Source organism: Schumannella luteola (assembly GCF_013408685.1).
Lineage (GTDB): Bacteria > Actinomycetota > Actinomycetes > Actinomycetales > Microbacteriaceae > Schumannella > Schumannella luteola.
In genome coordinates this window covers 2,556,053-2,613,723 of the sequence record NZ_JACBZY010000001.1, presented here as the reverse complement: position 1 = coordinate 2,613,723, position 57,671 = coordinate 2,556,053, and the positions used below count along the sequence as shown (strand labels likewise).

47 protein-coding genes (1 of these 47 cut by a window edge) are annotated in these 57,671 nt (G+C 71.7%); 10 read left to right on the top strand and 37 right to left on the bottom strand.

From position 1 onward, the window contains the following. From BJ979_RS11805 to truB, 4 genes are all read right to left on the bottom strand, one after another. Positions 1 to 887, bottom strand: the 5' portion of a protein-coding gene (locus BJ979_RS11805; RefSeq protein WP_179568080.1) for a bifunctional riboflavin kinase/FAD synthetase. The gene continues 67 nt to the left of window position 1, outside the view; 887 of the gene's 954 nt are visible here — the first part of the coding sequence; the start codon lies at positions 885 to 887; its stop codon lies beyond the left edge, outside the window. After that, positions 884 to 1,354 (bottom strand): hypothetical protein, encoded by a 471-nt coding sequence (locus BJ979_RS11800; protein WP_179568078.1) that lies wholly within the window; start codon positions 1,352 to 1,354, stop codon positions 884 to 886. The genes BJ979_RS11805 and BJ979_RS11800 overlap by 4 nt, the downstream gene beginning before the upstream one ends. A gap of 106 nt (positions 1,355 to 1,460) precedes the next feature. Next, positions 1,461 to 1,829 carry a hypothetical protein gene (locus BJ979_RS11795; RefSeq protein ID WP_179568076.1) on the bottom strand — a complete coding sequence of 123 codons (369 nt, stop codon included), beginning with the start codon at positions 1,827 to 1,829 and terminating at the stop codon, positions 1,461 to 1,463. Continuing rightward, positions 1,826 to 2,752 carry a tRNA pseudouridine(55) synthase TruB gene (gene truB, locus BJ979_RS11790; protein ID WP_179570293.1) on the bottom strand — a complete coding sequence of 309 codons (927 nt, stop codon included), beginning with the start codon at positions 2,750 to 2,752 and terminating at the stop codon, positions 1,826 to 1,828. The genes BJ979_RS11795 and truB overlap by 4 nt, the downstream gene beginning before the upstream one ends. A 130-nt stretch (positions 2,753 to 2,882) precedes the next feature. On the opposite strand from truB, the gene BJ979_RS11785 reads away from it, so the two are divergent. After that, entirely contained in the window at positions 2,883 to 3,881 is a 999-nt protein-coding gene (locus tag BJ979_RS11785; RefSeq protein WP_179568074.1) for a ketopantoate reductase family protein, read from the top strand. A 26-nt stretch (positions 3,882 to 3,907) separates the two neighbouring features. Here BJ979_RS11785 and BJ979_RS11780 read toward each other — a convergent pair whose 3' ends face one another. Continuing rightward, entirely contained in the window at positions 3,908 to 4,582 is a 675-nt protein-coding gene (locus tag BJ979_RS11780) for a nucleoside/nucleotide kinase family protein (RefSeq protein ID WP_179568072.1), read from the bottom strand. Between the two features lie 52 nt (positions 4,583 to 4,634). Here BJ979_RS11780 and BJ979_RS11775 point away from each other — a divergent pair, with 52 nt between their 5' ends. Further along, entirely contained in the window at positions 4,635 to 5,510 is an 876-nt protein-coding gene (locus tag BJ979_RS11775; RefSeq protein ID WP_343046684.1) for an HhH-GPD family protein, read from the top strand. Positions 5,511 to 5,568: 58 nt separating this feature from the next. Continuing rightward, complete coding sequence (locus BJ979_RS11770) at positions 5,569 to 6,477, top strand: Fpg/Nei family DNA glycosylase (RefSeq protein WP_179568070.1); 909 nt, start codon at positions 5,569 to 5,571, stop codon at positions 6,475 to 6,477. 42 nt (positions 6,478 to 6,519) lie between these two features. On the opposite strand, the gene BJ979_RS11765 is transcribed toward BJ979_RS11770, so the two are convergent. From BJ979_RS11765 to BJ979_RS11750, 4 genes are all read right to left on the bottom strand, one after another. Beyond that, a complete protein-coding gene (locus BJ979_RS11765) occupies positions 6,520 to 7,089 on the bottom strand; it encodes a dihydrofolate reductase family protein (protein WP_179568068.1) in 570 nt (189 codons plus the stop codon). Between the two features lie 64 nt (positions 7,090 to 7,153). Then, a complete protein-coding gene (gene rbfA, locus BJ979_RS11760; RefSeq protein WP_179568066.1) occupies positions 7,154 to 7,600 on the bottom strand; it encodes a 30S ribosome-binding factor RbfA in 447 nt (148 codons plus the stop codon). 113 nt (positions 7,601 to 7,713) lie between these two features. Next, positions 7,714 to 10,464: a translation initiation factor IF-2 gene (infB, locus tag BJ979_RS11755; protein ID WP_179568064.1), complete on the bottom strand. Its 2,751-nt coding sequence runs from the start codon at positions 10,462 to 10,464 to the stop codon at positions 7,714 to 7,716. A 100-nt stretch (positions 10,465 to 10,564) separates the two neighbouring features. Beyond that, complete coding sequence (locus BJ979_RS11750; RefSeq protein ID WP_179568061.1) at positions 10,565 to 10,855, bottom strand: YlxR family protein; 291 nt, start codon at positions 10,853 to 10,855, stop codon at positions 10,565 to 10,567. A 116-nt stretch (positions 10,856 to 10,971) separates the two neighbouring features. On the opposite strand from BJ979_RS11750, the gene pnuC reads away from it, so the two are divergent. Both pnuC and BJ979_RS11740 read left to right on the top strand, forming a co-directional pair. After that, positions 10,972 to 11,649, top strand: a complete 678-nt coding sequence (pnuC, locus tag BJ979_RS11745) for a nicotinamide riboside transporter PnuC (RefSeq protein ID WP_179568059.1) — start codon at positions 10,972 to 10,974, stop codon at positions 11,647 to 11,649. Next, a complete protein-coding gene (locus tag BJ979_RS11740) occupies positions 11,646 to 12,785 on the top strand; it encodes an AAA family ATPase (RefSeq protein WP_179568057.1) in 1,140 nt (379 codons plus the stop codon). Before pnuC ends, BJ979_RS11740 begins: the two co-directional genes overlap by 4 nt. Positions 12,786 to 12,879: 94 nt before the next feature. On the opposite strand, the gene nusA is transcribed toward BJ979_RS11740, so the two are convergent. Beyond that, positions 12,880 to 13,860: a transcription termination factor NusA gene (gene nusA / locus BJ979_RS11735; RefSeq protein ID WP_179568055.1), complete on the bottom strand. Its 981-nt coding sequence runs from the start codon at positions 13,858 to 13,860 to the stop codon at positions 12,880 to 12,882. Between the two features lie 203 nt (positions 13,861 to 14,063). Here nusA and BJ979_RS11730 point away from each other — a divergent pair, with 203 nt between their 5' ends. Further along, complete coding sequence (locus BJ979_RS11730; protein WP_179568053.1) at positions 14,064 to 16,691, top strand: LamG-like jellyroll fold domain-containing protein; 2,628 nt, start codon at positions 14,064 to 14,066, stop codon at positions 16,689 to 16,691. 81 nt (positions 16,692 to 16,772) lie between these two features. On the opposite strand, the gene BJ979_RS11725 is transcribed toward BJ979_RS11730, so the two are convergent. From BJ979_RS11725 to BJ979_RS11675, 11 genes are all read right to left on the bottom strand, one after another. Next, complete coding sequence (locus BJ979_RS11725; RefSeq protein ID WP_179568051.1) at positions 16,773 to 18,536, bottom strand: proline--tRNA ligase; 1,764 nt, start codon at positions 18,534 to 18,536, stop codon at positions 16,773 to 16,775. Positions 18,537 to 18,582: 46 nt separating this feature from the next. Beyond that, positions 18,583 to 19,572 carry a hypothetical protein gene (locus BJ979_RS11720; RefSeq protein WP_179568049.1) on the bottom strand — a complete coding sequence of 330 codons (990 nt, stop codon included), beginning with the start codon at positions 19,570 to 19,572 and terminating at the stop codon, positions 18,583 to 18,585. A 1-nt stretch (position 19,573) separates the two neighbouring features. Then, positions 19,574 to 20,656 carry a VWA domain-containing protein gene (locus BJ979_RS11715; RefSeq protein ID WP_179568047.1) on the bottom strand — a complete coding sequence of 361 codons (1,083 nt, stop codon included), beginning with the start codon at positions 20,654 to 20,656 and terminating at the stop codon, positions 19,574 to 19,576. Continuing rightward, on the bottom strand, positions 20,653 to 21,669 hold the full coding sequence (locus BJ979_RS11710; RefSeq protein WP_179568045.1) for a vWA domain-containing protein: 1,017 nt from the start codon (positions 21,667 to 21,669) through the stop codon (positions 20,653 to 20,655). Before BJ979_RS11710 ends, BJ979_RS11715 begins: the two co-directional genes overlap by 4 nt. Next, a complete protein-coding gene (locus BJ979_RS11705; RefSeq protein ID WP_179568043.1) occupies positions 21,660 to 22,142 on the bottom strand; it encodes a hypothetical protein in 483 nt (160 codons plus the stop codon). Before BJ979_RS11705 ends, BJ979_RS11710 begins: the two co-directional genes overlap by 10 nt. 39 nt (positions 22,143 to 22,181) lie before the next feature. After that, complete coding sequence (locus BJ979_RS11700) at positions 22,182 to 23,069, bottom strand: DUF58 domain-containing protein (RefSeq protein ID WP_179568041.1); 888 nt, start codon at positions 23,067 to 23,069, stop codon at positions 22,182 to 22,184. A 5-nt stretch (positions 23,070 to 23,074) separates the two neighbouring features. Further along, entirely contained in the window at positions 23,075 to 24,010 is a 936-nt protein-coding gene (locus BJ979_RS17665; RefSeq protein ID WP_246287124.1) for an AAA family ATPase, read from the bottom strand. Between the two features lie 577 nt (positions 24,011 to 24,587). Next, on the bottom strand, positions 24,588 to 25,742 hold the full coding sequence (gene ispG, locus BJ979_RS11690; protein WP_179568037.1) for a flavodoxin-dependent (E)-4-hydroxy-3-methylbut-2-enyl-diphosphate synthase: 1,155 nt from the start codon (positions 25,740 to 25,742) through the stop codon (positions 24,588 to 24,590). Between the two features lie 58 nt (positions 25,743 to 25,800). After that, positions 25,801 to 27,267: a M50 family metallopeptidase gene (locus BJ979_RS11685; protein ID WP_343046683.1), complete on the bottom strand. Its 1,467-nt coding sequence runs from the start codon at positions 27,265 to 27,267 to the stop codon at positions 25,801 to 25,803. A 107-nt stretch (positions 27,268 to 27,374) separates the two neighbouring features. Continuing rightward, entirely contained in the window at positions 27,375 to 28,463 is a 1,089-nt protein-coding gene (gene dxr / locus BJ979_RS11680) for a 1-deoxy-D-xylulose-5-phosphate reductoisomerase (RefSeq protein ID WP_425502507.1), read from the bottom strand. Beyond that, entirely contained in the window at positions 28,463 to 29,458 is a 996-nt protein-coding gene (locus tag BJ979_RS11675; protein WP_179568035.1) for an FKBP-type peptidyl-prolyl cis-trans isomerase, read from the bottom strand. Before BJ979_RS11675 ends, dxr begins: the two co-directional genes overlap by 1 nt. A 157-nt stretch (positions 29,459 to 29,615) precedes the next feature. On the opposite strand from BJ979_RS11675, the gene BJ979_RS11670 reads away from it, so the two are divergent. Then, positions 29,616 to 30,941 carry an aminotransferase class III-fold pyridoxal phosphate-dependent enzyme gene (locus tag BJ979_RS11670; protein ID WP_179568033.1) on the top strand — a complete coding sequence of 442 codons (1,326 nt, stop codon included), beginning with the start codon at positions 29,616 to 29,618 and terminating at the stop codon, positions 30,939 to 30,941. A gap of 126 nt (positions 30,942 to 31,067) precedes the next feature. On the opposite strand, the gene BJ979_RS11665 is transcribed toward BJ979_RS11670, so the two are convergent. Both BJ979_RS11665 and BJ979_RS11660 read right to left on the bottom strand, forming a co-directional pair. Then, positions 31,068 to 31,427, bottom strand: coding sequence for a helix-turn-helix domain-containing protein (locus BJ979_RS11665; RefSeq protein WP_179568031.1), 360 nt, complete (start codon positions 31,425 to 31,427; stop codon positions 31,068 to 31,070). A gap of 118 nt (positions 31,428 to 31,545) precedes the next feature. Further along, positions 31,546 to 32,028, bottom strand: coding sequence for an OsmC family protein (locus BJ979_RS11660; RefSeq protein ID WP_179568029.1), 483 nt, complete (start codon positions 32,026 to 32,028; stop codon positions 31,546 to 31,548). Positions 32,029 to 32,077: 49 nt separating this feature from the next. Here BJ979_RS11660 and BJ979_RS11655 point away from each other — a divergent pair, with 49 nt between their 5' ends. Further along, positions 32,078 to 33,040 (top strand): asparaginase, encoded by a 963-nt coding sequence (locus BJ979_RS11655; protein ID WP_179568027.1) that lies wholly within the window; start codon positions 32,078 to 32,080, stop codon positions 33,038 to 33,040. Between the two features lie 14 nt (positions 33,041 to 33,054). Here BJ979_RS11655 and BJ979_RS11650 read toward each other — a convergent pair whose 3' ends face one another. The 14 genes from BJ979_RS11650 to BJ979_RS11585 form a co-directional block, all read right to left on the bottom strand. Continuing rightward, positions 33,055 to 33,528, bottom strand: a complete 474-nt coding sequence (locus BJ979_RS11650) for a DUF6194 family protein (protein WP_179568026.1) — start codon at positions 33,526 to 33,528, stop codon at positions 33,055 to 33,057. A gap of 28 nt (positions 33,529 to 33,556) precedes the next feature. Further along, on the bottom strand, positions 33,557 to 34,354 hold the full coding sequence (locus BJ979_RS11645) for an ABC transporter permease (RefSeq protein WP_179568025.1): 798 nt from the start codon (positions 34,352 to 34,354) through the stop codon (positions 33,557 to 33,559). After that, positions 34,351 to 35,271, bottom strand: coding sequence for an ABC transporter permease (locus BJ979_RS11640; RefSeq protein ID WP_179568024.1), 921 nt, complete (start codon positions 35,269 to 35,271; stop codon positions 34,351 to 34,353). Before BJ979_RS11640 ends, BJ979_RS11645 begins: the two co-directional genes overlap by 4 nt. Before the next feature lies 1 nt (position 35,272). Next, positions 35,273 to 36,472 (bottom strand): ABC transporter ATP-binding protein, encoded by a 1,200-nt coding sequence (locus tag BJ979_RS11635; RefSeq protein WP_179568023.1) that lies wholly within the window; start codon positions 36,470 to 36,472, stop codon positions 35,273 to 35,275. Continuing rightward, entirely contained in the window at positions 36,472 to 37,680 is a 1,209-nt protein-coding gene (locus BJ979_RS11630; RefSeq protein WP_179568022.1) for an ABC transporter substrate-binding protein, read from the bottom strand. The genes BJ979_RS11635 and BJ979_RS11630 overlap by 1 nt, the downstream gene beginning before the upstream one ends. A gap of 166 nt (positions 37,681 to 37,846) precedes the next feature. Then, positions 37,847 to 40,639: an FtsK/SpoIIIE domain-containing protein gene (locus BJ979_RS11625; RefSeq protein ID WP_179568021.1), complete on the bottom strand. Its 2,793-nt coding sequence runs from the start codon at positions 40,637 to 40,639 to the stop codon at positions 37,847 to 37,849. 87 nt (positions 40,640 to 40,726) lie between these two features. Further along, positions 40,727 to 41,173: an FHA domain-containing protein gene (locus BJ979_RS18180; RefSeq protein ID WP_343046682.1), complete on the bottom strand. Its 447-nt coding sequence runs from the start codon at positions 41,171 to 41,173 to the stop codon at positions 40,727 to 40,729. 764 nt (positions 41,174 to 41,937) lie between these two features. After that, entirely contained in the window at positions 41,938 to 44,274 is a 2,337-nt protein-coding gene (locus BJ979_RS11615) for a transglutaminase-like domain-containing protein (RefSeq protein ID WP_179568018.1), read from the bottom strand. Then, a complete protein-coding gene (locus BJ979_RS18175; protein ID WP_179568016.1) occupies positions 44,271 to 45,686 on the bottom strand; it encodes a DUF58 domain-containing protein in 1,416 nt (471 codons plus the stop codon). Before BJ979_RS18175 ends, BJ979_RS11615 begins: the two co-directional genes overlap by 4 nt. Beyond that, positions 45,683 to 46,654: an AAA family ATPase gene (locus tag BJ979_RS11605; RefSeq protein ID WP_179570285.1), complete on the bottom strand. Its 972-nt coding sequence runs from the start codon at positions 46,652 to 46,654 to the stop codon at positions 45,683 to 45,685. The genes BJ979_RS18175 and BJ979_RS11605 overlap by 4 nt, the downstream gene beginning before the upstream one ends. Positions 46,655 to 46,683: 29 nt before the next feature. After that, complete coding sequence (locus tag BJ979_RS11600; RefSeq protein ID WP_179568014.1) at positions 46,684 to 52,647, bottom strand: Ig-like domain-containing protein; 5,964 nt, start codon at positions 52,645 to 52,647, stop codon at positions 46,684 to 46,686. Positions 52,648 to 52,654: 7 nt separating this feature from the next. Then, complete coding sequence (locus tag BJ979_RS11595) at positions 52,655 to 54,103, bottom strand: serine/threonine-protein kinase (protein ID WP_218853485.1); 1,449 nt, start codon at positions 54,101 to 54,103, stop codon at positions 52,655 to 52,657. Between the two features lie 154 nt (positions 54,104 to 54,257). Beyond that, positions 54,258 to 55,028, bottom strand: a complete 771-nt coding sequence (locus tag BJ979_RS11590) for a PP2C family protein-serine/threonine phosphatase (RefSeq protein ID WP_179568010.1) — start codon at positions 55,026 to 55,028, stop codon at positions 54,258 to 54,260. Beyond that, entirely contained in the window at positions 55,025 to 55,585 is a 561-nt protein-coding gene (locus tag BJ979_RS11585) for an FHA domain-containing protein (RefSeq protein WP_246286764.1), read from the bottom strand. The genes BJ979_RS11590 and BJ979_RS11585 overlap by 4 nt, the downstream gene beginning before the upstream one ends. Before the next feature lie 176 nt (positions 55,586 to 55,761). On the opposite strand from BJ979_RS11585, the gene BJ979_RS11580 reads away from it, so the two are divergent. Both BJ979_RS11580 and BJ979_RS11575 read left to right on the top strand, forming a co-directional pair. Then, positions 55,762 to 56,229, top strand: coding sequence for an Lrp/AsnC family transcriptional regulator (locus tag BJ979_RS11580; RefSeq protein WP_141163353.1), 468 nt, complete (start codon positions 55,762 to 55,764; stop codon positions 56,227 to 56,229). 5 nt (positions 56,230 to 56,234) lie between these two features. Next, positions 56,235 to 57,638 (top strand): aspartate aminotransferase family protein, encoded by a 1,404-nt coding sequence (locus BJ979_RS11575; protein WP_179568005.1) that lies wholly within the window; start codon positions 56,235 to 56,237, stop codon positions 57,636 to 57,638. Positions 57,639 to 57,671 lie beyond the last annotated feature (33 nt).

The following is a 57,671-nucleotide window of genomic DNA, read 5'->3' as shown; positions in this document are numbered from 1 at the left end:
ATCTGCGCGACGAGCGTGTCGGCGTCGGGGAACTTGCGCATGGGGCGGATGTACTCGACGAAGGCGATCTCGAGCTCACGGTCGTAGAGGTCGAGCGCCTCGTCGAGCAGATGCGCCTCGAGCCGGCGCTCGATCCCCTCGCCGAAGGTCGGATTCACTCCGATCGACACGGCAGCGCCGACGCGCCGGCCGTCGACCGAGGCCCACGCCGCGTAGACGCCGTCGGCGGGCATCATCCCCTCGGAGTCGGGTGCGAGGTTCGCCGTGCGGTAGCCGAGGTCGCGTCCGCGCGCCTCGCCGTGCACGACGCCGCCGCGCACGGCGTGCAGTCGCCCGAGCAGCTTCGCGGCCTCCGCGACGCCTCCCTCCTCGAGCAGCGTGCGCAGCTCGGTCGACGAGATGCGCCGGCCGTCGGCGGCGACGTCGTCGACGACCACGACTTCGAATCCGAGCTCGGCGCCCCAGGTGCGCAGCGCATCCACGTCGCCGGCGCCGCGCGCACCGAAGCGGAAGTCGCGCCCGACCAGCACGAGGCGGGCGTGCGCCGCATCGACCAGGAGCTCGCGCACGAAGCGCTCGGGGTCGAGCGAGCGCAGCTGCTCGTCGAAGACCAGCTCGATGACCTGCTCGGCGCCCGCGTCGTGCAGCAGCTGCATCTCCTGACCGCGGCCGACGATCGACGGCGGGCAGGATGCGGGGTCGAGCAGAGCCAGCGGGTTGCGGTCGAAGGTGATCACCGTGGGCACGAGCCCGCGCTGCTGCGCCTCCTCGCGCAGTCGGGCGATGACCGCCTGGTGGCCGAGGTGCACGCCGTCGAACTTGCCGATGGTGACGGCCGACGCCGGCAGATCGGCGGGGATCTCGCCGATGCCGTGGAACGTGCTCACGCGTTCACCTCCGACGACGACGTGGCGGCCCCGTCACGGCCGGCGGCGCGCCGACTGCGCAGCCAGAGCAGGCCGAGCACGGGGAGCACGAGCGGGATGCAGAGGTATCCGGCGCCGAAGTCGCTCCACACGGTCGAGTAGCGACCGAACGGGTTCGTGTCGGGCAGGCCGAGCAACTGCGGCGCGAGCAGGCTGATCGCCCCGATCACGATGACGCCCGCGAGCTCGAAGCCGATGGCGATCCAGGCTACGCGATTCCAGACCGGTCCCTTCGCCACGAGTGCGATCGTCGCCACGATGTACACGGCCGCCGCGAGCGCCGAGAGCGTGAAGGCGATGGGGGCCTCGTCGAACCGCGTGATGATCTGCGAGACGCTGCGGCCGGCGGCCGCGAGGGCGAGGATCGCGTAGACGATCACGAGCACCCGGCCGAGCCCGGTGGCGAGAGAGGAACGAGCTTCTGGCACCGATACAGAGTAGTGGAGCGGCAGGGGGTCGCCGCTGGCCCGCACGCGCACGCCGCCGTCCCGTCCGCGAACAGCGCTGAGCCGCACGCGCGCCGCCGCAGCGGCGTCAAGCGAGTTGCACGGTCCAGATGATGTGCATCCGCCAGATCATGACCGCGACGGCCAGCGCCGCGATGCCGAGCACGACCGTGCTCCACCGATTGCGCTCCCCCAGCGCCCAGAAGGCGGCGAGCACGGGGATGACCGCGGCGGCGATCAGGTAGGCCCAGAACTCCACCGGGTTGCCGCTCGGCGGGTTGCCGACGAGCGGCGCCACGATCGCGACGACGACCTGCACGACCAGGACGAGCTCGACCAGCGCGAGCGCCCCGAGGCCGAGGTCGTTCGGTTTGCGGCCGAGGAGGCCGAGCACGACGTTCAGCAGACCCGCCGCGACCGCGATGACGAGCGCCGCGATGGTCAGCCACAGGATCACGACAGCACCTCGGCGGTCGGGAAGTTCACGAGCACCCGGGCGACCCCGCGGCGCAGCGCCACGAGACCGGCCAGGCGCTCGTCGGGGGTGAGAGCTGCGACGATCTCGCTGACGGCGAGCTCGTGCTCCGGAGCGACCAGCGACGGCCGACGCCCGTGCACGAGCTCGGTGAGCTGCTCGGCGTCGAGCTGCACCGTGGGGAACAGCGCCGCGGCCACCGACGCCGGAGTGCGCATCCCCTCGAGCAAGCTCTCGTCCGGCGGTGCGGCGGCGTCGAGGCCGAAGGGGCCGACGCGGGTGCGCCGCAGTGCGGTCAGGTGCCCGCCGACCCCCAGCGTCGTGCCGAGGTCGCGAGCGAGTGCTCGCACGTAGGTGCCCGACGACACCTCGACGCGCACGTCGAGATCCAGGTGCTCGCCGTCGACCCGGCGATCGAGCACCTCGAAGGTCGCCACCGTCACCTCGCGCTCGGCGAGCTCGACCTTCTCGCCCTGCCGCGCGAGGTCGTAGGCCCGCCGCCCCTGCACCTTGATGGCGCTGTAGTCGGAGGGACGCTGGCGGATGAGGCCCGTCAGCCCGCCGATCGCCGCGTCCACGTCGTCGGGGTCGAGACCCGAGGCGTCGGCGCCCCCGGTCGACTCGCCCTCGGCGTCATCGGTCGTCGTCGACCGGCCGAGGCGGATGGTCGCGGTGTACTCCTTGTCGAGCCCGACCAGGTAGGTGAGCAGCCGCGTCGAGCTCTCGATGCCGATGAGCATGAGGCCGGTCGCGAGCGGGTCGAGGGTGCCGGCATGCCCGACCTTGCGAGTTCCGGCGGTGCGGCGCACGATCCGCACGACGTCGTGACTCGTGACCCCGAGGGGCTTGTCGACGAGCAGGATGCCGCTGGCCGGCTTCGGGCGCTCGACCCTCCCCTCGTTCAGCGACGCCTCAGTCGGGGGCGCCTCGGCCGGGTTCTCGTGCTGCACGCCGCTCAAGCTAGCAGTGGACGGCCGAGCGACTGCCGGGGCGCGACGCGCGCCCCGGCAGACTCATCCGCCCTAGGCTCGGAGGATGCGCATCGGGGTCATCGGAGCCGGAGCGATCGGCGGCACGATCGCCGCCCTGCTCGACCGCGGCGGACACGAGGTCGCCGTGACGGCACGCGGAGAGCACCTCGCCGTAATCGCCGGCCACGGGCTCCGGCTGCGCGGCGGCTGGGGCGAGCACCTCGCCCGGCCCGAGGCGGGCGAGCGGCTGCGCGGCCGCTTCGATCTCGTGGTCGCGACGACGAAGGCCGCCGACGCCGAGACCGCGCTGCGGCAGAACGCCGACGCGCTCGTCGACGACCTGCCCCTGGTCGTCGTGCAGAACGGGCTGGACGGCATCCGGGTCGCGCGCTCCGCGGCGCCGCAGACCGCCGCGATCGGCGCGCTCTCGCTCATCGCGGCGTCGTTCCTCACCCCGGGCGAGGTCACCGTCACGGCCGCGCTGCCGACCGTGCTCGGGCGGGAACCGGGCGTGGACCCGACGCCCCTGATCTTCGCTGCCGAGCTGCTCGGCGCGGTCATGCCGATCGAGACCGTCGCCGATCTGCGCGGCGCCCAGTGGACGAAGCTCGTCATCAACCACGTCAACGCGCTGCCGGCGATCACCGGGCTCAGCGTGCAGCAGGTCGTCGCCGAGCCGCGGCTGCGCCGCATCCTCACCGCCAGCATGCGCGAGACCGTGCGCCTCGCCCACGCGATCGGAGTGCGCTTCGCTCCGCTGCGCGGGCTCACGGATGCGCGGCTCTCCCTGCTGGCGGCCGCTCCGCTGGCCGTCGGCGGGCTCATCCCCCGCGAGATGGCGCGCACGATGGGCGAGGTGCCGAACCCGGGATCGACGCTGCAGAGCATCCGCCGCGGCCAGCCGACGGAGATCGACGCGCTCAACGGCGCGGTCGTGCGCACCGCCCGCGAGAACGGGCGGGAGGCGCCGATCAGCGCGGCCCTGACCGCGCTGGTGCACGAGGTCGAGCGCGGCGGGTTCCTCACCGTCGACGAGGTCGTGCGGCGCGTGCCGCTGCACTGAGACGCGAGGCCTCCGACGACTCGATCTCAGCAGCTGTCGGCGAAGATGCGGCGGGGATGCTCCGGGTCGGCGAGGTCGATGAGGGCCACGGCGCGGACGGTCGGGTCGGCCTCGCGCCGGTAGTGCTCCTGCGCCCAGCGCCGACGGCGGTGCTCCTCGGCGTCCGGGTCGCGGCGCAGTCCGGTGCGCTCGGCGAGACGCTCGTAGACGGTCTCGACCGGGGCTTCGAGCCAGAGCGACCAGCTCCAGAGGTCGCGCAGCTCGGGCGCATTGGCGAAGTCGCCGTGCACGACCAGGTAGGCGTCGGCGGGCGCGGTCGTCCAGGCGGATTCGCGGGGCGCATCCCGCTCGGGGTCGAAGGCGGCGAGCTGGAATCCGGTGCTGCCGCCGAGGCGGAACGGCTCGATCAGCGCGCGGCGCAGCAGCCCGATGTCGAGGTGCTCGCGATACCAGGCGGGGTCGCCGTCGCCGCCGCGTTCGAGGATCTCCGCGCGCGAGCGACCGAAGTCGGCGAGGTCGGCGGAGAAGGCGGCACGGTCGTCGCGGCGCAGCGCCTCGACCAGGTCGCGGGCGAAGTCACCCCGGCCCACGCCCTCCAGGCCGTCGACCGCTATCGCGATGCGTCCGTGCGGGTAGAGGTGGGTGATCTCGGCCGCGAGCGCCTCGAGGACGGCGCGGCGCTTCGGTGACCAGCGGGGCATGCCGTCAGCGTAGGCGTCGGGCGTGGATGCGCGCTCCGCCTACGCTGGACGGGTGGACCTCGCGCAGACGATCGCCGACTGGTTCACCCGTGAGAAGCGCGATCTGCCATGGCGGCGGCCCGGCTTCCCGGCGTGGGGTTCGCTGGTGAGCGAGTTCATGCTCCAGCAGACGCCGGTGATCCGCGTGATCCCGCGGCTGGAGGAATGGCTGGTGCGCTGGCCGACGCCGGCCGACCTCGCCGCCGCGCCCGCCTCCGAGGCGATCCGCGCCTGGGATCGTCTCGGCTACCCGCGCCGCGCCCTCGCGCTACACGGCGCAGCCGTCGCGATCACCGAGCGGCACGGCGGGGTCGTGCCCGCCGATGTGGATGAGCTGCTCGCCCTGCCCGGCATCGGCCCGTACACAGCTCGGGCCGTCGCCGTCTTCGCCTACGGTCACCGGCATCCCGTCGTCGACACGAACGTGCGCCGCGTGCTGGCTCGGGCCGTTCGCGGTGTCGCGCTGCCCGGTCCGCCCTCGACGAAGCGCGACCTCGCCGAGATGGAGGAGCTGCTGCCGGAGGATCGCGAGCTCAGCGTGCTCGTGAACGCCGGCACGATGGAGCTCGGCGCGATCGTCTGCACCGCCCGCGCGCCTCGCTGCGAGCTGTGCCCGATCGCCGCGGCCTGCGGCTGGCGCGCCGCCGGCTACCCCGAGCCCGAGCCTGATGCCCCGCGTCCGCCGCGGCAGAAGAAGTACGAAGGCTCCGACCGTCAGGTGCGCGGCCTGGTGCTGCGCGAGCTGCGCGGGGCCGACATCCCGGTGCCGGATGCCGCGCTGCGAGCGATCTGGCCGCATGCTGCGCAGCTGGAGCGCGCGATCCGCGGGCTCGCGGCCGACCGGCTCATCTCCGGCTCTGCCGAGACGGGCTGGACGCTGCCCGATTGAGTGGACGGCGCGCTCGCCCACCCGTGACTCTGTCGGCGGTGGGAGGCAGGATGGGCGCATGCCCGAGCTGCCGGAGGTGCACGCGCTCGCGACCGACCTCGGTCGGCGGATGGGCGGGCGCACGGTCGAGCGGATGAGCGTGCTCGCGTTTCCGGCGCTCAAGACCTTCGATCCGCCCGTCGAGGCGCTGAGCGGGCGGCAGGTCACGCGGGTCGACCGCCACGGCAAGTTCCTCGATCTCGTGCTCGAGCATCCCGCCGGCGGCACCGAGGACAAGGCGGACAGCAGTGCCGGCGCGCCGCTCCACCTGATCCTGCACCTGGCCCGCGCGGGCTGGATCCGGTGGCGAGCGGACGTCCCCAAGCCGGTGACGAAGCCGGGGCGCTCCCCCATCGCCGCACGACTCGTGCTCGACGACGGCAGCGGCTTCGACGTGACCGAGGCCGGCACCAAGAAGAGCCTTGCGATCCACGTCGTGCGCTCGCCCGAGGAGGTTCCCGGCATCGCGCGGCTGGGGCCGGATCCGATGGCCGACGACTTCGACGAGGAGCGCTTCGCCGCGATCCTCGCGACGCGCGGTCGCGAGCAGATCAAGGGCGTGCTGCGCAACCAGTCGGTGTTCGCGGGCATCGGCAACGCCTACTCCGATGAGATCCTGCACACCGCCCGGATGTCGCCCTTCGCGCCGGCGAGCATGCCCGCCGAGAAGGTGCAGGTGCTCTTCGCGGCGCTCCGCTCGACGCTGAACGACGCGCTCGAGCGGGCCGACGGCCTCGCCGCCTCCGAGCTGAAGTCGGAGAAGCGCAGCGGGATGCAGGTGCACGGCCGCACCGGCGAGCCCTGCCCCGTCTGCGGCGACACCGTGCGCCAGGTGATCTACAGCGACTCGACGTTCCAGTACTGCCCCACCTGCCAGACCGGCGGCAAGCCGCTCGCCGACCGGGTGCTCTCGCGGCTGCTCAAGTAGTCGGCGCCCCGAGACGGTAGACCGGGCGGCGGTCGAGCGTCGTCAGACGCGGCGGACGCGGTACTCGGTTGTGATCTGACCGGCCGGATACGCGCGCGTCGACACATGCGTGAGCGGCAGCATCGCGAGACCGGGCGGCGTGACGGGGCGCCCGCCGCCGATGACGACGGGCAGGGTGCGGAACCGCACAGTGTCGACCAGATCGGCGCGGAAGAGCGAGTCGGTCAGCGTGAGACTCCCCCACACGATCACGGCGCCGCTGTACTGATCGAGCAGCCGGCGGGCGATCTCGACGCCGTCGCCGGTCTCCACCTGGGCGGGTGCGTGGCTCCCCCAGGGCGCCGCCGTGAGCGTCGAGCTGACGACGTGCTTCGGCAGCGAGTTCATGGGCCCGGCGGCCGGCTGGCTCTCGACGGTCTCATTCGGCCAGAACCCGGCGAACATCTCGTAGGTGCGGCGGCCCATCAGGATCGCGTCGACGCGCTCCAGCATGATCAGCTGATCCGTGTCGACCTCGCTCGGGTCGGCGACGCCCATGAAGGACATGCCCCCCTCGTCATCCACCGCCTTGCCGTCGGCGCTGACGATCTGCTCCACGATGAGCCCGCTCATGCGGCCACGCTAACCCCGAGCCCCGCTCGCGTCCAGACCGGACGCGAGCGGGGCTCGGCGGGCATCAGTCCTCGTCGTCCTCGTCGTCGAGCTCGCGCGGCTTCACGTAGGGGTCCTCTTCGCCGGCGTAGTGGGCGCCCGAGGCGAGCGCCGCCGAATCCGAGTCGCGCTGGGCGGCCTCGCGCAGCAGCGACGAGATGCGGTCGGCGTTCTCGGGGATCGCGTCGGCGATGAACTCGAGGCTCGGCGTCAGGCGGGCCGTGATGTTGCGGCCGACCTCGGTGCGCAGCATCCCGGTCGCCGCCTTCAGAGCGGCAGCCGAGTCGGTGCGCTCCTCGTCGGTGCCGTAGACGGTGTAGAAGATCGACGCGTGCTGCAGGTCGCCCGTGACGCGCACATCGGTGATGGTCACGAAGCCGAGACGCGGGTCGCGCAGCCCCTTCTCGAGGCGCTTGGCGACGATCTCCTTGATGCGGTCGGCGAGCTTCGCCGCGCGGGGGTTCTCACCCATGAGTCACAACTCTCTGTCGGTTCCCCGATCGTGCCGCGCGGGGCGCGGCCGGGGCAAGTCGGGAAGGGCCCCGCCCTCGCGCGAGCGAGTGCGGGGCCCGGTGAGCCGGAGGCTTACGCCCGCGGCTTCTCCTTCATCTCGATGGTCTCGATCTCGTCGCCGATCTGGATGTCGTTGAACTTGCCGAGCCCGATACCGGCCTCGAAGTCCGTCTTGACCTCGGTGACGTCGTCCTTGAAACGACGCAGCGACTCGATCGCGAGGTTGTCGCCCACCACGACGCCGTCGCGGATGACCCGCGCCTTCGCGTTGCGGGTGATGGTGCCCGAGCGGACGAGCACACCGGCGATGTTGCCGAACTTCGAGGAGCGGAACACCTCGCGGATCTCGGCGACACCCGACTGGACCTCTTCGTACTCCGGCTTGAGCATGCCCTTGAGCGACGACTCGATGTCGTCGAGCGCGGAGTAGATGACCGAGTAGAAGCGCACGTCGATGCCCTCGCGCGCAGCGCGCTCGCGGGCCTTGACGTCGGGGCGGACGTTGAAGCCGATGACGATCGCGTTGTCGATCGTCGCCAGGTCGATGTCCGACTCGGTGACGGCACCGACACCGCGGTGCAGGATGCGCAGCTGGACGCTGTCGTCGACCTCGATCTTGAGCAGGGCCTCCTCGAGCGCCTCGACGGCACCGGAGACATCACCCTTGATGATGAGGTTGAGCGACTCGACCTTGCCCTCTTCGAGAGCGCGGGTGAAGTCCTCGAGCGAGATGCGCTTGCGGGCCTTGGCCAGCTGGGCGTTGCGCTGAGCGGCTTCGCGCTTCTCGGCGATCTGACGGGCCGTGCGGTCCTCCTCGGTGACGAGGAAGGTGTCGCCGGCGCGGGGCACGGTCGACAGACCCTGCACCTGCACCGGACGCGAAGGCCAGGCCTCCTCGACCGCGTCGCCGTTCTCGTCGTGCATCGCGCGGACGCGGCCGTAGGCCGTTCCCGCGACGATCGCGTCGCCGACGCGCAGCGTTCCCGACTGGATGAGCACGGTCGCCACGGCGCCGCGTCCCTTGTCGAGCTTCGCCTCGATGGCGACACCGCGGGCGTCCTTGTTCGGGTTCGCGCGCAGGTCGAGACCGGCGTCGGCGGTCAGCAGGACCGCATCCAGGAGCTCGGTGATGCCCTTCTTCTGGATCGCCGAGACGTCGACGAACATCGTGTCGCCGCCGTACTCCTCGGCCACGAGACCGAACTCGGTGAGCTGCTGGCGCACCTTGGCGGGGTTGGCCCCCTCCTTGTCGATCTTGTTGACCGCGACCACGATCGGCACGTTCGCCGCCTGGGCGTGGTTCAGCGCCTCCACCGTCTGCGGCATGATGCCGTCGTCGGCCGCGACCACGAGGATCGCGATGTCGGTCACCTGCGCACCACGGGCGCGCATGGCGGTGAACGCCTCGTGACCCGGGGTGTCGATGAAGGTGATGGCGCGCTCGATCTCCTCGTGCTCCGTCCACACCTGGTAGGCGCCGATGTGCTGCGTGATGCCACCGGCCTCGCCCGCGACGACGTTCGCCTGGCGGATCGCGTCGAGCAGCTTGGTCTTTCCGTGGTCGACGTGACCCATGACGGTGACCACCGGAGGACGGATCTCGAGATCCTCGTCGTCCTCGTCGGCGAGCTCCTGCTCGATGTCGATGTCGAAGGCCTCGAGGAGCTCCTTGTCCTCGTCCTCGGGCGAGACGACCTGGATCTTGTAGCCCAGCTCCTCGCCGAGGATGCCGAAGGTCGCCTCGTCGAGCGACTCGGTCGCGGTCGCCATCTCACCGAGGTGGAACAGCGCCGTGACGAGCGCACCCGGCTGCACCGGGATCTTCGTCAGGTTCTCGATCTTGTCCGCGAGGTCGCTGATCGAGGCGCCGCGACGCAGACGCAGGACCGCGCCGTTGCCGCGAGGGATCGCGACGCCGCCGAGCTGCGGGGCATCCCGCATCTCGAATTCGGCGCGCTTCGTCCGCTTCGACTTGCGGGCACGGCTCTTGCCGCCGCCACGACCGAAGGCGCCGGCCGTGTTGCCACGACCACCGCGACCGCCGCCGCCACCGGGGCGACCGGCGAAGCCGCCGCCCGGACGGGGACCGCCGCCGCCGGCACCGCCGGGAGCGCCGCCGGGACGACCGGGGCCGCCGGGACGCTGCTGGAACGGAGCACCGGGACGACCGGGGCCGCCGGGACGCGGAGCGCCCGGGCGCGGGGCGCCGGGACGCGGAGCACCCGGACGGGGCGCTCCGGGACGCGGAGCGGCCGGACGCGGGATGCCCGCGCCGCCGCCGGGACGCGGCATGCCCTGGCTCGACGAGAAGGGGTTGTTGCCCGGGCGCGGGGCGCCGGGGCGAGCCATCCCCTGGCTCGAGGCGAAGGGGTTGTTGCCGGGGCGCGGGGCACCGGCGGGGCGGGCCCCACCGGGACGCGGAGCGCTGCCAGCGTCGCCACCCTGCTGGGGCGAAGCCGGACGGGCGCCGCCGGGCTTGGGCGCCGCGGGGGCGCTCGGCGCCTGGGCGGCCGGCTTCTCGGCGGAGGCCGGAGCGGCAGCCGGGGCTGCGGGCTTCTCGGCGGCCGGGGCGGCAGGTGCCGCGGCCGGCTTCGGCGCGGCGGGCGCGGGGCGCGGGCCGGGCTTGGGGGCGGACGAGGCGGGCTTCGCCTCGACCTTCACACCGTCGGCCTCGAGCGCTGCCTTCAGGCGGCGCGCGACCGGCGGGGCGATGGAGCTCGAAGGACTCTTGACGAACTCGCCCATGTCCTTGAGCTTGTCCATCGCAAGCTTGCTGTCGATCCCGAGTTCATTCGCGATCTCGTGTACGCGTGGGTTGGCCACAATTCTCCTGTCGGGGGTCCACCCCGGACAGGGTGGACGTCATCGAATGACGGAACTCATCTCGAGCCGCTCATTACTTGTCCATGCTCTTCAGACCGTTTCAGTCCTGGGATCCGCATCGGGCGAGATCCTCTGCCGTCGTCGGAACCAGTGAGGTGTCGAGACCGGGCTCACGCAGCGCGCGCCCGAAGGCCCGGCGGTGGAGGGCGGTCTCGATGCACCCGAGATGCGGATGCACCCAGGCTCCTCGGCCCGGGAGTCGTGTCGCGGCATCGGCCACGACCCGTCCGTCGCGCGCGGCGAACCTCAGAAGAGAGGTTCGGGGAGCACGCTGCCGGCAACCCAGGCAGGTTCTGACAGGGGTCAGTCTAACGTGCTCGACGGTGTCCATGTGTCCGCCAGGCTACCGGCGCGGCGCGGCACGCTCCGCCGAGAGCGGACGATCACGCTCCGCGGCGGTGTCGCGGTGGCTCGACGGGCCGGCCGACCGGCAGAATGAGCGCTCGTATGGATGCCGCGCTCGACCTCCTGAATCTGCCCCTGTTCACGATCCTCGGCGAGCACGTCACGGTGCTCGAGATCTTCGGCTTCGTCACCGGCGCGCTGTGCGTGTGGGCGGTGAGCCGGCAGTGGATCTGGAACTGGCCGGTGGGGCTCGTGAACAATCTGGCGTTCCTGCTGCTGTTCTTCGGTGCCGGGCTCTACGCCGACGCGAGCCTGCAGGCCGTGTTCTTCGTGCTCGGCGTCTACGGCTGGATCGTCTGGGCGCGCCGCCGCCGCGGCGGCGGCGGAGCGGATGCCCTGCTCGCGCCGATCCAGCGCGCCGGGCGCCGCGACGTCGTGATCGCCCTCGTCGCGACGGCGCTGGGCACGGTCGCGGTCGCCTGGCTGCTCGCGACCGAGACCGACTCCGCCGTTCCCTGGCCTGACGCCTTCGTGCTCAGCGCCTCGCTCGTCGCGACCTGGCTGCAGGCACGCAAGGTGCTCGAGCACTGGTGGATCTGGATCGCGGTCGACCTCGTCTCCGTTCCGCTCTACATCGTCAAGCACCTCTACCTGACCGCGATCCTCTACACGGGCTTCCTCGCGCTCTGCGTCTACGGCCTCGTCGGCTGGCGGCGCGACTGGCGTCGGCAGCAGGCGGTCGCCGGACGCTCCGCCGATCCTGCGGCGATCCCCGCATGACCGGCACGGCATCCACCACCGGACTCGTGATCGGCAAGTTCTACCCGCCCCATCTCGGCCACCTCGCGCTCATCGAGCGCGCTGCCGGAGAGGTGGATGCGCTGGCGGTGCTCGTGCTGGCGAGCACGATCGAGTCGATCCCGCTCGACGACCGCGTCGCCTGGCTGCGCGAGGCCACCTCGGCGCTGCCCGGGGTGACCATCATCGGACTGCCGGACGACGGCGCCGTCGACTACGACAGCGAGGCGGCGTGGGTCGCGGAGTCGGCCCGGATGTCGGCGGCCGTCCGCGCCGCAGGGATGGGCTCGCTCGACGTCGTCTTCACCTCGGAGGGCTACGGCGAGGAGCTCGCGCGTCGCCTCGGCGCCCGGGCGGTCACGCATGACGCGCGCCGCTCCGGTGTGCGCGTCAGCGGCACCGCGGTGCGCGGCGACCTGCTCGCGAACTGGCAGCTGCTGCCGGAGACGACGCGACGCGGTCTCGCGACGCGCGTGATCGTGGTGGGAGCCGAGTCCACGGGCACGACGACCCTCGCCGACGCGCTCGCGGCGCACTACCGCGATCATCCCCGCTGGCCGCATCCGGGCCTCGCCGCGGTGCCCGAGTACGGCCGCGAGTTCACCTACCTCCTGCACGCCGAGGCGAGCGTCGCGGCCGAGACCGCGGGCCGACCGGCGCCGAGCATGGACGACCTGGTCTGGCGGCCCGAGCACTTCGCGCTCATCGCCCACGAGCAGAACGCGCGCGAGGAGGAGGCCGCCCTGGCTCTGCCTCTCGTGATCGCCGATACCGACGCCTTCGCGACGACCCTCTGGGAGCGGCGCTACGTCGGCGAGCACAGCATCGCCTCGGCGACGGCCGGCGGCGCCACGCTCCCCCGCCGTGACCTCTACCTGGTCACGGACCACGTCGACGTGCCCTTCGTGGACGACGGCTGGCGTGACGGCGAGCACATCCGGCCCGCCATGACCGGCTGGTTCGTCGACGAGCTCACCCGCCGCGGCGCCTCGTGGATCCTGCTGCGCGGCAGTCACGAGGAGCGCCTCGACTACGCGACGCGGGCGGTGGATGCGCTGCTCGCCCACCGCCGCAGCTTCGCGAGCCCGCCCTGGGACGAGCCCACGATCCTGGCTTAGCCCTCGCGTACGGACGCGAACGGCCCACCGCACGCCAGAGGGCGTCCGATGGGCCGGAATCGCGCCGACGCGGTGTCGGCCGCGGCTGAGCCGCTCAGCTCTCCATGACGGAGTCGGGCTGGATGTCGATGCGCGCGCCGGTCAGCTTGGCGGCCAGGCGAGCGTTCTGCCCCTCCTTGCCGATCGCGAGCGAGAGCTGGTAGTCGGGCACGAGGGCGCGCACGGCCTTGAGCGACTCGTCGACGACGAAGGCGCTCGTGACCTTGGCGGGCGACAGCGCGCTCGCGACGAACGTGGCGAGGTCGCCCGACCAGTCGACGATGTCGATCTTCTCGGCGCCGAGCTCGGCGGTCACCGCGCGCACGCGCTGGCCGAGCTCGCCGATGCAGGCGCCCTTGGCGTTGATGCCGGGCTCGGTCGCGCGCACGGCGAGCTTCGTGCGGTGGCCGGCCTCGCGGGCGAGGGAGGCGATCTCGACCAGGCCCGAGGCGATCTCGGGCACCTCGAGTGCGAAGAGCTTGCGCACGAGGCCCGGGTGGGTGCGGCTGACGGTGATCGAGGGCCCCTTGAGGCCCTTGGCGACGCTCGTGACGTAGACGCGGATGCGCTGGCCGTGCACGTACTCCTCGCCCGGCACCTGCTCTTCGGGCGGCAGGATCGCCTCGATCGTGCCGAGGTCGATGTGGATCATGCGCGGGTTCGGGCCCTGCTGGATCACGCCGGCGACGATGTCGCCCTCCTTGTTGCGGAACTCGCCGAGCACCTTGTCGTCGCCGATGTCGCGCAGGCGCTGGTTGATGACCTGCTTGGCGGCGAAGGCGGCGATGCGGCCGAAGTCGTCGGGCTCGTCGACGGCCTCGCCGATCTGCTCGCCGTCGTCATCGAGCTCGGGCACGAAGACCTTGACGTGGCCGCTCTTGCGGTCGAGCTCGACGCGGGCGCGGAAGTCGGGGCCCTGGTCGACGTGCTTGAGGTAGGCCGTGAGGATCGCCTGCTCGATGATCTGCACCAGCTCGTCGAACGGGATCTCCCGCTCGCGTTCCATGAGCCGCAGCACTCCGAGGTCGATGTCCATGAGAGGGCCTCCCGCTATTCAGATGACGCACCCGGAACCCGGGGTGCGACTGATCAGCCTAGCCGATGCTCCGACGCCGACCACGCCGTCGACTACGACTGTCGGTCACCCGGAGGACATAGCCGGTTCACAGCCCGATGACAGCGTTGTCACGCTCCGCGATCGCGGCGCACACCACCACCATCGAGACCACGAGGACCCCCGTGATCCGTTCACCGTTCCGTGCCCGCGGGCACGCCACGTCGCCGCACTCCGCGGCCCCGACCCGACGCGCCCTGGGCGCCGTCGCCGCACTCGCCGCCGCCGGCGTCGTCGCCTCTCTCGCCGCCGCTCCCGCGGTCGACAGCGCGAGCGCGGCCACGGCGCCCGCCGCGCCTCGTGCGGCCGCTGCCGACCAGGGCTCGCGCTTCACGCTCGCCGTGCTGCCCGACACCCAGTTCTACTCGCGCTACTCGGCCTCCGAGTTCGTGCCGCGCTACGGCAAGGATCCCTTCCAGACCCAGACGCAGTGGATCGCCGACCACGCCGACGAGCTCAACATCCCCTTCGTCGCGCACCTCGGCGACGTCGTCGACCAGGTCGGCCAGTCGGGCGAGTGGGATGCCGCCGATCGCGCCATGACGGTGCTCGAGGACGCGAAGATCCCGTACTCGATCCAGCCCGGAAACCACGACGTGCTCGACAGCTCCGACAACAAGATGGACACGAGCTACGACCTCGCGAGGGAGCCCTATCTGCAGCACTTCCCGGTCTCGCGCGCAGCGGAGCAGGACGCCTTCGGCGGCGCCGACAGCACCGGCCTCAACCGCTACAGCCTGTTCGAGGCGCAGGGCCAGACCTTCATGCTGCTGCAGCTGAGCTGGCGCGCCTCCGACGAGACCCTCGCCTGGGCCGACTCGGTGCTGAAGCAGCATCCCGACGTGCCGGTCATCATGACCAGCCACGAGGTGCTCAACATCGCCGCGGACGGCGTCAGCCCGTCGGAGACCGGCTACGGCCTGCGTCTCTGGGACGGCTTCATCCGCAGCCACGACCAGGTCTTCCTCACCCTGAACGGCCACTTCCACGGCGCGACCCGACTGACGAAGACCAACGACTTCGGCAACCCGGTCACCGAGATCCTCTGGGACTACCAGATGGCCTACGAAGGCGGCAACGGCTACCTCGGCCTGCTCGAGTTCGACCTCAGCGGCGACCGCATCGTCGCCCGCACGGGCTCCCCGTGGGTGCTCTCCAAGCCGACCGACGCGCTGACCTCCTACGACCAGCCGATGATGACCGCCGACGGCAACCAGTTCGAGCTGCCGCTCGACTTCGGCCAGCGCTTCGCGCGCTTCGCGCCCGGCTTCAGCGACGGCCCGGCCGACCAGGGCGACCTGTCGGCGAAGGCCACCTCGCTGTTCACCGACGGCTTCACCGCTCCCCCGGCCTCCACCCGGGTCGAGGCGGGCGGCGCCGGCGACTACCGCCGCGTCGACGGCACGGTGGCGCACTGGCGCTTCGATGGAGCCCCCGGCCCGGTGGCCGAGGGCCAGGTCTTCGCGGATGTCGCGGGCGACTCCGACCTGCACCGCGTCTCGATCGCCGAGTCGGGTTCGACCGGCGCGCAGGTCGACGACGTGACGCTGATCCCGCAGGGTGATCCGTTCTCGTCGTCGGGTGCGGTCTGCTTCGCGAACTCCGACCAGACGACCGGACGCTTCAGCTACCTCGCGACCGAGGCCGGCGCCGCGGCGAACAAGCACAAGCTCGAGAAGGGCTACACGATCGAGAGCTTCGTCAAGATCGACGAGGCCTGGACCGCGACCAAGAACGGCTGGATGAAGGCCGTCGTGCGCTCGGGCAACCGCTCGCACCTCGACGGCATGCCGGTCAGCCGCTGGGACTACACCGCCTCCCCGGCGGCACTCGGCCTGTCGAACCTGCGCGAGTTCCAGTGGACCGAGGTGCCCGCCGACACCACCAAGGGCGACCGCACGGCCTGGTCGGGCGAGATCATCCCCGGCCGCTGGTCGCACGTCGCGATCGTCAACGACGCCGAGGCCGGCACCACGACCATGTACGTCGACGGCGCCCCGGTGCTGCGCAACGGCCGCGACACCGGCGGTCAGAGCATCGAGGAGACCATGCCCTGGATCCTCGGCGCCGACTTCGTCGACGACAAGGCCCGCAACGGCTGGGCCGGCTGCATCGGCGAGACCCGCGTGATCGACCATCCGACGGGCGCGTCCGACTGGCTCACGGCCCGTCCCGCACTCGACGCGGGCTTCACGACCTCGGCCCCGACCGGAACCGTGCAGGCGGTGACCTCCCTCTCGGGGACCGGAGCGCCCGGCGCGACCGTCAGCCTGAGCGGCGACGTGCAGGGCACCGCCACCGTGAGCGAGAAGGGCGAGTGGATCATCCCTCTCATCACCGCAGGCAGCGGCGGCGCCGCCGGCGCCGGACGTGCCTCGACGGCCGTCGGACCGACCGGGCTCACGGCCGGGGCGTACCGCTACGCGCTGGTGCAGGGCTTCGGCACGCGCGTGTCGAGCCCGCTGACCGGCGGCTTCACCGTCGCGGCGGTCGGCGACCCGGGTTCCGGTGACAGCGGCGCGGGCTCCGGCTCGGCCGGCGGCTCGAACGGCGCCGCGGATGCCGGCTCCGGAACCAGCGGACGCGACGGCCTCGCCGCCACCGGCGTCAGCGCCCAGGCCGGGCTGATCGCTGCGGCGCTCCTGCTGGTGACGGGCCTCGTCGCCGTGGGCGTCACCGCTCTGCGACGCCGGCGCCTCGCCGGCGGAAGCGCTGTCGGAAGCGCTGTCGGAGGCTCCGTCGAGAGCGACTGACCGCAGGACTGACGACAGGAAGGGCCCCGGGATCTCTCCCGGGGCCCTTCTCGTTCCTCCGCCGCGCGCCGGCGACGCCGCTCAGCCGAGCAGCGCCGCGACCTCACTCGCGGGCACGTCACGGCGCTCGCCGCTGCGGCGGTCCCAGAACTCGACCACGCCTTCGCCTGCGTTGCGACCGGCGATCACGATGATCGGCACGCCGAGCAGCTCGGCGTCGCCGAACTTGACGCCGGGCGAGACCTTCGGTCGGTCGTCGAACAGCACGTCGTGGCCGGCGGCCTCGAATTCGGCGCTGAGCTTCTCGGCCAGGTCGAAGGCGACCTCGTCCTTGCCCGTCGCGACCACGTGCACGTCGAAGGGCGCGACCTCCTTCGGCCAGAGCAGGCCGCGGTCGTCGTGCGTCGTCTCGGCGATCGCGGCGAGGATGCGCGTCACGCCGATGCCGTACGAGCCCATCGTGACGGTGACGAGCTTGCCGTTCTCGTCGAGCACCTTGAGCCCCAGGGCCTCGGCGTACTTGCGGCCGAGCTGGAACACGTGGCCGATCTCCATGCCGCGCTCGAGGTGCACGGGACCCGAGCCGTCGGGGGCGGGATCGCCCTCCTTGACCTCGGCGGTCTCGACGACGCCGTCCCAGTCGAAGTCGCGACCGGCGACCAGGCCGAAGACGTGCCGACCGTCGCTGTTCGCGCCGGTGATCCAACCCGATCCCTCGACCACACGCGGGTCGACGACGAAGCGGATGCCGGTGGCCGACTCCTCGCCGAGCACGGCGCCCTCGGGCGACCACGGACCGATGTAGCCCTTCACGAGGCCCGGGTGTTTGAGGAAGTCCGCCTCGGTCGCCGCCTCGATCTCGGCCGGCGCGAAGGCGACCTCGGCGCGCTTGGTGTCGACCTCGCGGTCGCCGGGAACACCGACCACGACGAGCTCGCGGCTGCCGTCGAGGTGCGTGAGGGCGAGCACGACGTTCTTGAGGGTGTCGGCGGCCGTCCAAGCCCGACCATCCGGGCGCGGGTGCTTCTCGTTCGCGAGATCCACCAGGGTCTGGATGGTGGGCGTGTTCGGGGTGTCGAGCACCTCCGCCGGAGTGAGGCCCGTGGAGTCGCGCGAGGGCGGCGCGACCGTCGTGAAGGCCTCGACGTTCGCGGTGTAGCCGCCCTCCGAGCGCACGAAGGTGTCTTCGCCGATCGGGGTGGGGTGCAGGAACTCCTCCGAGCGCGAGCCGCCCATCGCGCCGGCGTCGGCCTGCACGATCACGTACTCGAGACCGAGACGGGTGAAGATGCGCTCGTAGGCGTCGCGCTGGGCCTGGTAGCTCGCATCCAGACCTGCGTCCGAGGCGTCGAAGGAGTACGCGTCCTTCATCGTGAACTCGCGACCGCGCAGCAGGCCGGCACGCGGGCGGGCCTCGTCGCGGTACTTGTCCTGGATCTGGAAGATCGTCAGCGGCAGGTCCTTGTACGAGGAGTAGAGATCCTTCACCAGCAGGGTGAAGACCTCCTCGTGCGTGGGAGCCAGCAGGTAGTCGGCGCCCTTGCGGTCCTGCAGGCGGAAGATGCCGTCGCCGTACTCTTCCCAGCGGCCGGTGGTCTCGTAGGGCTCGCGCGGCAGCAGCGCCGGGAAATGCACCTCCTGCGCGCCGGCCGCATCCATCTCCTCGCGGATGATGGTCTCGATGCGCGCCTTCACGCGCAGACCGAGCGGCAGCCACGCGAACACACCCGGGGCCTGGCGGCGGATGTAGCCGGCGCGCACCAGCAGCTGGTGGCTGGCGACCTCGGCATCGGCGGGGTCATCGCGCAGCGTGCGGACGAAGAGACGAGTCAGGCGTGTGGGCACGTGCTCCAGCGTACCGAGAGCGCGGCTCCCGGCACGCCGGAACGGCTCACCAGGGCTTGTCGGAGCGCGACCCGCCGGAGCTGTTCTCGTCGCCGTGCTGGTCGCGGTTGCGACCGGCCTGCTCGTCGCGGCCCTTCAGCTCCCCGAGCTTGTCGCCGAGCGTCTTGCTCGAGTCGCCGTCGTCGCTGCCGTTCGACCCGCCGCCCCCGGAGTCGTCGCCCGGCTGGCCGGATCCGTTGCTCGGCTGTCCCGAGGGCTGCCCCGACGGCTGACCCGAACCGCCGCCCGGCTGGTCCGACGGCTGACCCGAGCCGCTGCTCGGCTGACCGGAGGGCTGGCCGCCCTGCCCGCCCTGGCTCGGGTCCTGATTCGGATCCTGGCTCGGGTCCTGATTGGGGTCCTGGTTCTGGTCGGCCCCGCCCGACTCCTCGAGCTTCTTGTTGAGGCGCTCGATCGACGACTCGCCCTTCTTCACGAAGGGCTTCGACTCCGCGCAGTCCTTGTCGACGGCCATCTGCCACTGATCGCGGGCCTCGAACCAGGCGGCGCGCGCGTCGTCGGTCTGCCCGGCGGCCTTCGCGGCATCCCCGATCTTCTCGGTCGTGAGCTCGAGGTTCGCGACGGCCGGGCAGTACTGCTCGATCGAGCCGGCGTTCTGCACCGAGGTCGCGAGCTCCTTCTTCGACTCCGGCAGCAGATCCGCCTGACCGTAGGCGGTGCCCAGGTTGTAGTGCGGCAGGTACTGATCGATCGGATTGAGACTCACGCCCCAGCGCGCCCAGCTGACGGCCGCGCGATAGTCCTTCTGGTCGTAGGAGTTCGACACCCCGAGCTGGATGATCGCGTTGACGAAGGTGCCGACCGCGAACAGCCCGACCGGCACGACGAGCAGCAGCGAGACGCCGAGCATGCGCCGGCGCAGGCGGCGGGCGTCTTCGGAGGGCGCGATCAGCCGCGCCCACGGCGTGCCGGGTCCAGTGGCCGGCTCGGCCTCGACCTCGACGGTCGGGACGTCCTTCTCGGCGGTGGCGCTCATCTCAGTTCACCTTCTTCGGCTTCGCGGTGCGGAGCTCCGACAGCTGACGCCAGCCGATGAAGAGCTCCCACGCCAGCAGCAGGAACGCCGCGATCGCGGGGACCCAGTACAGGCGCTCGGCGATCGACAGCTTCTTCACCTCGACCTGCTCGCCGAGGCGATTGCCCACATCGGGCAGCGTCGGCGATGAGCCTGGCGCACGATGCTGGTACCCGACTCCGAGGTCGGAGGCGATCTTCTTCAGCACGGTCTCGTCGATCTTCGAGATCGCGGGCTGGCCGGTCGTGGGATCGACCAGGTACGGCGGCTCGGTCGGGCTCGCCGAGGGGTCCGGCTGCGGCGGGGTCGACGGGGGCGCGTTGGGGTCGCTGTAGAGCTCGTCGTACTGGTCGTCGACGAAGATCTCGGGGTTGTTCTCGCGCATCGGGCCGCCCTGCGCCGTGCCGTAGCCGAGCACGGCGCCGGCGTCGAAGAGCCCCTTCGCAGCCGAGAAGCTCTGAGCCCCGTCGACCGTCGCCGTCTGCTCGCCGTCGCCCATGTAGACCACGACGCGCACCCGTGAGGCGTGCTCCTTGCGCGAGGACTGCAGGCGCTCCGCGAGCAGATCGTTCGCCTGGTAGGGCGTCGAGCCCTGCGAGTAGTCGGTGATCTCGACCTGCAGGGTGTCGGCGAGGGAGAGCAGCGCATCCGGATCGGCGATGAGCGGAACCCGCACCTGCGCGGCGCTGTCGAAGGTGATCAGGCTGTAGCGCGCGCCGCCGTACTGCTCGACGACCGACCGCAGGTCCTGCTTCATCAGGTCGAGACGGGTGCGCCCGTCGCCGTAGTCCTCGGCGTTGGAGCTCGTCGTGGTGTCCATGACGATGAACACGTCGACGTCGGAGCGGATCTCCTTCGTCGTGCCGCCGGGGATCGCCGGTCCGAGCGCGGCGACGCCGAGCAGGAGCACCGCGACGAGGCGCCGGATCGGCGAGATGCGCGAGCGCATCCCCCCGGCCCGCACGATCTGCCAGACCGTGAAGACGAGCGGCGGGATCAGCAGGACGACGATCCAGCCGATGCTGATGACCGGGTCGAAGATCACGTGCGCATCCTCCATCCGATGAAGGCGACAAGCCAGACCGCGAGGATGCCGACCACGAGGGCGCCGCCCGGCTCGTCGGTGATGACCAGGCGCGGCGTGCCCTTGAGCTTCGACGCCTGATCGGCGAGCACGCGCTTGACGATCTCATCGGCCGCGCGGGCGTCGTCGAGGCCGAACAGCTTGCCGCCGGTGGCCTCCGACTCCTGCTCGAGCTCGCGCTTCTCCGGCGTGGAGATGCCGAGGAACGACGGCGTCAGCGCGTAGACCCGCACCTTGCGCTCCTGCGCGAACCTCGACGCCTCGTCGAGCGTGACGAGCGGCTCGCCGTAGAGCTCGTTGTCGGTCGCGAGCAGCACCGTGCGCGAGCGCTCCGAGTCGGTGTTGTCGAAGCGCAGCACGCAGCTGGCCAGACCGTCGCCGATGAGCGACGAGCCGCTGCCGAGCAGGGTGCCGCTCAACAGATCGAAGCTGCCCTCCTGCGGGTCCGGGTAGTAGCCGAGGCGATCGGCCTCGGCCGCCGCATCCGCCACCGTCTTCAGCTGCTCGTCGACGTAGCTGTAGTCGTCGGTGAGCGGGAAGACCTGCACGGCGGAGGCGTTCCAGATGACGAGCGAGATGCGCTCACCCGAGAAGCCCTTCGCGATCGTGCGGAACTGGTCGAGCACCTCGGCGTCGTCGCCGAGCATCGACCCGGAGACGTCGAGGCAGAGCACGATGTCGCGATTCGCGGTCTCGGTGGTGACCACGTCGGTGGTGACCGGACGCGCGGCGACGATGGCGAGACCGCTGAGCGCGAAGAGACTCACCGCGATGAGCCCCGCGAACAGCACGCGGCCGCGGCGATACGCCCTGCGGTACTCGGGCAGGGCGAACAGACGCTCGACGTGGGCGGCGGCCAGGACGGTCGTGTCGCTACGACGGCGACGGCCGCGCGACACGATCAGGTAGACCGCGAAGCCGGCGACCACGAGCCCCAGCAGGGCGAACGGCATCCAGCCGAAGACTAGCTCCATGCCTGCACCACTCCTCTCGCGGAATCGAGCGCCGGTCCGATGTCCTCGTCGGCATCGGGCGCGAACGCGATCGGGTACCAGCCCGAGACGGCGTCGGCGATCGGCACCAGCCGGCTCTCGCGCAGCTCCTCGAGGGTCATGCTGCGCGCGTCGATGCCGGTGCGCTGGTAGCCGAAGTCGCGCACGATCTCACTGAGCTCGATGTGCGCGTCGCGGGTGTCGATGTCGCCGGCCTCGAACTGCCGACGCACGCGGTCGATGCGCGCGAAGGCCTTCGGGCCCGCGTCCGGCGGGGGCACGTAGCGCTTGATCACCGGGGCCGGCGGCGCCTCGACGGGGCGCGCGGCGCGCTTCGCGATCACGCGCGACAGGATGATCCAGGCCGCCAGCAGCAGCAGGAAGACCGGCAGGATGATCCACCAGAACCAGTCGTAGACCTGGGGCGGGAAGTACGGGTCGACGGGGTCGTTCATGACCGCGCACCTCCCCCGGAGTCCGCGACGCCACGACGCTCAGATGCCGGCACGGGAGCGCCTCCTCAGCAGGTTGAGCAGCGTCGGAACGACCGCGTCGATGCTGCCGACGCGGGCGTGCGAGACGGCGAGCCGGGTGAAGAAGGTGCGCTGCGAGTCGATGCGCCACGTCGCGGCCTCGGCGTAGAGGCGGCGCAGCTTGCGGTCGGAGCGGAAGATCGTCGGGATGAGCTGATCGTCTTCGACGCCGACGATCTGACGACGGCTGCCGTCGCCGGAGATCAGATCGAGGTCGGCGACGGTGATCCACAGCAGCTCGTGGCGCACGCCGAGAGCCTTGAGCGTGTCGTCGAGGTCGTCGGGCGGCATCAGGTCGTCGGCGACGACCACGAGGATGCCGCGGTTGCGCAGCACCCGCGCGACGTGGCGCAGCAGCTCGGTGATGTCGCTCTGCTCGCCGTCGAGCGTCGTCTCGTCGCGGATGCCGCGCAGCAGCGATTCGAGGTAGCCCTCGGTCGACTTCGGCGGACGCACCCGCACGCGCCCGTCGGCATGCGTGATCATGCCGACCGAGTCGCCGTGCTTCAGGGCGAGGAAGCCGAGCACGCCGACGATGTCGATCGCGAGGTCGCGCTTGGCCTCGCCGCCCTCGGCGACCGCCGCCATCCCCCGCCCGGTGTCGACGAGGAAGAGCACATCCTGACGCCGCGTCTGCAGGTAGCGCTTCACGAGCGGCTGCCCGGTGCGGGCGGTCGCCTTCCAGTCGATGTCCTCGACCTGGTCGCCGGGCACGTAGACGCGCAGGTCGTCGAAGTCGAGACTGCGACCGACGTGCAGCGAGGCGTACGCGCCGTCGAGCAGGTTCGTGGTGCGTCGGTTGGCGTGGATGAACAGCCGCGACTTGACGCGCGGGAGCAGGGAGGCCATGCCGCTTACGGGGTCGGGATCGCGGCCACGATCGCGTCGATGATCTGCCACGACGTGACCTCGAGGGCATCCGCCTCGAAGGTCAGCACGACGCGGTGGCCGAGCACGCGGCGCGAGAGCTGCTTGACGTCTTCGGGGATGACGTAGCCGCGGCCCTGCAGCAGGGCCAGCGCACGGGCGGCCTGCAGGAAGGCGATCGAGGCACGGGGGCTCGCGCCGTAGTCGACCAGGCGGGCCCAGTCGGCGTTGATGACCGAGGCGGGGTTGCGGGTCGCCTGCACGATGGCGATCAGGTACTGACGCACCTGGTCGGCGACGAAGACCTTCTGTCCGGCCTGCTGGATGAAGCGCACGTCGTCGAGCGTCAGCGGATCCGGGTCGTGGTCGTCGCGGTCGAAGACGCCGCTGTCGATGCGGCGCAGGATCTCGAACTCGTCGGCCGGGTTCGGGTAGTCGAGCACCTCCTTGAGCAGGAAGCGGTCGAGCTGCGCCTCGGGCAGCAGGTACGTGCCCTCCTGCTCGATCGGGTTCTGCGTCGCGATGACCAGGAAGGGCTCGGGCAACGGGTAGATCGTGCCGCCGATCGAGGTCTGACGCTCCTGCATCGCCTCGAGCATCGCGCTCTGCGTCTTCGCGCTCGAGCGGTTGATCTCGTCGAGCAGCACGATGTTGGCGTGCACCGGGCCGAGCTGGGTGACGAAGCGCGAGTTCGGCGCGTCGTAGATCTGGGTGCCGAGGATGTCGCTGGGCAGCAGGTCGGGCGTGCACTGGATGCGGCGGAACTCCGCCTGCACGGCCGTCGCGAGCGTGCCGGCCGCGGTCGACTTGGCGAGACCGGGGACGCTCTCGAGCAGGATGTGCCCGCCCGCGACCAGCGCGGTCATGATGCTCGTGCGCAGGGCCTGCTGGCCGACGACCTTGCGGGCGAAGGCCGCCGACATCCGCTGCACGATGCGGGCGGAGCGCTGCAGGTCGGCGTCGGTCAGCTGCACCTCGGAGACGCGTGGCGCCGCGGCTGCCGCGGCAGCCTCGCTCGCCGCGGTCGGCGTCGGGGTGGGCCCGAAGCCGGGCTCGGTGCCGTCGTGGCGGATGGGCACCTGCTGCTGCACCGGCTGGCCGACCGGCGCCGGGGCCGCGGGAGCAGCCGCGGGAGCAGCCGCCGGAGCAGCTGCGGGAGCCGCCGCCGGTGCGGCTGCGGGAGCCGGGGCGGGCTGACCGGCGGGCGCCGGCTGGCCTGCAGGAGCCGGCTGGCCTGCGGGAGCGGCGTGCCCGGGCTGCGGAGCCTGAGCGGGCTGCGCCGGCTGGCCGCCCGGCGCGACGGGGTGACCGGGCGCCGACCAGCCGGTGTTCGGCTGCGGTGCGGGGCTCTGCGGTGCGGGGTCGGTCACTGATCTTCCTCCGGGAGGGGCGGCAGGTGTCCAGTCGAGCCTAGGCGACCGGACGTTCTCTCGAATTCTGCGGGAGCGGGTGTGGGCTGACGATGGGGACGCGTGCCCATGCGGTGGGCCGCGCGGCGGATCAGGACGTGACGACCTCCGGCGAGCCGACCGGAGCATCCGCTCCCATCTCGTCGGCGAGGCGCTGGGCCTCGAAGATCAGGGTCTCGACGATCTCCGACTCCGGCACGGTCTTGATGACCTCGCCCTTGACGAAGATCTGACCCTTGCCGTTGCCCGAGGCGACGCCGAGGTCGGCCTCGCGTGCCTCGCCCGGTCCGTTGACGACGCAGCCCATGACGGCGACGCGCAGAGGCACGGTCACGTGCTTGAGCCCCTCGGTCACGTTGTCGGCGAGCGAGTAGACGTCGACCTGGGCGCGACCGCACGAGGGGCAGGAGACGATCTCGAGCTTGCGCTCGCGTAGGTTGAGCGACTGCAGGATCTGCAGGCCGACCTTGACCTCCTCGGCGGGCGGCGCCGAGAGCGAGACGCGGATCGTGTCGCCGATGCCCTCGCTGAGCAGGATGCCGAAGGCGGTCGCGCTCTTGATCGTGCCCTGGAACGCCGGGCCCGCCTCGGTCACGCCGAGGTGCAGCGGCCAGTCGCCGCGCTCGGCGAGCTGACGGTAGGCCTTCACCATGACGATCGGGTCGTTGTGCTTGACCGAGATCTTGAAGTCGTGGAAGTCGTGCTCTTCGAACAGGCTCGCCTCCCAGACCGCGCTCTCGACGAGCGCCTCCGGCGTGGCCTTGCCGTACTTCTCGAGCAGGCGGCGGTCGAGCGAGCCGGCGTTGACGCCGATGCGCAGGCTCACGCCCGCATCCTTCGCGGCCTTCGCGATCGCGCCGACCTGGTCGTCGAACTTGCGGATGTTGCCCGGGTTGACGCGCACCGCGGCGCAGCCGGCGTCGATCGCCTGGAAGACGTACTTCGGCTGGAAGTGGATGTCGGCGATGACCGGGATCTGGCTCTTCTTCGCGATGATGTGCAGCACATCCGCGTCGTCCTGGCTCGGGCAGGCCACCCGCACGATGTCGCAGCCCGAGGCGGTGAGCTCGGCGATCTGCTGCAGCGTCGCGTTGATGTTCGTGGTCGGCGTCGTGGTCATCGACTGGACGCTGACGGGGGCGTCGCCGCCGACCAGCACCTTGCCCACCTTGATCTGGCGGGACTTGCGGCGGGGGGCGAGCACCTCGGGAGCCGGTTTCGGCATCCCGATGTTGAGAGCGGGCATGGTCGTCAGGTTACGCGGGTGAGGTGACGGCTGTCTGGACGGCGCACGGCGCTCAGCGTCAGGACAGCTTCACCGGGTTGACGATGTCGGCGTACATGAGCAGCAGGCTCGTCGCGCCGAGGACCACGACGATCACCATCGTCAGCGGGATGAGCCGCGACAGGTCGAAGGGACCCGGGTCGGGACGCTTGAACAGCTTCGCGACGCGCCGGCGCAGCGACTCCCAGATCGCGCCGAGCACGTGGCCGCCGTCGAGCGGCAGCAGCGGGATCAGGTTGAAGACGAAGAGGGCGATGTTGACGCCGCCGATCAGGCTGATCAGGCTCTGCGCGCGGGCCGCGACCGGGGTCTGGTCGCTCGACGAGATCTCGCCGGCGATGCGGCCGACGCCGATCAGCCCGATCGGGCCGTTCGCGTCGCGTTCTCCCCCGCCGAAGGCCGCCTTCGCGACGCCGACGATGCGGTCGGGGAAGTTGAGGATGACGTTGCCGACCGCGGTCACGTTGTGCCAGACGTACGGCAGCACCGTCGCCGGCGACTGCGCCTCCTGCTGCTGCTGGGACACGATGCCGATGAAGCCGACCGTCTCGGTCTTGTACGAGCCGTCGGCGTTCTTGACGGGGTTCCCGGCGTCGTCGACGACCACGACCGTGTTCGGGATCGGAGTCAGCGACAGGGTCTTGCGCGCGCCGTCGCGGTCGACGACCACCGTGACCGGGTCGCCGAGCGACTTGCGGATGATCGCGGTCGACTGATCCCAGCTCGTCACCGCGGTGCCGTTGACGCTGACCAGGCGATCGCCGGGCTTGAACCCGGCCGCCGCGGCGGGCGAGGGGTCCAGGCCGTCGCAGCTGCTGGTGTCGCTCGCGGTCGACGGCACCACGCACTTGCTCACCGAGGCGATCGTGGTGCTCGAGGTCGGGAGCCCGAAGCCGCAGAGCACGATCGCCGTGCAGGCGATGCCGATCAGAAGGTTCATGGTCGGACCGCCGAGCATGACGATGATGCGCTTCCACGGCGAGAGCTTGTAGAAGACCCGATCGGCGTCGGCGGGGTCGAGCTCGTCGCCGGCATTCTCACCCTCCTGCACGAGCGTGTCGAAGAACCCGGTCGTGGAGCTGCGGACCGTGGTGGATGCGCCCTCCGCGTCCGACCGCGTCGCGCGGGCGCCGATGCCGGCGTCCTCGACCGCTCCCGGCGCGAGCAGCGACTCGGCGGCCAGCTCGGCGTCGAGCGCGTCCGACGAGGTCTCACGCCGACCCCAGCGGCGCTTCCGCGGCTTCTCCGGCGGGTACATGCCCGCCATCGAGATGTAGCCGCCGAGCGGGATCGCCTTCACGCCGTACTCGGTCTCGCCCACCTTGCGCGACAAGATCGTCGGGCCGAAGCCGATCATCCACTGGCCGACCTTGACGCCGAAGATCTTCGCCGGGATCAGGTGGCCGAACTCGTGGAGCCCGATCGAGATGGCGACGCCGAGCGCCACGATGACGACGCCCAGGATGAACAGCAGCACGGACTCCACGTCGGGAAGGCTACGCGCGCGACGCTGGGAGCGCGCCCCCGCGTGCTGGGGTGTCGGCTATGTCCGCCCTGGACGGCGTCCGACGACAGTCGTCGCAGGCGGTCTCCTCATGCGCGGGCGATGAGCGCGTCGGCCTGCTCGCGGGCCCAGCGCTCCGCCTCGAGCACCGCGTCGAGGTCCAGCGTCGCCGCCGGCTCGTGGCGGTCGACCACGTCATCCACCGTGTCGAGGATGTCGAGATACCCGATGCGCCCCGCGTGGAAGGCGTGCACCGCCTGCTCGTTCGCCGCGTTGAAGACCGCCGGGTAGGTGCCGCCGGCGGTGCCGACGCGCTTCGCCAGGGCGACCGCGGGGAAGGCCTCATCGTCGAGCGGCTCGAAGGTCCACGCCGAGGCGGTCGTCCAATCGAGCGGCGCGCCGACCCCCGAGACGCGCTCGGGCCAGGCGAGGCCGAGCGAGATCGGCAGCCGCATGTCGGGCGGCGAGGCCTGCGCGATCGTCGAGCCGTCGATGAACTCGACCATCGAGTGCACGATCGACTGCGGGTGCACGGTGACGGCGATGCGGTCGTAGGGCACATCGAAAAGCAGGTGCGCCTCGATCACCTCGAGGCCCTTGTTCACGAGCGTCGACGAGTTCGTCGTCACGACGAGGCCCATGTCCCAGGTCGGATGCGCGAGCGCCTCCGCCGGGGTCACCGCCGCGAGCGACTCCCGGCTGCGCCCGCGGAAGGGACCGCCCGACGCGGTCAGCACCAGCCGCCGCACCTCGTGCGCCTCCCCCGCGCGCAGCGCCTGCGCGATCGCCGAGTGCTCGGAGTCGACCGGCACGATCTGACCCGGCGCCGCGGCGGCCGTCACGAGCGGACCGCCGACGATGAGGCTCTCCTTGTTCGCGAGAGCCAGGCTCGCCCCGGTCTCCAGCGCCGCCAGCGTCGGCGCGAGACCGACCGAGCCGGTGATGCCGTTGAGCACGACATCCGCCTCGATGTCGCGCACCAGCTGCACCGCCTCGTCGACGCCGAGCGCCAGCGCATCCACCGCGAAGTCGGCGCCCTGCTGCTCGAGCCGCTCGCGGTTCGTGCCCGTCGCGAGCCCGACGACCTCGAATCGCTCCGGATTGCGCCGGATCACGTCGAGCGCCTGCTCGCCGATCGAGCCCGTGCTGCCGAGGATGACGACGCGGCGCGACACGATCAGCCCTGCGTCGAGGCGGTCGCGCCGGTGTCGAGGATGTCGACGACGAAGATCAGCGTGTCGGTCGCCGCGATGCCGGCGCTCGGCTGGCCGCCCGAGGCGCCGTAGCCCTCGGCCGGCGGGATGATGGCGATGACCTGCGAGCCGACCTTCTGACCGACGAGCGCCTTCGAGAAGCCGGCGATCACGCCGGTCGTCGGGAAGCTCGCGGTCTGACCGCGGGTCCAGCTCGCGTCGAAGGTCTTGCCGGTGTTCCAGTCGATGCCCTTGTACTGCACCGTCACGGTGTCGCCCTCGGCGACCGTCGCGCCGTCGCCCTGCTTGAGCTGGCCCACCAGGGTGGTCGCCGGCTCGACGACCTCCTTCGGCAGCTCGACCTCGGGCTCGCCCGACTTCTTCAGGGTCACCTTCGGGAACTCGGCGCCCGGGTCGACGCTCTTGCCGTCGGCCTTGTCCTTGATGATGCCGATCACATCCGCGACCGCGACGAGCGTGTCGTCGGCCTTCAGCTCGCCCGCGCCGGTCGCGCCGAAGCCGTCGTCAGGCGGGATCACCGCGGCGATGATCGCGCCGGGCTTGGCGCACAGCACGGCCTTGCGCAGGCCGGCGGGCACCTGGGTGCTGGTCATCGGCAGCGTCTCGACCGCCGAGCCGTCGTAGCCGGTCGCGCCCAGCGCCTTGCCGGTGGTGCCGTTGACGAAGGTGAAGCGCACCTTGACGCTGTCCTTCTCGGTGATCGCGGCGCCCTTGCCCTCCTTGATCACCGTCGCCTGAGTGGCGTCGGTCTTCAGCGGGGCGTCGAAGCTGACCTTCGGCGCCGCATCCGCGCTGTCGCCGACCTTCACCTCGACCGCCTTCGACGCGTCGCCGGCGGCGGGGCAGCTGAGGGCGGCGTCGCCCGGGTCGCCCTTCTCGGGCGTGCTGCAGCCGGCGAGGGTCGCGACGAGGATGCCGGCGGCGGCGAGAGCGGGGATGACGGGGCGGGCGAGGCGCATGCGCAGACCTTCGAGTCGAGGGCGGGATCGTGACCAGTCTGCCCCACATGACGTGACGCCCTCCTGTGCGCAGTGACGCGACCAGGCGCCAGTGCGGTCCCATCGCCGCGGGCGCCCCTGCGCGAGCGAGCCCGGCCGAGCGCCTAGGCTCGACCGCATGGACTTCAGCGTGCCCCAGGAGCGCAAGCTCGTCACCGAACTCCCCGGCCCGAACTCGGTCGCCCTGCAGGCCCGCCGCGAGGCCTCGGTCTCGCGCGGTGCCGGCACGCTCGCGAACATCTACATGGAGCGCGGCTCGGGAGCGATCCTGGTCGATGTCGACGGCAACCAGCTCATCGACCTCGGCTGCGGCATCGGCGTCACCACGATCGGCCACGCCAACGCCGACGTCGCCGCGGCCGCCGCGGAGCAGGCGACCAAGCTCACCCACACGCTCTTCACCGTCACCCCGTACGAGAACTACGTGCGCGTCGCCGAGAAGCTCGCCGAGATCACCCCCGGCGACTTCGAGAAGCGCAGCGTGCTCGTCAACTCCGGCGCCGAGGCCGTCGAGAACGCGGTCAAGATCGCGCGCAAGTTCACCGGACGCCGCGTCATCCTCAGCCTCGATCACGCCTTCCACGGCCGCACCAACCTGACCATGGCGATGACCTACCGCCCCTGGCCGGAGCGCGCCGGCATGGGGCCGTTCCCCGGCGACCTCTACTCGGTGCCGATCAGCTACCCCTTCCGCGACGGACTCACCGGCGAGGAGGCGGCGGCCAAGACGATCGACTACATCCGCACCCACATCGGCGCGGAGGAGGTCGCGGCCTTCTTCGTCGAGCCGATCCAGGGCGACGGCGGCATCATCATCCCCGCCGACGGCTACTTCCAGGCCATCAAGGCCTTCTGCGAGGAGAACGGCATCCTCTTCGTCGCCGACGAGATCCAGGCCGGCATCGCCCGCACGGGCGCCTGGTACTCGATCGAGCACCACGGCGTCGTGCCCGACATCATCACCACGGCCAAGGGCATCGCGGGCGGCTTCCCGCTCGCCGCGGTCACCGGCCGCGCCGAGGTCATGGACGCGGTGCAGCCCGGCGGCGTCGGCGGCACCTTCGGCGGCAACCCGGTCTCGACCGCGGCCGCCCTCGCGACCTTCGAGGTCATCGAGCGCGAGAACCTCATCGGCGAGGCGCAGCGCGTCGAGAAGGCGCTCTGGGCGCGCATCGGCGACTGGGCCGAGAAGTTCGCCGTCGTCGGCGAGGTGCGCGGCAAGGGCGCCATGTTCGGCATCGAGCTCGTCAAGCCCGGCACCCGCGAGCCGAACCCCGAGGCGCTGAAGGCCGTGCTGAAGCACGCGACCGCGAACGGCGTCATCCCGCTGGATGCCGGCAGCTGGGACAGCGTGCTGCGCCTGCTGCCGAGCGTCGTGATCAGCGAGGAGCTCATCGACGACGCCGCGACCGTCATCGAGGAGGCGCTCGCGCGGCTCGGCTGAGCCTGCCGGCCGCATCCGCCTGCTCCGCGACAGCGAACGAGCGCCGTACCCGATCGGGTGCGGCGCTCGTTCCGCGTGGGGGGAGCTCGTGTGCGCTGGGGTCGCGCGGTGCGGTCGAACCGTCTCTCAGGCCGCGAGCAGCACGTCGTGGGAAGTCGATCCCGCGTCGCCGCCGTGCCGGATCGACGACGGGGCGCCAGGCGCACGCAGCACGCTGATGCGCGCCTCGCGGCGCTCGGCGAGATCGACCACCGGGGCCTGCGCACCCGCCTCGACGCCGGCTTCGCGCAGCAGATCGAGGATCGTCAGTCCGAGCGCCCGGCACAGACCGGCGAGCACCTCGCTCGAGGGCTCCTTGCGACCACGCTCGATCTCGGAGAGGTAGGGCATCGAGATCGCCGCGTCGTGCGCGACCTCGCGCAGGGTGCGACCCGAGTCCAGACGGATGCGGCGCAGCGCGGCGCCGACGGCGTGCCTCAGGAGCATGAGGCCGACGCTAGTGCGCGACACCGCGAGACGGGAGAGGGGCCGTGCCGGGTTCGCCGAGGGCGGACGCGGCGCAGGGGGCGCAGTGCCGGCGGCGCGTGCCGTGGTCGCGAGCCGCTCAGCTCAGCGGATCGTCCGCGAGCAGCACGACCGGCTCGTGCCGCACGGGGAAGGCGACGCTGTTCGCGATGAAGCACTTCGACTTCGCGGAGTCGTGCAGGCGCTGGGCGAGCCCGGGGTCTCCGGCCGCGATCGTGACGACCGGACGCAGCACCGCCTCGGTCACCGCTCCCGAGCCATCCGCCTCGGTCTTGAGCGTGGCCGTCGCGTCGTCGGTGTAGCCGACCACGACGACCCCGTTCGCGGCCGCTTCGTAGAGGTAGGCGAGCAGGTGGCACTGGCTCAGGGCGCCGAGCAGCATCTGCTCGGGGTTCCAGAGCGCGGCGTCGCCGTGGAAGACCCGATCCGCCGAACCGCGGATCTCGTGGTGCCCCTCCGCCCGCAGCACGTGCTCGCGGCTGTAGGCGCGCGCATCCGCCGTGCCGCGGCCGAGGTCGCCCGTCCACTCCAGCTGCACCCGGAAGCCGTGCTCGAAGCGCATCGTCCGTCCCCTCCGGCGGTGTCGGCGCCGATCAATAGACTCGATCATCATGACGGACCAGCCCTTCGCCCCGCATCCGCTCACCGCCGCCGGCTCGGTCGAACTGGCGGTCGTCGACCGATCAGGTCTCGACGAGTCGCGCCACCTGGGCGTCGCCGTCGTCGTCTCCCCCTCGGGCGAGGTGCTCGAGGCCCACGGCGACGCCTCGGCCGCCATCTACCCCCGCTCCTCGCTCAAGCCCCTGCAGGCGACGGCCGCGCTGGCGACCGGTGTTCGGCTCGACCAGGAGCAGATCGCGCTCGCGACCGCGAGCCACGGCGGCACCTCGCGTCACATCGAGGTCGTCGAGCGCACCCTGCTCGGCGCCGGACTCAGCGCCGACGACCTGCAGTGCCCGCCGGACTGGCCGCTCGACGCCGCCTCCGGGCGGGACGCGGGCGAGAAGCGCCGCGTCGCCATGAACTGCTCCGGCAAGCACGCCGCCTTCCTCGCCGCGTGCGTGCACGCGGGCTGGTCGATCGACGACTACCTCGACCCGTCGCATCCGCTGCAGCGCTCGATCGCCGAGATCGTCGAGGAGAGCGCCGGAGAAGCCATCGCGCACAGCGGCGTCGACGGCTGCGGTGCACCGGTGCACGCCATCACCCCGGTCGGGATGGCGCGCGCGGCGAGCCGCGTCGCGAACGGACCCAGCGTGATCGCCTCGGCCGTGCGCGCGCACCCCTGGGCGATCGACGGCCCCGGTCGCGACAACACCGTCGCCGTCGAGAACCTCGGCGTCTTCGCGAAGCTCGGCGCCGAGGGCTACTACATCGCGGTCGCACAGGACGGCACGAGCGCGGCGGTGAAGGTGCTCGACGGCTCCGGTCGCGTGGGCAGCCTCGTCGCGCTGAGCCTGCTCGCCCGCCACAGCCGCCTCGATCCGGGCGCCCTCGCCGAGACGCTCGAGCGCACCGCTCCCCCGATGCTCGGGGGCGGGCAGCCGGTCGGCACCTGGCGCCTGCTGGTCTGATCCCGGGCCCGCCGCTACTCGGCCCGCCGGGCGAGGCGGGCGAGGGCCGCGGCGTGCGCGCGGTCGACCAGGTCGCGCAGCAGGTCGGAGGTGCGCTCTCCCGGCAGCACCACGCAGGCCCAGCTCTGCCCGGCGTAGGTCGGATGCGGCAGCAGCACATCCGACTCGGCGAAGTCGATGCCGTCGAGATGCGACCCCGCCTCCCGCGGCGCGAAGCCGAAGCTCGAGCGGAACGTCGCGCGATCGAGCTGCACGTTGACGCGGAAGCGACCCGGGGCTGACAGCGCGGACACCGCATCGAAGCCCGGGTAGTCCTTCGTCACGACGGTCGTGAAGGGCTGTCCGCGCTCGGCCAGCGAGCGGCCAGCGCCGACGGTCGCGAAGCTGTCTCCCCACGCCGCCTCGGGCGAGCCGTCGCCGGGGCCGGCGGTCTGCACCACGACGTCGTCGAGGTCGCGCAGGTGGTCGAGGATCTCCGTCTCGGTCATGCGGCCACTCTCACACGGGCCCGCCCGGTCAGCCGCGCAGCAGCCGCTTGCGCCGCGCGGCGCCGATCAGGCTGATCGTGATGACCGCGGCGATCGCGAGGAAGAAGATCAGCGAGGCGAACACGTTCGCCTGCGCCGGGATGCCGCGCGCGGCCGCGATGTAGATGTACTTCGGAAGCGTCTCGGCGCTGCCCGACACGAAATTCGTGATGATGAAGTCGTCGAAGCTCAGCGCGAAGCTGAGCAGCGCCGCCGCTACGATGCCGGGCAGCAGCAGCGGGAAGGTCACCCGCCAGAAGACCTGCGCCGGCGAGCCGTAGAGGTCGCGACCGGCCTCCTCCAGCGCCGGATCGAGCGAGGCGGCGCGGGCGCGGACCGTCACGACCACGAAGCTGATGCAGAACATGACGTGGGCGATCGTCACCGTGACGAGGTTCTTCTCGATGCCGAGGTTGACCAGCTGCGAGGAGAGGCCCGCGCCGAGCACGATCTCCGGTGTCGCCATCGGCAGGAACAGCAGGATCGTCAGGGCATTGCGGAACCGGAATCGGAAGCGCACGAGGGCGATCGCGATCGCGGTGCCGAGTGCGCAGGCGACGAGCGTCGCCGCGCTGCCGACGCCGATGCTCGCCCCGAAGGCGCCGCAGACACGGGCGTCGTCGCAGATGCCGGTCCAGTTGTCGAGCGTGAAGCCGCGCCAGATGATGTTCGTGCGCCGCGAGTCGTTGAACGAGAACAGCACCGTGTAGCCGATCGGCACGAGCAGGATCGCGAAGACGACGATCGAGTAGACGGCGACGCCCCAGCCGCGGAATCGGCCGGTCACAGCAGGTCCTCCGTCTTCGTCGCGCTGACGTACACCGCGACCGGGATGAGGATCGCCACCATGAGCACGATCGACATCGCCGCCGCGGCCGGATAGTTCTGCAGCACCAGGAAGTTCTGCTCGATCACGTTGCCGATCATCGCCGTGTCGAGCCCGCCGAGGAAGCTCGGGCTCGCGTTGATGTAGTCGCCGGTCGCCGGGATGAAGGTCAGCAGCGTGCCCGAGACGACGCCGGGCAGCGAGAGCGGGAAGGTCACGCGCCAGAAGGAGTGCCAGCGGCTCGCGTAGAGGTCGGAGGCGGCTTCGAGGTAGCGCAGGTCGAGGCGCTCGAGCGAGGTGTACATCGGCAGCACGGTGAAGGGCAGGAAGTTGTAGGTGAGGCCGAAGATCACCATGAACGGCGTGCCGGTGAGGTGCGCGTCGTGCGGCAGCAGCGAGAGCCCCTGCAGGAAGGAGACGACCGGGCCCTCGTCGGAGAAGATCTGCTTCCAGGCGAGCGTGCGCAGCAGGAAGCTGATGAAGAACGGCGCGATGACGAGCACGAGCGCGAGGCTCTGCAGCAACGGGAAGCGCCGCAGGGTCACGCCGATGAAGTACGCGAGCGGGTAGCCGATCACGAGCGTCAGCACGGTCGCCGTCAGCGCGAACAGGAACGAGCGCCCGAGCACCGGCGCGTAGGTCTGCAGGGCGACGACGTAGTTGTTCACGTTGAAGCCGTACACGTACGACCCGATCGCGAAGTCGGGGCTCGGCGACTGCAGGCTCGTCAGCACGAGCGAGATGAGCGGGGCGACGTAGGTGATCGCCAGGTAGATCACGCCCGGCAGGAGCAGCAGCAGCACGATGCGGCTCTTCCGCTGTGCCGCGGCGACCCCGGGAGCCGCCGCGGGGCCGCCCGCGAAGGCGCCGAACGCCATGTCAGTCCTCCGCCGCGGCGGCCGCGGCGTCACTGGATTCGCTGGACTCGCTGCCGCGACCGGCCTCGGCGGCGAAGCTCGAGCCGGGCGTGGCGGCATCAGCGAGACCGAAGCTGTGGTCGGCCGACCAGGTGACCCAGACCTCGGCGCCGGGGTTCAGCGTCGAGCCGAAGACCAGGTTCTGAGCGAACACCGTCACGGCCGGCAGGGCCGGGTTCTCGGGGAACTCGACGACGTACTGGGTGCTGACGCCGGCGAAGGAGGTGTCGGTGATGCGGCCGGGGCCGATCACGTTGACGCCGGTCTTCGCCTTCGGCTCATCGGTGACCAGCAGCAGCTTCTCGGGCCGCACCCCGACGGTCACCGTGCCGCTGGTGCGCTGCGCGCGCGCGGTCGGCACGGCGATGCGGCTGCCCGCCACGTCCACGACGGTCGCGTCATCAGAGGAGCTGACGACATCGCCGGTCAGCAGGTTCGACTGGCCGAGGAAGTTCGCGACGAAGGCGGTGCGGGGCAGCTCGTAGAGCTCCTGCGGCGATCCCATCTGCTCGATGCGGCCGTGGTTCATGACGGCGACCGTGTCGGCCATGGTCATGGCCTCCTCCTGATCGTGCGTCACGTGCAGGAAGGTGAGGCCGACCTCGGCCTGGATCGCCTTCAGCTCGAGCTGCATCTCGCGGCGCAGCTTCAGGTCGAGCGCGCCGAGCGGCTCGTCGAGGAGGAGCAGAGCCGGCCTGTTCACGATCGCGCGCGCGAGGGCGACGCGCTGCTGCTGCCCGCCGGAGAGCTGCGAGGGGCGACGCGCGGCGAGGTGGTCGAGCTGCACCAGGCGCAGGGCCTCGGCGGCCCGCCCGGCGGCATCCTTCGCTCCGCGACGTCGGAGGCCGAATTCGACGTTGCCCTGCACGGTCATGTGCGGGAACAGCGCATAGCTCTGGAAGACCGTGTTGACGGGTCGCTCGTGCGGCTTCGTCGTCGTCACGTCGCGGCCGCCGATCACGACCCGCCCCGAGGTCGGCTCCTCGAGCCCGGCGACGAGACGCAGGGTCGTGGTCTTGCCGCAGCCGGAGGGCCCGAGCAGTGCGAAGAACGACCCGGCGGGAATCGTGAGGTCGAGCTGATCGATCGCGGTGAAGCCGGGGAAGGTCTTGGTGATCTGGCGGAGCTCGAGGTCGGCTCCGGCCTCGTCGAAGGCCGCCATCAGGCGCCGAGCAGGGCGCGCTGGAACTCCTGCGTGAAGGCCTGGTCCTCTTCGGCCGACAACGTGCGGAAGGTGTGCACGGTCTTGAGCGTCTCGGCGTTCGGGAAGATGAGCTGGTTCTCGGCGAGCTGCGGGTCGATCGCGGCAGCCGCCGCGGCGGCTCCCTCGACCGGGGTGACGTAGTTGACGTAGGCGGCGACCTCGGCGGCGACCTCTGGCTCGTAGTAGTAGTTCATGAGCTTCTCGGCGTTCGCCTTGTGCGTCGCACCCATCGGCACGACGAAGGTGTCGTTCCAGATCGTGCCCCCGGTCTCGGGGACGACGAACTTGAACTTCTCGTAGCCGATCTCGCCGTTGAGCAGGGTGATGTCGCCCGACCAGCAGATGGCCGCGAGCGTGTCGCCGTTGGCGAGGTCCTCGGTGTACGAGTTGCCCTTGACGTTGCGGATCTGCTTGTTCGAGAGCTGCTTCTTGAACTCGTCCATCGCCTTGCCGAACTCGTCGGCGCCCCACTTGTCGCCGCTGATGTCGACGCCCTGCTCGAGCAGGATGAGGCCGATCGTGTCGCGCATCTCGGAGAGCACGCCGACGCGGCCGGCGAGCTCGGGCTTCCAGAGATCGGAGACCTGCTTCAGCTCGCCGACCTGCTCGGTGTTCCAGGCGATGCCGGCGAAGCCGCCCTGCCACGGCAGCGAGCGCGAGCGGTCGGGGTCGAAGTCGGGGCTCGCGAGCGTCGAGACGAGATTCTTCGCGTTGGGGATGTTCGCCTTGTCGAGCTCCTGCACGTAGCCGGCGCGTACGAGGCGGGCGACCATCCACTCGGTGAGGCACACGGTGTCGGCGCCGATGTCGGCGCCCTTGAGCAGCTGGTCGCGCACCTTGGCGAAGTAGCTGTTGTTGTCGTCGACGTCTTCGCGGTAGTCGACCTTGATGCCGGTCTGCTGCGCGAACTTCTCGAGGGTGGGGTGCTTCTTCGCGTCGTCGACGTCGAGGTAATCGGGCCAGTTCGCCCAGACCATGGTCTTGTCCGACGCCGAGTCGTCCTTCGCCGGCTTCAGTTCGGCGGCCGGCGTCGAGCAGGCCGCGAGAGCGAGAGCCCCCGCTCCGATGCCCGCGCCGGCGAAGACCTGCCGGCGGCTGAACTGGGTGCGTCGCGCCTGCTGGACCAGCTGGCGGATGACCGGGTCGGCGGGAAGGGGTCGGGGCATCGGGGTCTCCTCGTCGTGACACGGCCCGGCGGCCGTGGGTCGATAGTGACACAAGCCCGCATTCCCGCCTAGGCATGTTCCGCGGATCGCGCTGTTTCGAAACATAGATTTCACGCGATCGCGCGCGCTGACCCCCGAAGACGGGGTCGATCGGTTGCGTGCGCGCTCACCACGGCGTCGTCACCCTGGTCACCTCTCGGCCGTCGATGCACCAGGCCTCGTCGCGGCGCGGGTCGAGCGGCGGCAGCGGTCGACGGATGCGGGTGAGGGCGCGGACGTCGGCCGGGGATGCCGCGTGGACGAGCAGGCGGCCGCTGCGACGTGCGCGATCGAGCGCGCCGAAGTCGGCGAGCCAGTCGTCGATGTCGCCGATGACGGGGATCCCGAGCGGCAGAGCGCCGCCCTGACGGTCGACATCGTCGAGGGTCAGCGTGGTCGTCCCGGCGTGCCGAAGCCCTTCGCGCACGACGCCGACTCGACCCGTGGCGATCGCGAGGGTCTGCGTCGGGTCGAGTGCCACGCGCGCGACCTCGATCTCGTGGGCGGGCGGGGCGGGAGCCGTCGCGACCTGGATCTCAGCGCCGCCCCAGATGCCGGATCCGGGTCGACGTCGGACCGACCAGTCCCGACCGTCTCCGCCCGCCATCACGTGGTCCTCGCGCGACGGGAGCGCGAGGAGCAGGCGCCGGTCGATCGCCGAGTTCAGCGTCGAGACGCCGCCGAGCGGACGGGAGGCGCCCAGCACGAGGGCGCCCCCGCCGACCTCGAGCGAGCGTGCGGCCCGCACGAGGAGCGCGGCGAGGTCGACCCGGGCCTCGTCGCCGGCTTCGTCGAGCAGTCGGTCGACGTCGTCGACGAGCAGGAGCGGCCCGGCTGCGTGCTTCGACGGCGCGCTCGGGAGATCGGCGACGCGCTGGATGAGCGCCCACGCGTCCGGAAGGCAGCTCGATCCGACGAGCGCGGCAGCTCCGGCGGCTTCCGCGATCGCCGCGAGCGTCGTCGTCGTGCCCGCGCCGCGCCCGCCGATGACGAGCAGATGGCCGTCGACCGCCGGGTCGTAGACGGCCGCGCCGATCCTCTGCTGCTCCGGGAGATCGACGAGCCCGAAGACGAGCCCAGGGGCGGGCGGAGCCGGGAGGCTCACCAGGTCGGCTCGCGTGACCAGCTTCGGCAGCCCCGGGGTCCAGAAGGCGGCGGCGGTCGGCGCTCCGCGCCAGTTCTCGGAAACCGCGGCGATGTCGGACTCCGTCGCGCGGGCGACCTGCATCGGCACCGGCCGGCCCTCGACCGCCAGCACGCCGCGCCCGCGCGGCAGGCTCGGCAGCTCGGCCGCGGCGTCGCTGCCGATCACCGAGCTGCTGTCGTGGCGGTTGTTCACCCGCAGACTCACCCGCAGCGTCGCGTTCGCGAGCACGGCGTCCTTCACGATCCCGGCCGGCCGCTGGGTGCAGAGCACCAGGTGGATGCCGAGCGATCGACCGCGCGCGGCGAGATCGGTCACGACCGCGCCGAGCTCGGGCTGCTCCGCGATGAGCGCGGCGAATTCGTCGACGACCACGACGAGCCGCGGCATCAACCCCGGATCGAGCTCCTCGATCGACCGCGCACGTCGCTCGGCGAGCATCCGCTCGCGGCGCAGCAGTTCGGTGCGCAGGCTCACGACGGCTCGTCGGGCGGCCTGCGAATCGAGATCGCTCAGCACACCGACGACGTGGGGCAGCTGCTCCAGCGGTGCGAACGCGGCACCGCCCTTGAAGTCGACGAGCAGCAGCGAGAGCTGCGAAGGCGGGGTTCGTGCGGCCATGCCGAGAACCCAGGTGACGAGCAGCTCGCTCTTGCCCGACCCGGTGGTGCCGCCGACGATCGCGTGCGGACCGTCGTCCACGAGATCGACGAGCACGGGGCGCCCATCGACGGCGAGCCCGAGCGGCGCCGCGAGTCCGCCCGCGCGCCCCACGACCCCGGCGAGCTCGTCGTAGTCCACCGACGCGGGGAGCTCGCCGGCGGTCGCGCCCGGCGATGTGTCGCGGTCCCGGGCGGCGATCGCGAGCGCAGCCTGCGCCCGGCTCACCCGCTGGGGTCGGAACGCCGCCAGCCGATGCGTCACGCCGTCGCCTGCCAGCATGGCGTCGTCGACGCCGATGGTGAGGCGCATCGCGGCCGAACTCGCTCGCTCCGGGACGCCGATCCGGATCTCGCCCGCCGGCCCGGTGAGCACCCACTCCCCGCCCGAGACCGGTTCGCCCTGCTCCGGCGGGGACGCGGTGGTCACCCGTCGCGCGAGCCCCCGGCACCAGTCCTCTCCCTCGGGCGCCAGGAGATCCCAGTCATCCGGCAGCGCCAGCGCGCAGCGCAGGGCGAGCGCCCTCCGCACGGCGGCGCCGGTCGCTCCGGCATCCGCGTCACCCTCGATCGTCACGGCGAGCCCGCCCCTCGCATCCACGACGACCGGGCCGCGAACGCGGTCGGAACGCCGCATGACCTCACGCGCCTCAGCCGCGAGCACAGCCGGCAGCCGCCCGAGATCGTCGGTCGGCCACTCCAGCGCCGACGGCAGCTGCGCCGATCCGAGGGCGATCGGCATCTCGAGTGCGTCGCCCCGGAGCGTCGCGCCGGCGCCGACCCGAGCCGGCCCCCGCGCGGCCCGGGCGAGTCGGTCGCGCTCGGCGTCCAGATGGTCGGAGAGCCGGCGCTCGAGTGCGGCGAGCTCCTTCCGCACGCGAGCCGCCTCGTCACGCCGCTGTCGGCGTGCGCTGAGCCGCCGGTCCAGCAGTCCGGCGAAAGCCAGCACCGGGCTCAGCAGCCCGATCAGCAGGGAGAAGATCGACTGCGTCACGGCCCAGAGCACGACCGCCATCACCAGGGGCGCGAGCGCGCCGAGGAGCGGCAGACCGGATCGGGACGGCGGTGCGTCGACCCGCGGGAGATCGAAGCGACGCGGGTGAGGAAGCAGAAGCACTCCCCCAGTTCAGCCGGTCGAACCCGGCCGTGACGCCGGACGAGCGCGGATCGGGGAGAACCGGCCGGCGGCGACCCTGGGGAGGGATCAGCTCACGACGAAGAACTGCTCGCCGATGTCAACGCGCGTGCCGCGCGACACCAGGTAGCGTCTGCCGGGCTCGCAACGCCGCGGCTCCGAATCCGGCGGGCGGATGACGGACCCGTTCGTCGAGTAGCGATCACTCACCCAGAAGCGGCCCTCGTCCTGGCCGAACTCGAGATGGGTCTTCGACACCGACTTGCCGGCGTCGAAGAGCGGGACGAGCTGATCCATGAACTCCGCCGGCTGCGCCGAGGGATTGCGTCCGATCAGCCCGCTGCCGCTGACCGTGAACGACTCCCCCGTCGAGAACTGCAGAACCCAGCTCGCCGGGCGCGGCGAACGGCTCACCAGGCGGGTGTCTTCGAGGTCGATCGCCACCTCGCGCTGTCCGTCGGGAAGCTGCGGCAGACCCGGCGCGACCTGGGGTCGCAGCACCGGGATGTCCGGCACCGGCAGCAGAGGCTCGCTCGGAGCCGGCGCGACGCGCGGAGGCGCGGCCTCGGGCCCGACGGCCGCGGAAGGAACGGCCGGGGGCGACGCGACGGCGGGCGGGTCGGCGGGCGGCGGCGTCACCGGCCCGCTCGGCCATGATCCTCCGCCGGGAGGGGCCGGGAGCGGGTCGGTGGCGGATCGGCGACCCGACGAGCGATGCGGCGGCTCGGCCGGCGCCTCGACCGGGGCCGGCGTCGGGTCTGCCCTCGGCACGTCGATCGCCGAATCCGTCAGCGGGCTGACGAGGGCCGGAGGCGCGTCGACGGGCCGGCGCTCGTCCGGTGCCGGCTCCGACGATGCGACGGGATCCGGCACGCGCTCCGCCGCCACCGGGCCGCTGTGCCGTCCGTAGCCGGCGTCCGCCGACGCGGCCGACTCGGGGAACTCGTCTGGCAACTGCACCGGCACGGGACGTGCAGCGCGCGCCGGCACCCCGTGGAAGGCCCCGGGCGCGTCCGCATCGCGAGGCACGTGAGCAGCTTCGTACGCGCCTGCCTCGGCCGCACCGTCCCGAGCTACGTCACCGTGGGGCTGAGCGGCTCCGACCGCGGTCGGCTGGACCGCGGCCTCCTGGACAGCGGCCGGCTGGACCTCGGCACGTTCGATCACCGGCGTGGGCTCGACGATCACCGGCTGCCCGGTCGGGCTCGCCGCGGCAGGGCGGCCGCACTCGCCGCAGAACAGCGCGCCGGACGGCAGGGCGCTGCCGCAGAATCGGCAGTTCATCGTCGGGTCCTCCTGCCTCGCAGCAGCCTCCGCACAGAGTAGCCGCCGAGCGACCGCAGGGAGATGCGGGCGCGGATGCGCTGCCATCGCGTCAGGCCGCGATCGAGCGAGTTGTCGAGTTCGCGCAGGGCGCGCCACATCCGCTCCGCCTCGGCCGGCTCGACCACGTCGGAGGAGAAGACGGCACGGTCGGCGACAGCCGCCAGAGTGCGCGACTGAGCGAGGCCGACCGATTCCGCGAACTCGGTGCGCGTCGCGGCGGGGATGTCGGCGAAGCCGCGGTCGATCGCGGCGTCGCGGAACTCGTCCCAGGCGCCGCTGATGCGATCGAGCGGCCTCCGCGCGCGGCGTCGCAGTCGACGCCGGCGCGCCTTCGCGGCCACCACCACGAGGAAAGGCGAGGCGAGCAGGCCGAGCAGCAGGGCGATGGGCCCGGCGATGCGCAGCACGGCGAGGATCACCTGCAGCCAGGCGTCGTCGGGCGCGTCCGGCTGCTGCGTGGTGTCGGGCGTCTTCTGCGTGGTGCGCGGGTCCGGCTCGTCCGGCGGCGGCTCGACCGGGGTCTGCGGGCGGGAGATCTGCGTCGGGTCCTGCGGCGGCGCCTCCGGGATCGGGCGCACCTCCGGCACCGGGTCGAGCGAGACCCAGCCATACTCGGCCGTGTTCACCTCGATCCATGCCGAGATGTCGGAGCCGAGGATGACGCCGGGATGCTCGTCCGACGGCACGAAGCCGACCACGACGCGCGTCGGGAAGCCGATCTGCCGCGCCATGAGCGAGGCCGCGACCGCGTACTGCTCGGCGTCGCCGATCATGAGCGGCGAGGTCAGCAGGTCGCTGATGCGCTCGGCGGAGTGACCCGAGCGACTGGGGGGCTCGGTGGGCTCGATGCCGTGGCTGATGTAGCCGTCGCGGCGCAGGCCGTCGAGCACGGCCTGCAGCTGACGTCCCGGCGTCGACTGACCCGCGGTGTACTCCTCGACCCGGGTGCCGACGGCATCCGGAACCGACTTCGCCGCCGGCACGCGCGCCGATCCGGGCGTCGCCGCGGCGAGCTGCACGGCCGTCGGCGTGCTCGGCTCGATCGCGTCGACGCGGTAGCTGTCGCCCGCGCCGACACCGCCGAGGACGGCGCCGGTGCCGCTGACGCGGTCGTAGTAGAAGCGTCCACGCAGCGCCTCCGCGTCGGAGCCCGAGAAGTCGACGGAGGTCAGATCGCCCACGGTGGGGAGCCAGACTCCGCGATAGTCGGCCACCTGGATGGAGACGGAGATCGGCTGCCCCTGGTCGCCCGAGCGGTCGAGGCTCGTCGGCACGCGGACGAAGCTGCCCGAGCCGCCGTCGGCGTTGCCGGTTCCGCTGCGGTAGACGACGCCGTCGTAGGCATCGAGGGTGGCGATGCGGATGCGCTGGCCTTCGCCGAGGCCGCTGACGCGCAGCATCGTGTCCTCGTCGGCGCCGTCTTTCAGGTAGCCGCGGAAGGCGGCGAGCGGGCTCGCGTAGTCGCGCGGGTCGACGGGCTGCACGACGGCCGTGCGCAGCACCGCACGCGGCACGCCGGGCGCGAGCTGCACGGCGGCGACGCCGGATCCGGCGCCGGCGAGCAGCAGGATGGCGAGGGCGGCGGCGAGCGACCGTGTGCCGAGCGATCGCTCCGACGCGGCCGCCGAGGAGCCGAGCAGTCGGCGCACGGCCTCGCGTCGTCGCGCGGCGCGGCGCCAGACGCACCAGATCAGCGTGATCGCGAGGGCTCCGCCGGCGAGAGCGCCGCCGAACGCGGCCCGCTCGGGCCCGAAGGCGATCCCGAGCACGAGCACGACGGCCGGCGGGATCGCGCCGAGCTCGCCGTGACGGGCGCGCAGCCCGACCGAGAGCCCGACGACGGTGGCGACGAGGATCGACGCGAACGCCGGCACGAGAAGCGCCTGGTAGTCGCCGACCGGCAGCGTGATGGTGAGCAGCTGCCGCCAGCCGAGGGCGACGCCCGACACGAGCGAGGTCAGACCCTCGACCGTGGGCACGACGCCGCGCGCCGCCTGCGAGGGCACCGCGAGCGGAACCCCGGTCGCGAGGAAGGCGAGGAAGGCGGCGAGCATGAGCGCCCAGGCCCGCCAGCGGAACACGGCGGCGACGACCGCCAGCAGCGTGCCGACCAGCACGGCGCCGCCGGCCGCGACGACGAAGCTCAGGTCGCGGTAGACGGGCCAGAACCCGGCCGCGCCGATCGCGATGAGCGCCCAGAAGATGAGGATGGTCGTGACGGCGAACAGCGGACGCAGCCGTTCGCGGGTGCGCGTCCGGCCGCGCGCCGGCGCAGCGGTCCGGGTGCTCATGACACCGCCGCCGCACGGGCGAGGGACTGCCGCAGGTCGTCGAGCAGGCCGACCCGCAGCACGTTGAGGCCCGGAACCCGACGCAGACCCGGCCGCGCATCCGGATCGCAGACGACCGCGACGACCTCGACGTCGGCGGGGAACGCCGCGGATGCCGCTCGCAGGTCGGCCAGCGCCGTGCGGGAGCCGGTCACCAGGAAGGCGATCGAGACGCCGGTGACGGTGTCGGCGATCACACGGGCGACGTCGCGCACCGGCAGCGCGTTCTCGTCGGAGGCGACGACGGCGAGATCGTCGAGCAGGCGGCCCGGGCGCACCGTCGAGAGCGGACGCACGGCGTAGACACGGCGCTTCGCGAACTCGGGCGTCTTCTCGCCCACGACCACCGAGACGGTGCGCCCGTCGCGGATCGCGCGCACGCCGAGGCTGCCGGCGACGCTCACGGCGAGCTCGAACTCCTCCGCATCGAGATAGTCCGCCTCGGCGGTGCTCAGCCCGACGACGAGGTGGCTGCGGCGGGTCTGCTCGAACTGCCGCACCATGTAGGTGCCGGTCTTCGCGGTGGACTTCCAGTGGATGTAACGCCGATCATCCCCCGCCTGATACTCGCGCAGCGCGTGGAAGGACACATCGCTCGGCGTGAGGTCGGTGGTCGCCGCACCCTCGAGGTCGCGGATGAGGCCCGTGCTGGTCGAGGGGATGGCGATCGTGCGCGGGTGCACGACGAGCTCCTCGCGGCCGGTCCAGATGAGCTCGCGACGCACCAGACCGACCGGGTCGGCGCGCACCGTGCGCACCGGGCCGATCGGCACGACGCCACGTCGCCCGGTCGGCACCGCGAACTCCTGGCGGTGCACCCCGTCGCGGCGGAGGCTCGGGATCGCCGCCTCGGCGAGTCCGTCGCCGACGGGGATCTCGGCGGTCGCGCCGAGCGAGCGGTGCGCGCCGGTGCTGCGCACGCTGATCGCCGCGGTGGCCGGCTCGCCCACGACCACCTTGTGCCGTTCGAGCTCGAGCGTCACGGCGAAGGCGTTGCGGCCGATCAGCGACACGACCGCGACGAGCACGAGCACGATCGCGATCCAGAACAGCACGACCGCCTCGACCCAGCCGAGCAGCACGTAGCCGACGAGGCCCGCGGCGATGAGCAGTGCGAGCACGACCCAGCCGAGCGTGGTGACGACCGACGACACCCGGCGGGCGACGTCGCCGACCGCATCGCCGACCCGCCGCCCGATCCGCACGACGCCGACGACCCCGTCCGCGAGCACGCCGGTGCGCGCGCCGACGATGCGGGTGCGCGTGTTGCTGAGCGTGTCGGTGCGGGTGTGCGGGTCGAGCGAGCGCGTGCCGGTGCGCTGGGTCGCTCCGCGGGGCGACCCGGTGCTGCGCGGTGAGCCGGGTGCGCTCACACGGCTTGCCGATCGCTCGGCGGCGGGGTCTCGATGAGGATCTGGGAGATGACGCCCGAGGTCGTGACGCCGTCGAACTCCGCCTCGGGGTCGAGCACGAGGCGGTGCGCGAGCACCGGCTCGGCCAGCGCCTTCACGTCGTCGGGGATGACGTAGTGACGTCCCGAGGCGGCCGCGAGGGTCTTCGAGGCGCGGATGAGCGCGAGCGCCGCGCGCACGCTGCCGCCGAGGCGCACCTCGGTCGCGGTGCGCGTCGCCTCGACCAGGCGCGAGACGTAGTCGTTGATGGTCGGGTCGACGTGCACCGTGCGGGCGAGGCGGGCCAGCTCGACGACCTGCTGCGCGCCGATCACCGGGTCGAGGCGCACCTCGTGCGAACGGGTGCCCGCCGATTCGAGGATGCGGAGGGTCGAGGCGTGGTCGGGGTATCCGATCGACGCCTTGAGCAGGAAGCGGTCGAGCTGCGCCTCGGGCAGGCGGTAGGTGCCGGCCTGCTCGATCGGGTTCTGGGTCGCGATGACCATGAACGGCGCATCCACCGAGTGCTCGACGCCGTCGGCGGTGATGTGGCGCTCCTCCATGACCTCGAGCAGCGCGGCCTGCGTCTTCGGCGAGGCGCGGTTGATCTCGTCGGCGAGCACGATGTTCGCGAACACCGGCCCGAGGTGGAACTCGAAGGCGCCGCTGCGCTGGTCGTAGATGCTGACGCCGGTGATGTCGCCGGGCAGCAGGTCGGGCGTGAACTGGATGCGGCTCGAGCTGCCCTCGACGCTCTGCGCGATCGCGCGGGCCAGCGAGGTCTTGCCGGTGCCGGGCGAGTCCTCGAGCAGCAGGTGGCCTTCGCTGAGCAAGGCGACGAAGCCGAGGCGGACGACGAAGGTCTTGCCGACGAGCACGTTCTCGACGTTGGCGACGAGGCGCGCGAAGGTGTCCTGGTACCAGGTGGCCTGCTCGGCCGTCATGGTCACGCGCTGGGCGGGGAACGCCGTCGTGCCGTCTACCACTGGTAGCTCCGTTCGTAGGTCTGTCCGCCGGAGGTGATCCGGATGATGAGCGGCTTCCAGCCGGTCAGGAGGGGCAGGGGGCTGTCGCCGACGCAGCTTCCGGGGCCGGCGTCGTTCAGGGCGGTCCAGGTGGACCGTCCGTCGCAGCTGACCTCAACTCTGTCGTAGACCGGGCTGAAGCTGGTGGAGGTCCACGACCATGTCGTGGTGACGCTGGTGATGCCGTCGGGCGTGTCGTGCGTGATCCCGTCGATGGCCAGCCGCACCGGCACGCCGATCTCCACGGGGTCCGAGAAGTTCGGGTTGCACAGCAGGCCGTCCGGATTGCTGGAGGAGACCAGCTCGCCGTACTTCTTGCAGCCCTGCACCTCGAGCGACACCCGCTTGCCGTAGTGCGAGCCGTTGCTGGCGCGCAGGTAGGCGTTCTGGCCGGGCGTGACCGGCCCCATCACGGTGGAGTCGACGCCGTCGCCGCTCAGTCGGTAGCGCACGACGTCGTAGGCGCCGGCGGGCGACACCGAGTCGCTGCCCAGGCTGAAGTCGCCGAGGCCGTCACCCGCCGCCGCGGCCGGATCGGGCGCGACGGCATTCACGGCGGTCACGCGCGGCGGAACGACGCGCGGCGTGAACGGGATCGAGGCCGAGGGGGTGCAGCCCTGGCGGTTGTAGGCGAAGACGACGAGCAGATAGCTGGTGTCGGTCGTGAGCCCGGTGAAGGTCGTCGAGGTGAAGCTGCTGTCGAGACGATCGACCTTCGCGCCCGTCGGCTCGACGCTGACCATCGGATTCCCGGTGTCGACGCCGGTGACCGTGCAGACGGGCACGGCTCCCCCGGCGACGTAGGCGACCGCGTAGTAGCGCCGGATGTCGCTTCCGTTGGGCGAGAAGACGCCGGACCATCCCAGGGTCACCTGCGCAGTGCCCACCCCGGAGGCGCTCGGCGAGGTGGTCGCGATCGGCGCGCCGGCCGGCGTCCCCGTGCCGGCCGCTTCGTTCCAGACGGCGAGCGAGTTCGGGGCGCTGTTGCGGGCGCTCACGGTGTAGCCGACGGAACTGCCGTTGATGATCGACGTTCCGGTCACCGACGCGGAGTAGGCGGTGCCGGTCGCGTCGCCCGGATCGACCGAGACGGTGCGCGAGATGCCCCCGACGGTGACGACGTAGTAGGTGATCGGGCTGCCCGCGGCGTCGGCGTCGGGCTTGGTCCAGGTGACGCGCAGCCCCGTGTCGAGCGGCGTCGAGTTCAGCGAGGTGGGCGCCGGCGGGATGATGTCCGACCAGATCGTGCCGGCCAGCGCCGTCGCGTCCGAGCGGCCGATCGCGTTGATCGCGGTGACGCTGACGCCGACGGCGTTGCTCGGCCCGTTGCCCGGGGTCGTGACCTTGCACGACGAGGAGCCGCTGCACTTCGTCGTGGTGACGCTGCCGTCGCCGCGGGTCAGCGCGACCTCGTAGGAGGTGATCGGCGAGTTGTTGGCCGGCCCGGGCGAGAAGCCGATGCGCAGGCTGCGGTCGCCGAACTCGGTCACGCGCACGCCGCTGACCGGGTCGGGGCGGTCCTGCACCGAGATGCGCACACTGCCCCAGACGTAGCGGTCGGGATCGCGGGTGGCGTCGGCCACCTGGTACTGCAGGTTCGTGTCGCCGGGCGCGGCCGAGGCCGCCACCTGGACGGTGAGCCTGCTGTTGTCGGCGCTCGGAGTGACCTTGACGCCGGCCGGCAGCGACGCCGAGTCGAGTCCGCGCACATCCATCACCCGCAGCGGGCTGCCCGGGAAGGGATTGTTCGCGAGGTCGTTCGCGAGCACGTCGACGGTGGTGGTCTGCCCGCGCTGGGCGATCGCCTGGTCGGCGACGGGCCGCACCAGCGGTCTCGTCGACGAGACGACCTTAAGCTGGATGCGCCCGGCGGTGCCGGTGTTGTCGCGGTCGCGCACGCCGAGCGTGACCGAGGCCTGCGTGCCCTTCGCCGCGGAGTCGTCGGCGGTGATGACGAGCCGCTGCCCGTTCACCTGCACGCGGAACCCGCCCGGGCTGCCGCCGGCGAGCGAGTAGGCGAGCTCGTCGAGGTCTTTCGCGTAGGGGTAGTTCGTCAGGCGCACCAGGTCGACCTCGCGCTGCTGACCGGGTTCGAACTCGAGGCTCGCACCGGTGAAGACCGGAGGCTGGTTCTGGCGCGGCTCGACCTGGATCGGCAGCGACAGCACGGCACTGCGCGTCTTCGGGTCGGTCGGGTCGCCGTCGGCGACCTCGAAGGAGATCGACGCCGGGCCGAAGTACTGATCGGCAGAGGTGTACTGCAGGGTGTCGTCGTCGACGACGAGGCTGCTGCCGTCGGCGTGGGTCGCCCGCACGCTGCTGCTGTCGGTGAGCCGCACGCGCGTGCCGCCGAGCGCGACGACGTAGTCGTTGAGGTCGATGCGCACGGTCGATTCGCTGCGCACGGTGATCTTCGGCGCGCGGGTGTCGATCTGCGGGAGCGCATCGTCGTAGCCGGGCACGCGCAGGAAGGCGTAGGCGCGCACGTTCGGGTCCTTGGGGTGCACGACCGCGAAGGGGATGATCTGACTGGCGTCGCCCACCGTGACGCGGATGCGCTTGTCGGCGAGCACGCGGGCATCCGAGGAGTAGCCGGAGAGCAGCTCCACCCCGAGACTCGACACCGCCCCGTCGGCGAAGAACACGTTGTCGAGCACGGGCACGCTGATCGTGCGCTTGCCGAGCACATCGGTGACGGTGAGCACGGTGTCGTCGGCGACCGGACGCGACAGGGGCGCATCGGTCGCCACGGTGAGCGTGATGAAGTCGGAGGCGGTGCCGCCCGTGGCGTTCTCGATCGTGTACACGAGGCCGTAGGTGCCCTCATCGCGCGGCACCTGCACGCGCACGTAGCGCGCATCCACCACGTTCGCCTTGACGGTCGCGTCGTTCGGGGTGACCGCGGTCACGCTGAGCTGCCCGCCGTCGGGGTCGGAGTCGTTGTCGAGCACCGGGATCGTCACGGTCGTGCCCGGGCGTGCTGTGACGGCGTCGGGCACCGCGACGGGGTTGCGACCGGCGTCGACGCGCGCCGCGATGCCGACGCGGATGGTGCCGGTGGCCCGCGCCCCGAGTCCGTCCATGACCGTGTAGGTGAAGGTGTCGGTTCCGCTCGAGTAGGCGCCCGCCTGGTAGACGATGCCGGTCGCCGTGGTCGAGGTGACGGAGCCCTTCTCGGGGTTCGTCGCGAGGCCGAGCAGCTGCACGGAGTCGCCATCCGGGTCGATGCCATCGAGCGGGATGCGGATGTCGACGGTCTCGCCCGCGATCGCGCGCGCGGTCACCTGGCGCGGCACCGGCGGGTTGTTGGTCGCGGTGTCGCGCTCGCGCACCGAGATCTTCACCTCGGCCTGGGCCGTCTGCCCGAGGGAGCTGATCTGGTACGCGGCGGTGAAGGTGCCGGCCTGCGACGGTGCCAGGAATCGCAGCCGGTCACCTGACGCGAACAGCAGCCCCGATCCCGAGGGCACGTCGCGCGGCAGCACGGGGTCGAGCGTGATCTCCTGGCCGTCCGGCTGCTCGTCGTTGTCGAGCACGGGGATGTCGATGATGTCGCCGACGCGCACGGTCGCGGTGTCGTCGCGCGCGATCGGCGGCTGCACGACGCTCGGGAACGGGATCTGCACGACCGTGATCGTGCCCGTCGACTCGGCGAGGCCGTTGGTGATGCGGTAGCCGAACGTCACGGCGTGCTCGAGAGGCGTCGTGAGCGTGACCCGCACCGAGCGCTGCTCGAGCACCTCGGCCTGCAGCTGCCCGGGCGGCACGTCCGTCAGCGCCGTCACCATGAGCACCCCGCCCGCCGGGTCCTTGTCGCTGCCGGCGACATCGAGGGTCTGGCTGTCGAGCGGATGCACGAACACCGTCTTCGGGATCGTGATCGGCTTCGCATTCGCGTCGGGCGGCAGCAGCACCTCGATGCGCACCTGACCGGTGACGGTCTGCGTGCCGTCGGTGACCACGTACTCGAGGTTGTGCGTGCGCACCTGGTCGCTGACGAAGGTGAAGGTGCCGGAGTCGAAGCTCGGCACGACCGTGGCGCCCGACTTCGCCGGGACCGCGTTGAGGCGCACCGCCCCGTTGCCGCCGCGCACGTGCTCGAGCGGCGAGACCGTGATGGTCTGGCCCGCGTAGGCGATCACGGGGAACGGATCGGCGATGATCGGCACCTGACCGGCGGCCCGCACCGTGATGGCGAGCGAGCCGGTGCCGTCGGCGATGCCGTCGGAGACCACGAGCGTCACCGTCTTGAGGTCGCCGCCCTCGCCGAGGTCGGAGAACAGCACCGCGCCATCCGGCTTCGAGCTGACCCGGTCGGGTGCCGGCACCGATGCGCCGCGCACGTACATCGCATCGCCGTCCGGGTCGATCCAGTCGCCCAGCACCTGGGTCGTGACCTCGCCGCCCGCGCGCACCGTCGTCTTGGAGGCGCGCACCTGCACCGGCGGCGAGTTCTCCCCGGGCTGGCGCACCGTCACCCGCACCGTCGCCGACGCGAATCCGCCGTGCCCGTCGGAGATCGTGTAGCCGAACGACAGCGCGCCGCTCGCCTCGGCCGGCAGGGTCAGCAGCAGCTGCTGGTTGCGGTTGATCAGGTCGAGTCGGCCCTGCTGCTCGGGCAGGGCATCCGCCGAGTCGATGACGAGCACGTCGCCGTTGGGGTCGTAGTCGTTGAGCAGCACCGGCAGCACGGTCGCCCGACCGGGGCGCGCGCCGAACTCGTCGTCGACGGCGACCGGCGGCTCCTGCTTCTCGGCCACCTCGGGCGGGGTGTCCTCGTCGGCGTCGACGATCTGCTGCTGGTCGTCCTTCTTGAGCAGCTCCGTCCAGTTGTCGATGAGCTCGCCGTCGTGCTGCACCGCCCAGCTGCGCCCGGTGCGCACGTCGTTCAGCACGAGGCGCTTGCCGTCGCGCACGAACACCAGCGACGCCGATCCGCCGAGCTTCTCGAGGTCGAGATCGCGTTCGCTCGAGCCCGTGCACTGACGCCAGGCCGCGCCGCCGGCCCAGGCCGCGTAGCGGCACTCGCCGAGCACCACCGGAGCCGCCGCGGCACCGCCGTCGCGGCTCACGAGTCGGCGCACGGCTCCGTCATCGAAGGGCACCGACACCAGTCCCCCGCTCCCGGCGACGAGCACCGCGTTCTCGGGCGAGGAGGTGGGCTGCTGCACGACGAGGGCGCTCGCGGCGCCGAGCGACGTCGGCAGCCCGACGACGCCGCGGTCCTGCATGGCGATGCGACGCGCATCCGCGTCGAGCACCGCCCAGCGTCCGTCGACCGCGGTGATGCCGTAGCTGTCGTCGTCGCGGGGAAGGTCGACGGGCCAGCGGCTGTCGGCCTTGAGCGCGCCGGCGGCGGCGTCGACGCGGTACACCTCGCCCGTCGACGGCCCGTAGGCCCAGAGGACGCCGTCGGGATCGACGGCCGCGACCGAGCCCTTGCCGAAGGTGAGCTGCGCCTCGGCCGAGGGGTCGAAGCTCTGCAGGTCGGCGACGGGCACGATCCAGACCTCGCCGGTGCCGCGCGCCATGATGACGACGTTGTCGCCGGCGAGCCAGGCCTCGGGCTGCTCGGGCGGCAGCGCCACCGTCTCGCCCAGCTCCCCCGTCGCGGGGTCGAGCACATCGAGCGCCGCATTGCTGCGGTCGACCACGAGCACGGTGTCGTCGTGCTGCAGCACCTCGACGTCGGTGCCGGTCGTGCGCACGACCGAGTCGAGCTCGCGCACCTGGGTGTTCACGCGGCCGACGGCCTGCTCGGCGTCGTTGACCACCCAGACCGAGCCGGGATCGAGGTCGAGCTGCTGCGCCGAGTAGCCGTTCGAGAGGATGGCGCCGGCCGCCACCACGGCGGTGATGACGGTTCCGCTCAGCGCGGTCGCCACAGCGCCCTTGCGGGCTGCGAGCCAGCGTCTCATGTCGACCTCAGCCCGCCACGATGTCGACGCACTTCGGCGAGCTCGGCTCGCCGGCGCGCCCGCCGCGGTTGACGGTCACGGTGATGCAGACGGTCGAGCCGGCGGCCGCATCCACCTTGAAGGAGTTCGCCTGCTGGAAGCTCGGCGTGTCGTCATCGACGGCGACCGAGTAGCGGTCGCCGGAACCGAGCCCCGGGTCATCCCAGCTGAAACGCACCGTGCCGTTCGACTGACTGTCGCGGATGTCGGCGACGCGCGGGATCGACTGCGCATCCTGAGTCGAGTACACGAGCACGCCGACGATGACGCCGATCACGGCGACGAGCGCCGCGATGGTGCCGATCAGCCAGCCGTTCGGACCGCGGCGTCCGCCCGCGGCGCCGGCGCGGCCCGACGACGGGACCGCCCCGCCCGACTCGCGCGGGGCGCTGCGAGCCGCCTCCGGCTGATCACCGGAGCCCGCGACCGCGGCGGCCGCCGCGCGCCGTCGTCGTCGGCGGGAGCCGCCGGCGGGAGCCGCCGCGCCGGGTGCAGCGCGGAGGCGCGTGCGCTCCCCCAGATCGCCCGCCGTCGACAGCGCCCATTCGTCCATCGCCAGCTCGATCGGCGTCTGCGCGACGCCCAGCTCCGACTCGACCAGCTGCAGCTCGCGCACGAGCTCGATGATGCTGCCGGGGCGCTGCTCCGGACGCCGCGACATCGCGCGCCGCAGCGCCTGCTCGAGGCTGGCCGGCACATCCGGGCGGCCGATCGGCTGCGGGCGGCCGCGGTTGATGCGGCCCATCAGGTCGGCGGAGCTGTTGGCGCCGTCCGGGATCTCGAACGGCGAGCGTCCGGCGAGCAGCGAGTAGATGGTGGCGGCGAAGGCCCACACCTCCGAGGCGACGGTTCCCGTCGTCTCATCCATGAGCACCTCGGGGGCCGACCACGGGATCGAGAGCCCGATCGACTCCTCGATCACATCGGTGCTCAGCGTCGAGGCGATGCCGAAGTCGCTCAGCACGGGGTGTCCGTAGGCGGTGAGCAGGATGTTCGAGGGCTTGATGTCACGGTGCAGCACGCCCGTGCGGTGCGCGGTCTCGATCGCGCTGCCGATCGTCACGGCGACGCGGAGGATCTCGGGCACGGGGATGCGCTCGCGTCGGTAGCGCTCGCTCAGCATCGCCGAGCAGAGCTCCATCACGAGGTAGGGCCGTCCGTCGGCCGAGACGCCGGCCGAGTGCACCGTGAGCACGGAGGGGTGCGCGCTGACCTGGCCCATGAGGTTCGCCTCGGCCTGGAACATCTGGCGCACGTTCTCGTTGACGACCTCGTTGAGCAGCACCTTGACCGCGACCTGCCGCCGCGGCATGTTCTGCTCGTAGAGGAACACGTCGGCGAAGCCGCCGGATCCGAGGATGTGGACGAACGAGAACCCGGGCAGCACAGGGGGCTGAGACGGCAGACGGCGCGCCAAGATCGTCCCCCTCTCCTCGAGACTCGTTGCGATTGTAGGCAGGCGCACCCGCCCATCCCGGGCACCACCCCCGAACGGGGGGCGATCGCGCGCCGCCCCGGATCGGGGGGCGCGCGGCGCGGTGACGGGCGCCCGGCGACTCGCCGGAGCGGCGTCAGCCGACGTCGACGATGAGCACCGTGATGTTGTCGCGGCCGCCCGAGGCCAGCGCCGCGTCGACGAGCGCATCGGCGGTCACGAGCGGGTCGAGACCGGCGCTGAGATGCAGTCGGATGTGCGCGTCCTCGACCTCGCGGGTGAGGCCGTCGGAGCAGATCAGCAGACGCATGCCGCTCTGCACGGGGATGCGCGTGAAGTCGGGCTCCGGATGCTCGGCGAAGCCGAGGGCCCGGGTGATGACGTTGCTCTCGGGGTGGAACTCGGCCTCGGCCTCGCTGATCGCCCCGGCGTCGACGAGTTCCTGCACGACGGAGTGGTCGACCGTGATGCGGCGCAGCTCGTTGCCCGAGAAGCCGTAGGTGCGGCTGTCGCCGAGGTTGAAGACGAGCAGCTCGGGCGCCTCCTCGCCGGCGGCGAGCACCACGCCGGTCACGGTCGTCCCGGCGCCGGCCGGCACCCCGGCGGCGACCTCGGCGATGTCGGCGACCGCGTCCTCGAGGTGGGCGATCACCTCGTCCTCGGTGCCGAGCGCGCCGCGCTCGTGCTCGTCGAGGCGCACGACAGCGGCCTTCGAGGCGAGGTCTCCAGCGGCGTGGCCGCCCATCCCGTCGGCCACGGCGAACAGCGGCGGCTTGACCACGGCGCTGTCCTCGTTGTTCTGGCGGCGGCGGCCGATGTCGCTCGCGACACCCCAGGCCAGACGCACCGGCTCCGCCCCGTCGACCTCGATCGCGATCTCGCCCGTGTACTCGCCCAGCACCGTCATCGCGGTTCCTCCCCGTCCTGCGGCGCGGCGACTCCGGGCGCCAGCACCTCGAGGGCGACACCGTCGCCCAGCTCGATCACCGTACCCGGCGGAACCACCGCCGACTCCCCCGGCCCCAGCATCCGCGCCGCCGTGCCCGGCGCCAGCACGCGGGTGCCGTTCGTCGACCGCAGGTCGCGCACGACCACCGCCGCGCCGACCTCGGTGAGCTCGACGTGCGCCGAGCTGATCTCGCCGAGCGGGGATGCGACCCGCACCAGAACCGGGGCGAGACCGTCGGGGATGCGCGGCGCCCGAGGCGCCCGGCCGACGATGACCGGCGCGCTCAGCGGAAGCGGCGCGGCGCCCCCGACACTCACTCGAAGCGTCAGATGGGCGGTGGGCTGCGGAGCCCGGGCCGCGGGCGGCGACGCCGCGAGGCCCGCGGGCTCCCGCAGCAGCCGGTGCCGCGTCTGCGTGCTCAGCTGCACCGTGTCGTCGAGGTCGTCGCGACGCACCGGCGGCGGCGAGAGCGGCATCACGGCGCCCGGGCGCGTGTCCTCGTCGTCCGCGTGCATCACCCCATCATCGGGCATCCGCCTCACGGGGAGACCGATCCGTCCGCAGCCCGGCCTGCCGCCGGCCGCGTCCGAGCCCTCGAGCACCGCGCCGCTCGGTTCGGAATCCGTGGCCTCGTCGGCGACATCCTGCGGATCCGCTTGTCTCGGCCCCGCCACGCTGTCATGATCTGGACATGGCACCCCGTTCGCGCCCGCTCGTCCTCGACGATGTGTCGAAGGCGATCATCGAGCAGCTGCAGACCGACGGACGACGCTCCTACTCCGAGATCGGCAAAGCCGTCGGTCTCAGCGAGGCCGCCGTCCGCCAGCGTGTGCAGAAGCTCACCGACGCCGGTGTGATGCAGGTCGTGGCGGTGACCGACCCGATGCAGCTCGGGTTCTACCGCCAGGCCATGATCGGCATCCGCGTCTCCGGCGACACCACCGCGGTGGCCGAGGAGATCGGAGCCATCCCGGCCGTCGACTACGTCGTCCTCACCGCCGGCAGCTTCGACATCCTCGCCGAAGTGGTCTGCGAGAACGACGACGACCTGATCGACCTGCTCAACAAGCGCATCCGCGGGATCGACGGGGTGCAATCGACGGAGACGTTCGTCTACCTGCGACTCCACAAGCAGTTCTACAACTGGGGAACACGGTGATACCGATGACCGACACCACGACGACGCTGAACGAGGCCGCTCTTCAGCAGAAGGCCAAAGACCACCTCTGGATGCACTTCTCGCGCCAGTCGACGATGGAGCACGGCGTTCCCATCATCGTCAAGGGCGAGGGGCACCACATCTGGGACGCCAAGGGCAAGCAGTACATCGACGGGCTCTCCGGGCTCTTCGTGGTCGCCGCCGGACACGGGCGCCGACGCCTGGCCGAGGTCGCCGCGAAGCAGGCCGAAGAGCTCGCCTTCTTCCCGATCTGGAGCTATGCCCACCCCGCCGCGATCGAGCTGGCCGACCGCCTGGCCGACTACGCCCCGGGCGACCTGAACCGCGTCTTCTTCTCCACCGGCGGCGGTGAGGCGGTCGAGACCGCCTTCAAGCTCGCGAAGTACTACTGGAAGCTGCAGGGCCGCCCGACCAAGCACAAGGTCATCTCGCGCGCGGTCGCCTACCACGGCACCCCGCAGGGCGCGCTCGCCATCACCGGCATCCCCGCCATGAAGGAGATGTTCGAGCCGATCACGCCCGGCGGCTTCCGCGTGCCCAACACCAACGCCTACCGCGCGAACGAGATGGGCTTCGTGGGCGATGCGCAGGGCGCCGACGCCGAGGCCTTCGGTCTCTGGGCTGCCAACCGCATCGAGGAGATGATCCTCTTCGAAGGTCCCGAGACCGTCGCCGCCGTCTTCCTCGAGCCGGTTCAGAACTCGGGTGGATGCTTCCCGCCGCCGCCCAGCTACTTCCGCCGGGTGCGCGAGATCTGCGACCAGTACGACGTGCTGCTCGTCTCGGACGAGGTCATCTGCGCCTTCGGGCGCATCGGCCACATGTTCGCCGCCGACGCCTACGGCTTCCAGCCCGACATGATCACCTGCGCCAAGGCGATGACCTCGGGTTATTCGCCGATCGGCGCGACGATCATCAGCGACCGCATCTACGAGCCCTTCCGCACCGGCAACACGAGCTTCTACCACGGCTACACCTTCGGCGGGCACCCGGTCTCGGCCGCCGTGGCGCTCGAGAATCTCGACATCTTCGAGGAGGAGGGGCTCAACGAGAACGTGCGGCAGAACTCGCCGCTCTTCCGCGCTGCTCTCGAGCGGCTCACCGATCTGCCGATCGTCGGCGACGTGCGCGGCGACGGCTACTTCTTCGGCATCGAGCTGGTGAAGGACAAGGCGACCAAGGAGACCTTCGACGACGACGAGTCGGAGCGCCTGCTGCGCGGCTTCCTCTCGAAGGCGCTCTACGACGCCGGCCTCTACTGCCGCGCCGACGACCGCGGCGACCCCGTCATTCAGCTCGCCCCGCCGCTCACGATCGGGCCGAAGGAGTTCGACGAGATCGAGGGCATCCTGCGCGGCGTGCTGACCGAGGCGTGGACGCGACTCTGATCGGCTGATCCGCTGCCGCGCTGCGCGCGCTGA

Coding starts and splice junctions, on each gene's coding strand:
- BJ979_RS11630 (WP_179568022.1), bottom strand. CDS start 37,680: ATGCCCCGACCCCTTCCCGCCGACCCGGTCATCCGCCAGCTGGTCCAG.
- BJ979_RS11785 (WP_179568074.1), top strand. CDS start 2,883: ATGCGCATCGGGGTCATCGGAGCCGGAGCGATCGGCGGCACGATCGCC.
- BJ979_RS11670 (WP_179568033.1), top strand. CDS start 29,616: ATGGACTTCAGCGTGCCCCAGGAGCGCAAGCTCGTCACCGAACTCCCC.
- BJ979_RS11765 (WP_179568068.1), bottom strand. CDS start 7,089: ATGAGCGGGCTCATCGTGGAGCAGATCGTCAGCGCCGACGGCAAGGCG.
- BJ979_RS11650 (WP_179568026.1), bottom strand. CDS start 33,528: ATGACCGAGACGGAGATCCTCGACCACCTGCGCGACCTCGACGACGTC.
- rbfA (WP_179568066.1), bottom strand. CDS start 7,600: ATGGGTGAGAACCCCCGCGCGGCGAAGCTCGCCGACCGCATCAAGGAG.
- BJ979_RS11575 (WP_179568005.1), top strand. CDS start 56,235: ATGACCGACACCACGACGACGCTGAACGAGGCCGCTCTTCAGCAGAAG.
- BJ979_RS11705 (WP_179568043.1), bottom strand. CDS start 22,142: ATGAACGACCCCGTCGACCCGTACTTCCCGCCCCAGGTCTACGACTGG.
- BJ979_RS11660 (WP_179568029.1), bottom strand. CDS start 32,028: ATGCGCTTCGAGCACGGCTTCCGGGTGCAGCTGGAGTGGACGGGCGAC.
- BJ979_RS11740 (WP_179568057.1), top strand. CDS start 11,646: ATGACCGGCACGGCATCCACCACCGGACTCGTGATCGGCAAGTTCTAC.
- BJ979_RS11770 (WP_179568070.1), top strand. CDS start 5,569: ATGCCCGAGCTGCCGGAGGTGCACGCGCTCGCGACCGACCTCGGTCGG.
- BJ979_RS11665 (WP_179568031.1), bottom strand. CDS start 31,427: ATGCTCCTGAGGCACGCCGTCGGCGCCGCGCTGCGCCGCATCCGTCTG.
- BJ979_RS11750 (WP_179568061.1), bottom strand. CDS start 10,855: ATGGACACCGTCGAGCACGTTAGACTGACCCCTGTCAGAACCTGCCTG.
- ispG (WP_179568037.1), bottom strand. CDS start 25,742: ATGCCCGCTCTCAACATCGGGATGCCGAAACCGGCTCCCGAGGTGCTC.
- BJ979_RS17665 (WP_246287124.1), bottom strand. CDS start 24,010: ATGTCGGCGGCCTTCGCCCGCAAGGTCGTCGGCCAGCAGGCCCTGCGC.
- BJ979_RS11615 (WP_179568018.1), bottom strand. CDS start 44,274: ATGAGCACCCGGACCGCTGCGCCGGCGCGCGGCCGGACGCGCACCCGC.
- BJ979_RS11655 (WP_179568027.1), top strand. CDS start 32,078: ATGACGGACCAGCCCTTCGCCCCGCATCCGCTCACCGCCGCCGGCTCG.
- BJ979_RS11635 (WP_179568023.1), bottom strand. CDS start 36,472: ATGGCGGCCTTCGACGAGGCCGGAGCCGACCTCGAGCTCCGCCAGATC.
- nusA (WP_179568055.1), bottom strand. CDS start 13,860: ATGGACATCGACCTCGGAGTGCTGCGGCTCATGGAACGCGAGCGGGAG.
- BJ979_RS11720 (WP_179568049.1), bottom strand. CDS start 19,572: ATGAGCGCCACCGCCGAGAAGGACGTCCCGACCGTCGAGGTCGAGGCC.
- BJ979_RS11780 (WP_179568072.1), bottom strand. CDS start 4,582: ATGCCCCGCTGGTCACCGAAGCGCCGCGCCGTCCTCGAGGCGCTCGCG.
- BJ979_RS11585 (WP_246286764.1), bottom strand. CDS start 55,585: ATGCACGCGGACGACGAGGACACGCGCCCGGGCGCCGTGATGCCGCTC.
- BJ979_RS11675 (WP_179568035.1), bottom strand. CDS start 29,458: ATGCGCCTCGCCCGCCCCGTCATCCCCGCTCTCGCCGCCGCCGGCATC.
- BJ979_RS11600 (WP_179568014.1), bottom strand. CDS start 52,647: ATGAGACGCTGGCTCGCAGCCCGCAAGGGCGCTGTGGCGACCGCGCTG.
- BJ979_RS11700 (WP_179568041.1), bottom strand. CDS start 23,069: ATGGCCTCCCTGCTCCCGCGCGTCAAGTCGCGGCTGTTCATCCACGCC.
- BJ979_RS11710 (WP_179568045.1), bottom strand. CDS start 21,669: ATGGAGCTAGTCTTCGGCTGGATGCCGTTCGCCCTGCTGGGGCTCGTG.
- BJ979_RS11640 (WP_179568024.1), bottom strand. CDS start 35,271: ATGGCGTTCGGCGCCTTCGCGGGCGGCCCCGCGGCGGCTCCCGGGGTC.
- pnuC (WP_179568059.1), top strand. CDS start 10,972: ATGGATGCCGCGCTCGACCTCCTGAATCTGCCCCTGTTCACGATCCTC.
- BJ979_RS11590 (WP_179568010.1), bottom strand. CDS start 55,028: ATGACGGTGCTGGGCGAGTACACGGGCGAGATCGCGATCGAGGTCGAC.
- BJ979_RS11580 (WP_141163353.1), top strand. CDS start 55,762: ATGGCACCCCGTTCGCGCCCGCTCGTCCTCGACGATGTGTCGAAGGCG.